We start from the raw sequence: 55,609 nt of genomic DNA on the forward strand, positions 1-55,609 counted from the left end.
GCCCCACCCCGCCGCCGTCAGCGTGACGAGCGTGTGGCGGCGCAGCGGCAGCTCAGCGTGCGGCACGCGCGAGTGCCTCGACGCGCTGGGCGACATCGGCCGCAACCGGCCGGCCGCGCGTGGCGCGCCGGTCGACGCGGTCGGCCGGTTTGCCGAGCCATTCACCGACCTGCGCATCGAGTGCGCGGGCGGGATCGAGCACGGCGTCGACGGCGCCCATCTTCACGAGGTTGTCGAGCCCCGGCGCGAACACCGGCGTCGAACGCGACATCTCCTTCAGCACGTCGATCGGCAGCTTGGTCACGCGCGACATCGACGGCAGGTCCATCACCTCCGGCTCGGCGCCCGGCACCGCAAGCAGCGTGCGCGTGGCGAGCGCGGTTGCGATGAACGCGCCAGCGGCCGTGTGGCCGTACAGCACGCCGACGGTCCGGTGCCCGGCGAGATCCGCATGCATCAGGCACTTCGCAAGATGCGACAGCCCTTCGTTCAGGCCGAGCAGTTCGTCGCGCTTGCTCATCCGCTGGCTGTCGCTGTCGACCAGCACGACGATCGGCGTGTCGCCGCCGCGCGCGATCGTATCGAGCACGCGCGCCGCGAGCGTCAGCGCCTCGTCGATGCCGAACGGCAAACGCTCGGCGACACCGATCACGTCGACGCGTGTGCCGGCCAGTTCCGCGTGGCCGGTCAGCAGGCCACCGTGACGGACGATCGAATGCCCTTGCGGGAACAGTGAATTCAGTACCTCATCGAGCGTCATGCGGGCTCTCCTGCAGTTGGTCCGCGAGCGCGGCGAAGGCATCGTCCGGCATCCCCGGAATCGCTTCGGGCGCCGATGCGCCCAGCGCACGCCACACGTCGAGCGCATCCTTGCACGCACCGAACCGCTCGACGCGCGCTTCGAGGCGCGCCTGTTCCGCGCGCAGCATCGCCGCATCGAACGTCGGCGCGCGGCCGATCAGCGCCAGCGCCGCCGCACGGAATGCATCGGGTGTGTCGGCCACGTAGCGATCCGCGCCGCCGATCAGCCGCCGGTGCTTGCCGCCCATCGTGCGCCAGATCAGCGCGCGATCCTTCGCATCGAATTCCTCGACGCCACGATTGGTCTCGATCACTTCGGGGCCCGACACGCTGATGCGGCCCTGCTCCGACACCGCGAGCGCCGAGCAGCACGCGGCGAGCAACCCGCCGCCGCCATAGCAGCCCGCGCGCCCGCCGATCAGCCCGATCACCGGTACGCCGGCCGCACGCGCTTCGACGAGCGCGCGCATGATCTCCGCGATCGCGAGTTCGCCGGCATTCGCCTCCTGCAGCCGCACGCCGCCCGTATCGAACAGGATCAGCACCGGCTTGCCGGTTTCGCGCGCCGCACGCAGCAGCCCCGTGAGCTTCGCGCCGTGCACTTCGCCGAATGCGCCGCCCATGAAGCGGCCTTCTTGCGCGGCGACGAACACCGGCTGGCCGTCGAGCCGGCCGTGGCCGACCACCATCCCGTCGTCGAACTGCTGCGGCAGGTCGAACAGCGGCAAGTGCGGGCTCGTCACGCGCTCGGCCGGGCCGAGGAATTCGCTGAAGCTGCCCGCGTCGAGCAGCCCGTCGATGCGCTGCCGCGCCGATGCTTCGTACCAGCTCGCGCCATTCGCGACGAACGCGGGCGTATCGCGCGTATCGTGGATCGCGTCGTTCATCATGCGTCCCCCTCGATTGCCCGCACCGCCTGCGCGAGCCGCAGCGACACCATGTCGGGCCGCGCGCCGCCGTCGTTGATCGACAGCTTCAGGCCGCCCGGCGTGCGCCGCTCGACGAAATCCGTGACGACGGCCTGCCACACCGCGCCGAAACCGACCGCCGCGGTGCGGATGTCGATCTCGCATTCGTTGCCCGGCAGCACGCGCTCGACGAGCACTTCGAGATTGCCGGATGCCACCACGCCGACGAGCGCCGCGGCCTGCTCGCCCTTCGCGCGCGCGCGCGCGGTGAAGCGGTAGTTCAACTGTTCCATGCCCTCTTCCTCACCAGTTGCGGAACCGGGCCGGCGGCGCATAGAGGCCGCCCGACCAGTGCACGAGATCCTTGATCGAACGCGCGGCGAGCCAGCGGCGATCGGCGTCGAGCGGATCGATGCCGAGATCCTCCGGACGACGGATCACGCCGCGTTCGCGCAGCCGCTCGACCATCGTCCGGTCGCGGCCGCGGCCGATCTCCGTATAGCCGGCGACGCCGCGGATCGCATGCTCGCGTTCGTCCTTGTCGCGGCACATCAGCAGGTTCGCGATCCCTTCCTCGGTGACGATGTGCGTGACGTCGTCGCCATAGACCATGATCGGCGCGAGGTCGAGCTGCAGCTTGTCGGCGAGCTTCAGCGCGTCGAGCTTCTCGACGAACATCGGCACGTTCTTGTCGCCGAACGTCTCGCCGATCTGCACGACGAGCTTGCGGCCGCGCCTGAGCGCCGCTGGCGTGTCGGGGTCGGCTTCCGCGCCGGCCTTCAGCCACGGCTCGCTCGGATGACGCCGGCCGCGCGCGTCGCTGCCCATGTTCGGTGCGCCGCCGAAACCGGCAATGCGCTCGGCCGTGACCGTCGACGAATGGCCGGACAGATCGATCTGCAGCGTCGAGCCGATGAACATGTCGCACGCATAGAGCCCGGCCGTCTGGCAGAACGCGCGGTTCGAGCGCAGCGACCCGTCAGGGCCCGTGAACCAGATGTCGGAGCGCGCGCGGATGTAGTCGTCCATCCCGACTTCCGAGCCGAAGCAATGGATCTGCTCGACCCAGCCCGACTCGATTGCGGGAATCAGCGTCGGATGCGGATTGAGCGCCCAGTGCGAGCAGATCTTGCCCTTCAGCCCGAGCTTCTCGCCGTAGGTCGGCAGCAGCAGCTCGATCGCGGCCGTGTTGAAGCCGATCCCGTGGTTCAGGCGCTTGATGCCGTACGGCTCGTAGATGCCCTTGATCGCAAGCATCGCGGTGAGGATCTGCGTTTCGGTGATCGCGGCCGGATCGCGCGTGAACAGCGGCTCGACGTAGAACGGCCGGCCGGCCTCGACGACGAAATGCACGCGGTCGCCCGGAATGTCGACGCGCGGCACCTTGTCGACGATGCGGTCGACCTGCGCGATCACGATGCCGTCCTTGAAGGCGGTGGCCTCGACGACGGTCGGCGTATCTTCGGTGTTCGGGCCGGTGTACAGGTTGCCGTCGCGATCGGCGCTGACCGCGGCGATCAGCGCGACGTGCGGCGTGAGGTCGATGAAGTAGCGTGCAAACAGCTCGAGATAGGTGTGTACCGCACCGAGCGCGATCTTGCCGCCGAACAGCAGCTTCGCGATGCGCTGCGACTGCGGGCCCGAATACGCGAAGTCGAGGCGCTTCGCGATGCCGCGCTCGAACACGTCGAGGTGCTCGGGCAACACGACGCCCGACTGCACCATGTGCAGGTCGTGCACCTTTGCACTGTCGACGTCGGCAAGCGCCGTCGCGAGCAGGTCGGCCTGCTTCTGGTTGTCGCCTTCGAGGCAGACGCGGTCGCCTGGCCGCAGCACCGCTTCGAGCAACGCCACGGTGTCGCGCGCATCGACCCGCTTGCCCTGCGCGAAACGCGCACCGGCCGCGAGGCGTGCATCGCGCGCCTGCCGCGCGTGATTCCATCCCGTCATGAACAGTTCTCCCGCTTCGATGGTTCAGCGGCATTCTAAGCCTGGCGCCGCCGCCGATTGATGATGTTGACGAATGCGACTCAGAGGACGCCGCGATGGATGCGACCCGCGCACGGGCCGCCCATCGTCCGGGCCTACCCGCCGACCAGCGCGCGCGTCGTGAAGAACAGCAGCGACGGGCCGAGCAGGCAGCCGACGCCCGTATGGAACGTCGCCACCAGCGCGCCGTACGGGACGAGCCGGCGGTCGGTCGCCGCGAGCCCCGCGCTCACGCCGCTGACGGTGCCGGCCAGGCCGCCGAAGATCATCGCGGAACGCGGCGTCTTCAGGCCCATGAAGTTGGCCGCGACCGGCGTGCCGACCATCACGATGATCGCCTTCACGAGCCCCGTCGCGATGCTGAGCGCGATCACGTCGGAGCTTGCGCCGATCGCCGCGCCCGTCACGGGCCCGACGATGTAGGTGACGGCGCCCGCGCCGATGGTCGTCATGCTGACCGCGTCGGTGTAGCCGAACGCGCGCGCGATGCACGCGCCGACGATGAACGGCAGCACGGTGCCGAGCAGCAGCGACACGACGCCGACGAGCCCGGCCTTGCGCGCCTCGGTCGGCTGCACTTCGAACGCGGTCGCGACGATCGCGAAATCGCGCAGCATCGCGCCGCCCATCAGGCCGACGCCCGCGAACAGCCGCACGTCGGCGAGCCCCTTCTCGCCGCCGGTGAAGGCGCCGCCGACGTAAGCCAGCGCAAGACCGATCACGATCGCGATCGCGGAGCCGTGCACGCGGCCGAACGTGAGCTTGCGCGACGCGATCGACGACAGCCACATGATCAGGCCGACCAGCGCGAACGACGCGACGAGCCCGTTGTGGGCGACGGTTTTTTCGAGCATCTGCAGCATGGCGGCCTCCGTCACTGTTCTTCGAATTGCGGCACGCCCGCGAAGGCCGTGTCGTCGCGCCCGGTGCGCACGAGTACCGCGATGCAGCATGCGCAGATCGCGACCGCGCCGACGGCGGCCAGCAACGCGACCGGGCCGCCCTTCAGCGCGGCGACGACGTTCTGGTTCGCGGCCATCGCGACGACCACGGGGATGTACATCGCCCCCCAGAAACCGACGCCGGCTTCGGTCTCCTTCGGCAGCCAGCCGCGGCGGTGCAGCCACAGGCGCAGGCAGATCAGCAGCAGCATCGCGATGCCGACGCCGCCGACGTTGGTCTTCACGCCGATCGCGCTGCCAAGCAGGTCGCCGAGGAACAGTCCGGCCAGGTGGCAGAACGCCAGCAGCGCGGTTCCGTAGATGATCATGAGTCGTCTCCAGTCTCTTCGTGACGGGCGCCGGACGCATGCAGGAACCGGCCCCGCACGCCGATCCCGTGCGCGGACTCGTCTCCTGCGGCGGTGCGCCGCGGCCCGGCGGCCCGTCTTGCGGGCGCGTTCTCGGGCGGTCGATGGGATGATGCGGTTTCGGGCCGGACGCCGGATGCCGTAGACTGAATGAGGCAGCCGCCGGCACGACGCGGGCTACGCGCCCGGTGTGCCCCGTTGGGGGCCGCACCGGCGCGTGATCCGATACTAGCGCCGCACAATCCGGCCATTTATGAAGTTGTCGAAACCGATTCAGTGGATTTAGCAATGCGTCCGTTACCGCCCGAGCTGCTGCGCAGCTTCGTCGCCGTCGCCCAGTCCGGCAGCTTCACCGCCGCGTCCGAGCGCGTGAACCTGTCGCAGTCGACCGTCAGCCAGCACATCCGCCGCCTCGAGGAGCTGCTCGATCGGCCGCTGTTCGAACGCGACACGCGCAACGTGCACCTGTCGCAGCACGGCGACGCGTTGTTCCGCTACGCGGTGCGCATCCTCGAACTGATGGACGAGGCCGTCACGTCGGTGTGCGGGCCACCGCTGTCGGGCAAGGTACGGCTCGCGATGTCGGAGGATTTCGCGTCGGCGCACCTGACGGCCGCGCTCGCAAGCTTCGTGCAGCGCAATCCGGACGTCGAGCTCGCGATCTCGACCGGGCTGTCGGGCAACCTGTTCGACGCGCTTGACGAAGGGCGGCACGATCTCGTGTTCGCGAAGCGCATCGCGGGCAGCCGGCGCGGCCGCGTGATCCGCAGCGAGCCGCTGTACTGGTGCACGGGCCCCGATTCGCGGATCACCGGCCACGAGACCGTCCTGCCGCTCGCGATGCATCCAGAGCCGAGCGTGTCGCGCCGCCGCGTGCTCGAATCGCTCGAGGCCGTCGGACGGCCGTACCGGATCGCGGTCGTGAGCAGCAGCGTCGCGGTGTTGCGTGCCGCGGCAAGTGCGGGGCTCGGCGTCAGCGCGTTCGCCGGCTACGTGATTCCCGCCGGGCTCGCGCGGCTCGACGCGGGGCTGCCCGAACTCGGCGAACTCGAATACGTGATCGACCGGCCGGCGGCCGCGTCGCGTTCGACGCTCGCACTCGAAGCCACACTGATCGCGGCGGCGTCGGAGTTGTAACCGCACCGGGCCCGACCCACGCAGAGGCGATCGCGCCCGGTGCCCGCGCCGGCAACTGACAGCTTTGCCCGGAACGCGTCATCGTCCGCGCAGCACCCGCTCGCGACAATGGGACCCATCGGAACGCACGGCCAGCCGCCGCGCGCATCCGGTGTCCCGTCCCCTTGATCGGAGCACGCCATGAATGTCTTGCGATTCGCCGTCGCGACCGCCACCGCCGCCCTGCTATCCCCCGCCTTCGCCCAGACGACCGACGCCGCGGCGCCCGCGCAGGGGCTGACCCGCGCGGACGTGATCGCGCAACTCAAGCAGGCCTATCTCGACGGCGAACTGCCGACGAACGACGGCAACTACCCGCCGAACGCCGCGACACGCGCGCGCAACCGCGAACTGGTGCAGGCCGCGAGCCCGGCCTGGCTCGCGCAGACGCCGCAGGCACCGCAAACCGCCGCGCAGCAGTAGCCGGCCTCGGCCCGTACGTGGCGCCGTAGCGCGATCACGGCAGGAAACTGCGGCGCCGCGCGTCGATCAGTTCGACGAGCAGGCGGTCGCGTTCGGCCGCTAGTTCCTGCATCGAGCGCTCGCCCTGGATCGCGCGCAATTCGTCGTTCAGCTTGCGATCGACGTCCGGATCGAATGAAGGCGTGCCGAGGTCGTCCCACCAGCTCGTGATCGGCCCCGACAGGTGTTCGAGAAAATGCGCGATCCCGCCCGCGCCGCCGCCGAGGTGATAGGTCAGGCACTGCCCCATCAGCCCCCAGCGCAGGCCGGGGCCCCAGGCGACGGCCTTGTCCGCGTCGGCAACGCTCACGACGCCTTCGCCGACGAGGTGATACACCTCGCGGAACAGCGCGGCCGCGAGCCGGTTCGCGACGTGGCCGGTCATCTCCTTGTTGAGAACGATCGTCTGCTTGCCGAGCGCATCGTAGAAATCCTTCACGCGCGCGATCACGTCCTGGCTGGTCGCATCGCCGCCGACCAGCTCGACGAGCGGAATCAGGTGCGGCGGATTGAACGGATGCGCGATCAGGCAACGCTCCGGATGCTTGTCGCATGCGGTCTGGATGTCCGACATTTTCAGGCCGGACGAACTCGACGCGATCGGCACGTGCGCGGGCAGCACATCGTCCATCTGCCGGTACAACTCGCGCTTCAGGTCGAGCCGTTCCGGGCCGTTCTCCTGCACGAAATCAACGCCGTCGAGCGCACGCACGAGATCGGCGTCGAACGACAGCCGCGCGGCAAGCTCGGCGGCCCGATCGCCGAGAAACGCGGCCAGCGCGTCGCGCAGCCGCGTGTCGGCTTGCGGCGCCGGATCGGTTGCGACGACGTCGAAACCCTGCGTCAGATAGAAGGCGGCCCAGCTCGCGCCGATCACGCCGGCGCCGACGATCGCGATGCGTCGAATGTCCATGTTTGTCCCGTGTCGTTGGTCTACAGATAGATCGCGGCGATTGTCGCATCGAATCGCACGGGCCTGCATTGATGCAGATTGCAGATTCCCTCTTGAAATGCGCTGCGGCAGTCACTAATTACACGTCGTCGGGCAGTGCACCATGCAACACACCGCCCCCGTTTCGACCCAGTGGAGTTCCCGCGTCGCGCCCGCCGCAGGCGTCGCGCCGTCACGTCTCCCGCGTTCCCTGTTCAGGAGGACCAACATGAGCGGTATCCATTTCGGCAGCGACCTGTTCGACGAATTCGCCCGCGTGCAGCGGCAAGTAGCGAACCTGCTCGGCGAACGTCCGTCCGGCATTCGCGCGGTGCGTCCCGGTGCGTTTCCCGCGCTCAACGTCGGCGCGACCAACGGCGCGATCGAAATCGTCGCGTTCGCGCCCGGCATGGCCTCGGCCGACTTCGACGTATCGATCGACAAGGACCTGCTGACGATCAGCGGCGAACGCAAGCCGGCGCCGCGCAGCGAAGGCGACGATTTGCGCACCTATGCGCAGGAGCGCTTTCACGGTGCGTTCCGCCGTGTCGTCGAGCTGCCACGGGATGCGGATCCCGACCAGGTCAGCGCCCGCTATGAAAACGGCTGTCTGCTGATTCGCGTCGGCCGGCGCGAGGCATCGAAGCCGCGTGCGATCACCGTTCAATAATATTAAGGATACCGACATGAATGCGAACCCGACCCTGGCCGAGCGTCAGACCAACACCGTTCACCCCGCTGCCGCCGAAGCGGCCCGCCGGCCCGCGATCACGCCGGCCGTCGACATCGTCGAGAATCATCTCGGCGTCACGCTGCGGGCCGACCTGCCCGGCGTGCCGCGCGAGAACCTCGACGTGAAGGTGCACGACAACACGCTGACGATCGAAGCCGACACGCACCTCGACACGCCGGCCGACCTGCGCGTGCGGCATGCCGAGATCCGCGCGACGCGCTACGCGCGCAGCTTCGTGCTGAGCCCCGACCTCGACACGTCGAGGATCGACGCGAACCTGCGCGACGGCGTGCTGACGCTGACGATTCCGCGCCGCGAGGAAACGCGTCCGCGCCGCATCGACGTGACGGCCGGCAACGCGTAAGCATCGGTGCGTGCCGTCATCCCGCACGCATGAAAAAGGCCCGCCGGGTACGCACCCGGCGGGCCTTTTTACAACGTGCCGCGCAATCAGTCGAAGTCGAACAGGTCGAACACCGATTTCTTGCGGCGCTGACCGTCGTGCTTGTAGCGATCGTCATGCGAGCGGCCATCGTGCCGGTCACGGTCGTCGTAAGCGCGAGCATCACGCCCCCACCCGCCGTCGTGGCTGCGCGGCGCTTGCGCATCGTGCCGCGCGGGGGTCTCGTCGCGACGCACCGGCGCGTCGCCGGTCTCGCGCGCGATCAGCTTGTCGAGTTCGCCGCGATCGAGCCACACGCCGCGGCAGGTCGGACAGTAGTCGATTTCAATCGACTGGCGCTCGGCCATCAGCAGGTCGGGCGTCTTGCAGACTGGGCATTTCATCGCGCTTCTCCTTTCCGTGCGAATTTCATCTGGATTCCGTATGAGGCACGCGAGGCCGGCCGCCGCGGCGGCCGACGTCACGCGCGGCGGCTCAGTGGCCTTCCGTCCGTGCCGCGCGCTTCGCCTTCGCGCGCCGCGCCAGCATGTTCATGCCCTCGACGAAAGCCGAGAACGCCATCGCCGCGTAGATGTAACCCTTCGGCACATGCGAACCGAAACCTTCGGCGATCAGCGTCATGCCGATCACGACCAGGAACGACAGCGCGAGCATCACGATGGTCGGGTTGCGGTCGATGAAGCGTGCGAGCGGCTGTGCTGCGAACAGCATCACGGCGACGGCGACGATCACCGCGACGAACATGATCGGCACGTGCTCGGTCATACCGATCGCGGTCACGATGCTGTCGATCGAGAACACGATGTCGAGCATCACGATCTGGCCGATCGCGGCCCACATCGTCAGGCCGACCGCGCCACTGGTACCGCCCGCGCCTTCACCGTCGTGCGACAAGTGGTGATGGATCTCGGTGGTCGCCTTCCAGACGAGGAACAGGCCGCCCGACAGCAGGATCAGGTCGCGCCACGAGAACGCATGGTCGAACAGCGTGAATACCGGTTCGGTGAGGCTCGCGATCCACGCGACGCTGCCGAGCAGCGCGAGGCGCATCACCAGCGCGAGCGCGATGCCGAGGCGCTGCGTACGGGCACGCTGCGCTTCGGGCAGCTTGTTGCTGAGGATCGAGATGAAGATCAGGTTGTCGATGCCGAGCACGACTTCCATCACGACGAGCGTCAGAAGCGCCGCCCAGACGGCGGGGTCAACGGCAAGCGTCAGCAGGTAGTCCATGAAATGGGCCGATATGAAAGTGGAAAGCCCGATGATAGGTCACCCCGGACTTCGGAAAAATCAGAGAGAATCTGACTTTTAGTTCGGTTTTTCCGAAATTACGATCCGATGCTCAATTTCCGACATCTGTACTATTTCTGGGTCGTCGTGAAGGAAGGCGGCTTCGCCCGCGCCGCCGCGCGCCTCGACATGGCCGTGCAGACGATCAGCGCGCAGGTGCGCGAGCTCGAGAAAGCGCTCGGGCACCAGTTGCTGCGCCCGGCCGGGCGCGGCGTCGCGATGACCGACGCCGGCCAGGCCGCGTTTGCGCGCGCGGAGGCGATCTTCGAGATGGGGCGACTGATTCCCGACGAAGTGCGCGCCGCAGCCAGCCAGCCGACCGTACGTCTCGCGGTCGGCCTCGCCGATGGCATCTCCAAGCTCGCCGCGCACGCGATCCTCGCACCCGTGCTGGATACACCCACGCTGCGGCTGCTGTGCCACGAAGGCGAGCACGACGCGCTGCTCGCGGAGCTGGCGCTGCATCATCTCGATCTGGTGCTGGCCGGCCAGGGTGCACCGTCGGGTTCGAACCTGCGCGTGACGAGCGAGCGGCTGGTCGCTTCACCGGTCGACTGGTATGGCCCCGCGGCGCTCGTCGCGCCGGCAGCGCGGCAGCATTTTCCGCAGTGCCTCGCCGACCTGCCCGTGCTGCTGCCGACCGCGCATTCGGCGCTGCGCGCGCGCCTCGATCGGTGGCTGGAAGGCGAACGGATCGTGCCGCGCGTGGCCGGGGAATTCGAGGACAGCGCGCTGATGGCCGTATTCGCAGCGCGCGGCCTCGGCGTGTTTCCGCTGAGCGAACTCGGCGCGAACGACGCGTCGCTGCTGCGCGGATTGCGGCGGCTCGGGCGCGCGGGCGACGTGACCGAGGAAATCCACGCGATCCGCTCGCGGCGCGGCGAACACCATCCGCTGACGTCGCAATTGCTGGCTGCGGCACGCGGCGCGCCGGCCGACTGAAGCGAGCGCGACATCAAACGAAACTATAATGGCGCCCCGGCCTTACGAGATTGCCGCGCGCTTCATCCAGGCACTGCCGTTGCGCGACCTCTCGCCAAGCCTTCTGAAAGACGCCATGCACAACCGATTTCGCCTGTTTTCCGTTTCGTGCGCGCTCGCGGCCGCGACCGTGCTGGCGGCGTGCTCGTCGCCGCCCAAGCCGATCTACCAGCAGGAACAGTTCGACGCGACCAGCAGCCCGTATGCGCATACGTTCCACTCGAAGTCCGACGCGGCCTGCGAGGCCGCGCGGCGCGCGCTGCTGAGCCAGGGCTATGTGGTGTCGTCGTCGCGCAACGATGCGGTCGACGGCAGCAAGAATTTCCAGCCGAACAACGACATGCACGTCGTGATCGAGTTTCACGTCGTGTGCGCGGACGCGAACGCGGACGGCTCGTCGAGCATCGCGTACGTGAACGCGGTGCAGGATCGCTACACGCTGAAGAAGTCGAATACGTCGGCCAGCGTCGGCCTCAGCGTGTTCGGCTCGCTGTCGCTGCCGATCGGGTCGAGCGACGACGCGCTCGTCAAGACCGCCAGCGAGACGATTCCCGCCGGCGTGTTCTATGAGCGCTTCTTCAATCTCGTCGAGCATTTCCTGAAGATCGACCCGGCCCGCCGCGACCGCGCGACCGTCAAGGCCGCCGAGAAGGAACCCGTCACGCCGCTGCCGGAACCCGCGCCGACGCCGCAGGGCGAACCGATGAAGATGACGACGCCGATCGTACCGACGCCGCCTGCGGCGCCGGTGCCGCTTTCGCTGCCGGTCGTCGCGCCCGAGTCGGGCGCGAACGCCGTGCCGGCCGCCGCGTCGGCCGTGGTCGCGCCGGCGGCGATGCGCGCCGCTGCACCGGTGGCAGCGTCGGGTTCGGGGTCGGTACCGGCTACGGGTGCGGCACCTGCTCCGGCCGCCTCGTCGACGCCCGCACCGGCTATCGCGCCTGCACCGGCGTCCGGATCGGCATCCGCCTCGGCGCCGGCTCCCGTGCCGGTTTCCGCGCCTGCGCCTGCTTCCAGTTCGGCATCGCAACCTGCCGCAGCGGCATCGGCGCACGCCGCTGCGACGCAGGCCCCGGCCACGCCTGCCCCCACGTCCGCCGCATCGGCGCCCGTATCGGCATCGGCACCGTCGAGCACATCGCTCGCCCCTGCCGCCGCCAATCCCGTCGCATCGTCCGCACCGTCCGGCGCGAGCGCACCAGCCGCAAACTGACCGGCCGCCCGTATCGTCGCGCGCGGCCACACCTGGCGCAGCGCGACGATACGCCCCCTTCCCCGTCTTTCCTCACAGGAATTTCCGCGCCGCGGGCAGCGTCAGCGCTTCGCAACGGGCATGCGCCGCCGATGTCCAGGTTCGCCGGGATCGGCAGCTATTCGGCGATTACCTGACAGGCCGGCTTGCGCCGACCGCTCCACCTGCCGCAACGTCGCGCGCTGCGTCTGCATCTGCGCAACGGTCGCCGTCACGCCGCCGCGAACGATCACCGTGATATCCGGCCGTCACCCGACAGGCCGGCTTACGCCGACCGCTCCACCTGCCGCAACGTCGCGCGCTGCGTCTGCATCTGTGCAACAGTCGCCGTCACGCCGCCGCGGACGATCACCGTGATTTCCGGCCGTCACCCGACAGGCAGGCTTGCACCTGCGGCTCCGCCTACCGCAACGTCGCGTGCAACGTCTGCAACTGCTCGACGGTCGCCGTCACACCGCCGCAGACGATCACGGCAATCTCCGTCGCCGACGCGAGCACGGGCACCGGCCGCTCGAGCGCGGCCAGCGCGGCACCGCACGCGGGCTCGACGACGATCCGGTGCTCGTCGAGGAAGCGCAGCGACGCGGCCACCGCGTCGGCATCGGACACGACGACCGGATGGATCTCGTGCCGCGCGGCCCATTCGACCGCCGCATCGCACGGCCGCTTCGCGCCGAGCGACGTCGCGATGCTCGCGATCGCCGGCAATTCGATCGGGTGCCCGTGCGCGAGCGAGCGCGCATAGCAGTCGGCGCCCTCCGTTTCGGCCGCGACCACCGGTACGTCATGCCAGCCGTTGCGCGCCAGCCCTTCGAGCACACCACACAGCAAACCTCCGCCACCGACCGCGAGCACGACCGCGTCGGGCTTCGGGCCAGCCGCCGCCATCTCGTCGATCATCGTCGCGTGGCCCTGCCACAGCACGCGGTCGTCGAACGGATGCACGAACGCGTCGTGCTCGCCGAGCGCCGACTGCGCGAACGCGTTCGCCTCGGCCCAGCTCGCACCGTGCACGACAAGCTCCGCGCCCTCCACACGGATCAGCTCGCGCGCACGGGCCGACGCGCTTTCCGGCACGACGACGAGCACCGGCACGCCGAGTTCGCGGCCGCAATACGCGACCGCGATGCCCGCGTTGCCGCCCGACGACGACACGAAGCGCCGCGCGCCGGCCGCATGCCGCGCTTCGCAGACAGCGCCGATGCCGCGCAGCTTGAACGAGCCCGACGGCTGCAGTGCATCGAGCTTCAGCCGGAGGGTCCTGCCGAGCCGGCGGGACGCGATCTGCGAGCGGATATAAGGGGTCGGGATATGAAGCGGCATGGGACGGGACCAATGAGAACGGAGGAAACGCGCGCGACTCGCAAGCGCGAGCGGCAATGACGGTCATCGTACGGCACGCTCCCCATGCTTTCCAATACCATCGAATGGCGTTTGCTATGCTTCACAGGTATATCGACGAACGAGAGCTGATACCGCATGCGCCAGATCGAATTGCGTCACCTGCGCTACTTCGTGGCCGTCGCACAAGCCGGCAGCGTGATGGCCGGCGCCCGCGCGGCCGGCATCGTCCAGCCCGCGCTGTCGCGACAGATCCGCGAACTCGAGGACGCGATCGGCACGCCGCTGCTGGTGCGCCGCGCAACGGGCGTCACGCTCACGGCGGCCGGCGCAAGCTTCCTGCAGGACGCGACCGGCCTGCTCGCGACGCTGCAGGACAGCCGTGAGCGCGCGTTGCGCTGCGCGGCGGGCCAACTGGGCGAACTGCGGCTCGGTGCGTTGCCGAACTGCCTGCCGTTGCCCGTCGTCGCGAACGTCCTCAAGGCGTTTCGCGACACGTGCCCGGACGTGAAGCTGTCGATCGCGCCGATGCTGTCGGCCGAACAGGCGAGCGCGCTGGTGCGCGGCCAGCTCGACGGCGGGATCATGGCGTGGCGTCGCGACGAGGCGCCGCACCTGTCGGGCGTGCGGCTGCTGAGCGACCGCTTCGTGCTCGCGATGCCCGCGCCGCCCGGCAGACGCTTCTCCGCGCCGCGCACGCTGGCCGACGTCGCGAACGAGCCATTCGTCTGGTTCGACGCGCAGCGCTCGGCCGCGCACCACCAGTTCCTGATGGCGCAGTGCCAGCAGGCCGGCTTCACGCCGCGTATCGCGCAGGTCGGCAGCGACATTCCGACGTTGATCGGCCTCGTCGCAGCCGGGATGGGCTGTGCGTTCGTGCCGGAAAGCGCGTCGCCGACCTGCCCGCACACGGTCCGGCTCGTCGCGCTCGACGAGCTCGCGAGCCGCTTCGACATCGAGTTCGTATTCGACGGCGCGGCCGTGCCCCCTTCGCCCGTCGTCGCGCGGTTTCTCGAGGCCGTGCGCGATGCGGTCGGCGAAGCGGGCTGACGGGACGCGGCTCGTCCGACACGTCCGGCACGCGATCGAGCGGCACGATTTGCTCCGTCGCTCGACGGCCGGACATCGCCCTCCGTCAAACCGTCGGTTTAGCTGCCGCGACGCGCTTAACACCGGCATCGCGCGCGAGAAAAATCTTTCATAAAACTGACGGACCGCACCGCAGCGCCGGCATTTTTAAATTGACACCCAAAACGGCCGTTTAACGCCGGTTCGAATTGTCATGCGTCGAAATATACTTCGCGCGCATCCAACCCTCGTGCCAAAGAGAGGATGCCTTTCTGCCCCGGTCACGGTCCCCCTGTGGCCGGGGCTTTTTTTGCCCGCGCGCCTTGTCTGCAGAGGGTGATCGGCGATGATGCGACGCGCGCGCGAGGGGATGGCCATGCCCCGAACGGCCCGCCGGATCCGCACGGCCGCGCGCCGCCGGACAGTCGGCGGACGACTGCCGGAGCACCACGCGGAGCGACCGCAGTCCGCGTCGAACCGCCGATGGATCGCGATCTCCCGGCCGAAAGCCGTGCCTTTCTCATGACAAAATACTGCGTCCCTCGTTCGCCAGCTCCGCCAGCACGCTTCGTGCGCACGCTGCATTGTTGAAATGAAATCAAGATAATTTCGTCCGTATGCGACTTTTTCCGCAAAAGTCATGCAGGCACACTTCACCCTGTCCTCACCGGCCTCGTGCCGTTGTTCCTCGACTACAGGAGCTCATCGCGTGAACCCCACCTCTTCCTCTCCTTCCCGCCCGGCCGGGAGCGCCGCGGTGCCGCTGCTGGCACTCGCCGCCGGTGCGTTCGGCATCGGCACGACCGAGTTCTCGCCGATGGGCCTGCTGCCCGTGATCGCCGACGGCGTGCACGTGTCGATTCCGCAAGCCGGCATGCTGATCAGTGCCTATGCGATCGGCGTGATGGTCGGCGCACCGCTGATGACGCTGCTGCTCGCGCGCTGGTCGCGCCGCTCGGCGCTGATCGCGCTGATGTCGATCTTCACGATCGGCAACCTGCTGTCGGCGCTCGCGCCAGGCTACACGACGCTGCTGCTCGCCCGCCTCGTGACGAGCCTCAACCACGGCGCATTCTTCGGGCTCGGCTCGGTGGTCGCGGCCAGCCTCGTGCCGCGCGACAAGCAGGCCAGCGCGGTCGCGACGATGTTCATGGGCCTGACGATCGCGAACGTCGGCGGCGTGCCGGCCGCGACCTGGCTCGGCCAGATCATCGGCTGGCGCATGTCGTTCGCGGCGACCGCGGGCCTCGGCCTGGTTGCGATCGCCGGGCTGCTCGTTGCGCTGCCGAAAGGCGAAGCCGGCAAGATGCCCGACCTGCGCGCCGAACTCTCGGTGCTGACGCGCCCGGTCGTGCTCGGCGCGCTCGGGACGACCGTGCTCGGCGCCGGCGCGATGTTCACGCTCTACACGTATGTCACGCCGACGCTCGAACACCTGACCGGCGCGACGCCCGGCTTCGTGACCGCGATGCTGGTGCTGATCGGCGTCGGCTTCTCGATCGGCAACATCGCGGGCGGGCGCCTCGCCGACCGCGCGCTCGACGGCACGCTGATCGGATTCCTGCTGCTGCTGATCGCCACGATGGCCGCGTTCCCGCTGCTCGCCAGCACGCATGTCGGCGCCGCCGTCACGCTGCTCGTGTGGGGTATCGCGACGTTTGCAGTCGTGCCGCCGCTGCAGATGCGCGTGATGCGGGCGGCCCACGAAGCGCCGGGCCTCGCGTCGGCCGTGAACATCGGCGCGTTCAACCTCGGCAACGCGCTCGGCGCGGCCGCCGGCGGCGCGGCGATCTCGGCCGGCTTCGGATACGCGGCCGTGCCGCTCGTCGGCGGGCTGATCGCCGCGGCCGGACTCGCGCTCGTCGTGCTGCAGATCGCGCAGCAGCGCCGCGCGCCGGCTGCCGCGAATTCGTAATCGCGGGCCGTCGCGCGCAGACGATGCGCGACGGCCCGCCGCCCCTCGCGGCAAACACCCCGACGGCCGCTTGATGCGGCCGTTTTCGTTTTCAACCGTCAATTCCGTTGCACCGATTCTTCAACCGGAAGAAACCGGAATATCGGCGCATCCCGCTTCGATAAAAATTCAATCCATTAACGGCTGAGTGAAAGCGATTCAATCCACCAGAATGACTCATCGCCGTCGCATTGCATTTCACCGGATACGTTAGTCATTCATTCCGTACGAGCCGATTCTGCTCGTGATACCAATCGGAAAAATCGTATTGCACCCCGCGAAAACCACGGATTGATTGCCGCATCGTATGAAAATCTTTCGTCCACCCCGTGCGCGAAAGAATCCAGAACCGCAATGTTTTCCTGGCTTATTCAATCGACTCCCAATTCGACTGGAACAAAATGAAACTGCCAGGCCATCAAGATTGAAAGACCCGGCAATTCGTATCAGCATTCGCCATGCCGCGGCATGCGAAGCGCGGCATAAATTCAATGAAAAACGGCTCAGGCACCGCCGTGCCGGTCAGCGCGCGGCGCCGAATCCGCCGAAAAACGCACGCGCGTTCGCGTCGAGGCTGTCGAGGTGATAGCCGCCTTCCTGCACGATCACCGTCGGCAACCCGAGTGCGCCGATCGCACTGCCGAGCCGCCCGAAACCGTCGGTCGTGACGGCCACCTGCGATTGCGGATCGTCCTTGTAGATATCGAAGCCGAGCGCGAGCACGAGCGCATCGGGCTGGAACCGGGCGAGCGCGCGCAGCGCGTCGTCGAGCCGCTCGAAGAACGCCGACTCCGGCGCGCCGTGCGGCATCGGCAGGTTCAGGTTGAAACCGTCGCCGGCCCCCGCGCCCGTCTCCTCCTCGTAGCCCGCGACGACCGGGTAGAAGTTGGTCGGGTCGCCGTGGATCGACACGTACAGCACGTCGTCGCGGCCGTAGAAGATCTCCTGCACGCCCTGCCCGTGATGCATGTCGGTGTCGAGGATCGCGACCCGACGATGGCGGTCAAGCAGCGACTGCGCGGCGATCGCCGCATTGTTCAGGTAGCAGAAACCACCGGCCGCGTCGCGGCGTGCGTGGTGACCGGGCGGCCGGCACAATGCGTACGCCTCGCGCGCGCCGTCGTTGACGTCGGCCGCGGCCGCCAGCGCGCCCTGCGCGGACCAGTACGCAGCGCGCCACGTGTTCGCACCGACCGGGCAACTGCCGTCGGCGAGGTAGCGCGCGGCTTTCGCGAGCACGCCGCGCAGCGGGTTCGGATCGCGTACGAACACGTTCGACATCACTTCGTCGCCCCAGTCGTCGGGCATCTGCTTCCAGTCGCGGTGCGCTTCTTCCAGAAAGCGCAGGTAGTTCATGTCGTGCACGGCCGCGATCGGCGCGGTGCCGCGGTCGGCCGGCTCGCGCACGTCGAAGTCGAGCGACCGGACGGCCGCGACTAGCCGCGCCGCGCGCTCGGGCACTTCCTGCGGTTCACGCATCTGGCCGCGCGACAGGTAGCTGCGCGGATGGTGCAGCAACTGCTCGGGATGGAAATAGGTTTTCATCGTTCGCCCTCGTCGGTTTTTCGATTTGTCGGTTGATCGGTTTGCCGCGTCACGCATCCTGCATCGCGGCCGCCACGGCAACGCGCGCCGCAACGCCGGCGCGCGCGAGCACCGCATGAAGCAGCACGTTCGTGCCGCGCGTCACGTCGGCGGGCAGTGCATCCTCGGCTTCGTTGTGCGACAGGCCGTCGACACACGGGATGAACACCATCGCAGTCGGAACGCAACGCGCGAGCAGGATCGCGTCGTGCCCGGCGCCGCTGACGATCCGCTCGTTCGTATAGCCGAACGCGGCGGCCGCCTGCGCGACCCGCTCGACGCAGTCGCGATCGAACGGTGTCGCCGGGCTGCGCCAGCAGGTGTCGATCGCGACCTGTACGCCACGCGCCGCGGCGACGCGTGCGCACGCATCGCGCAATTCGCGCTCCATCGCGTCGACTTGCGCATCGTCGTGATGGCGCAGGTCGACCGTGAACGTCACATTGCCGGCAATGGTGTTGCGCGACGCGTTGCGAATGCCGACCTGCCCGATCGTCGCGAGCCCGCGCGGCGCATGACCGGCGACGATCCGTTCGAGTTCGAGCGCCATCTGCGCGCTGGCGAAATACGCGTCCTTGCGATACGGCATCGGCGTCGTGCCCGCATGCGCCGCCACGCCCGTCACGGTCACGTCGAGCCAGCGGATCGCCTGCCCACCCGTGACGACGCCGATCGTCGTGCCGTTCGCCTCGAGTACGGGGCCTTGTTCGATATGTGCTTCGAAGTACGCATCGACCGCACCGCCCGTCGCGCGCGTGCCGCGATAGCCGCATGCGTCGAGGGCCGCGCCGAGCGTGACGCCGTCGGCGTCCTGCTTGGCCAGCGCATCGTCGAGCGGCAACGCGCCGGTGAAGACGGCCGAACCGAGCATCGCCGGTGCGAAGCGCGCGCCCTCCTCGTTGGTCCACGACACGATTTCCAGCGGCTTGTCGGTCGAGATGCCCGCGTCGTTCAGCGTGCGCACGAGTTCGAGCGCGGCGAGCACGCCGTAGACGCCGTCGAAGCGGCCGCCTTCGGGCTGCGTATCGAGATGGCTGCCGATCAGCACCGGCGCGGCCTGCGCATCGACGCCGCCGCGCCGCGCAAACAGGTTGCCGACTGCGTCGACGCTCACCGTCATCCCCGCGTCGCGGCACCACTGCGCGAACAGGTCGCGCCCGCGACGATCGTCGTCGGTGAGCGCGAGGCGCCGCACGCCGCCGCGCGGCGTCGCGCCGATGCGCGCCATGTCCGCCAGGCTCTGCCACAAACGGGCGCCGTCGATTTCCAGCAGGTCTTTCATGTGCACTCCGGATGAATTCGTTCGTTGAAGGTCACTGCGAGCCGAACGCTTCGGCAGTGGCCGGCCGCGCCGCGCGGCGCGCATCGAGCGCGACGATGCACAGCAGCGAGATGCCGGCGAGACACGTGTAGAACACCGCGAGCGGCCACCACTGGCCCGCGAAGCGATGCGCGAGCCACGTGCCGACGAGCGGCGTCAGCCCGCCCGCGAGTGCGCCGCAGATCTGGTAGGCGAGCGAAATCGCCGAATAGCGCACGTGCGCGGGGAACACCTCGCTCACGAAACCCGCGATCACCGAATAGAAGCCGGCCATGCAGACGACCGCGAGCGCGATGCCGGCGATCAGCGATGCGGACGTGCCGCCCTGCACGAGCATGAACATCGGATACGGCGACAGCATCGCGAGCAGCGCCGCGAGCTTCAGGAAGCGCGCGCCGCCGATGCGCTCGGCGATCCACGCGGCGATCGGCTGCGCGAAGAACTGGATGATCGCGACCGCGAACAGGCTGTCGAGGATCAGCGAACGCGAGACGCCGACGTACTGCGTCGTGTACGCGATCATGAACGTATTGGTGAAATAGACGCCCGCGATGCCGATCGTGTTCGCGCCGATGCAGAGCGCCACGAGCCCCGATGCGGAGCGGAACACTTCCGCGACCGGCAGCTTCACCGTGCGGTTGGTTTCCTTCACGCGCGCGAATTCCGGCGACTCGTTCACGCCGAGCCGGATCAGGATGCCGACTACGAGCAGCACCGAACTCGCGAGAAACGGCAGGCGCCAGCCCCATGCGAGGAAGTCGGCCTTGTCCATCGACGTGACCGCGCGAAACGCGATCAGCGACAGGATCAGCCCGGCCGGGCTGCCGAGCTGCGCGAACGACGCGAAGAACGTGCGGCGCCCCTGCGGCGCATGCTCGCCCGCCATCAGCACCGCGCCGCCCCACTCGCCGCCGACCGCGATCCCCTGCACCACGCGCAGCGCGACGAGCAGCACCGGCGCGAGCATGCCGACCTTCGAATAGTCGGGCAGCAGCCCGACGCACACGGTCGCGACGCCCATCATCATCAGCGTCGTCATCAACGCCTTCTTGCGGCCGATGCGATCGCCGAGATGGCCGAAGATGATGCCGCCGAGCGGCCGCGCGAAGAAGCCGACCGCGAACGTCGCGAACGACGCCATCGTGCTGACGAAGCGGTCATGCGACGGGAAATAGAGGTCGCCGAACACGAGCGCGGCGGCCGTCGCGTAGATGTAGAAGTCGTACCACTCGATCATCGTGCCGATGAACGCGGCCGTCGCGGCGCGTCCCGGCTGGCGGGCGGAAGGAAGGGACTGGGTCATGCGGGCTCCTGACGCGCGCCACCGCGGGGCGACGCGCAATATCGTGTGACGGCCGTCTGTCGCGGCCTTGCGCCGCACGTTGCGGCAGCCCCTCCTTTATCGGCGACCGCAAATCATTAGTCAAATTTCAAGTTATTATTCGCCGTATAAATTCAACTAATGCCCGACCTGACGCCTCGCCCGGAGACCCGATGCGCCCCGACCTCGCCCCGTTCCTGAACGACCGTCTCGACTGGAACCTGTTGCGCACCTATCTGGTGATCATCCAGGAGCGCAGCGTGAGCCGCGCAGCCGCGCGCCTGCACGTGACGCAGCCGGCCGTGAGCCAGGCATTGCGGCGGCTCGAGGACACGCTCGAACGCAAGCTGATCGAGCGGCGCGGCACGCACTTCGCGCCGACACCGGCCGGCGAAGCCGTCTATCGGATCGCGAGCGACATCTACGGCGGCATCTCGCGCCTCGAAACCGAAATCGACGACAGCACGGCCGACCTCACCGGGTCGATCCGGTTGCTGACGGTGAGCCGCATCGAGTCGCCCGTCTACGATGAATTCCTCGCGGAATTTCATCGCGCGTATCCGCGCATCGACCTGCAGATCGAGGTGATGCGCTCGTCGGACATTCTGTCTTCGCTGCTGCAGAAGACGGCCACGGCCGGGCTCGGCCTGTGCCGCACGCCGCACGACAAGCTGGAGATGCGCTGCTTCCTGCGCCAGCGCTATGCGATCTACTGCGGCCGCCATCATCGGCTGTTCGGGCAGACGCAACTGCGGATGGACGATCTGCTCGCCGAGAATTTCGTGTCGTTCACGAGCGACCAGATCGGTGACAGCCTGTCGCCGCTTACCGTGTTTCGCGACCAGCGGGGCTTCACGGGACGCATCGTCGCGTCGTCGCCGAGCCTCGATGAAGTGCGGCGGCTGATCTTCGCCGGCTATGGGATCGGCTGCCTGCCCGAGCACATCGTGCGCGACGACATCGCGCAACAGCGGCTGTGGCGGCTGCCGCCCGACGAAGGGCTCGTCGATGTCGACGTGTTCCTGCTGTGGCATCGCGATCGCAAGATGAACGCGGCCGAGCACGCGTTTCTCGACGCGATGGAGCGCTGCATGCAGCGCTTTTCGCTCGCGGAGCGGCTGGGAAAATGACGGCGCGAACGCGCCTGCGGAAAGCGCCGGGCGCACACGGCCCGGCGCGTCGGCCTCGTCAGAACCGATGCACGATGCCGAGTTGCACGCCGCGCGCATTCGCCCCCGGATACGCGAGCGGCAAGCCAGGGTTCGCCGCACCGGCGAGCGTATAGCCGGCCTGGTTGCGGTTGCGCAGGTACGACAGCGCGCCATAGAAGCTCGTGCGCTTCGACAGGTCGTACTCGTACATCAGCCCGAACTGGTCCGCATTGTTGCCCTGCGACGACTGATCGTGCAGATACGCGTAGCCGAGCGCCACGTAGTTCGCCGGATTGAACTGGTACTTGACCGACAGCCCGTACACGCGCGAATCGATGCCGAGGTCGGCCCACTTCACCGCGGAGAAACCGCCGTACACGGTTGCCTTGCCGATCTCGTACGACGCGCCGGCCATGATCGTGCGATCGGTGGTGGTCGCCGTCGCGTTCTTCAGCCACTGGCCTGCGACGAATGCCCCGAACGGCCCGTGTTCGTAGGTCAGGTCGACCTGCTGGCTGGCACCTGCCGAGCGCACGCCGCCCGCATCGCCGAACCCGAAGTACACGCCGCCCTGGAAGCCCGCGATCTCCGGGCTCTGATACGACAGCGTATTGCTGGTGCGGAACGCGAACACGGTCAGGTTGTCCATGCCGGACGCCTGCGTGACGCCACCGAACGCATCCTGTCCGCCCTGGTCGTTGAACAGCGGCGAATTCTGGCGGCCCGCGCGCACCTTGCCCCACTGCCCCGCGATGCCGACCCACGCCTGCCGGTTGAACAGGCTGCCCGAACTCGCGAGCGAACCGTCGTTCGGGTTGAAGCCGTTCTCCAACGCGAACTCGATCTTCTGCCCGCCGCCGATATCCTCGCCGCCCTTCAGTCCGAACCGGCTGCCCCACTGGCCGCCCGAACCGATCGCCGCCGTGTAGCCGTTGCCCGTATTCACGTACTGCGCGAATTCGTCGATCACGCCATACAGCGTGACCCCGTCCTGCGCGAGCGCGGCCCCCGATCCGGCAACGCACGCCGCCGCCACCGTCATCCGAATGCCGGCGTGCACCATCCGCGCCCGGGAATTGCTCCCGCAGCCTGCCATTTGTTTAGTCATACTATTAAATTGTCAGAGAATGAAACGACACCGCGCACGGCAGTCGCGCCGCACCGGCATCGCGGGAAAGGAAACGTGGGGAGGAGCCCGGCGCAGACAGCGCCCGGCTCGCGCGGCATTCAGGCCGGCAGCTGGCCGGCCCGATGCGCGTGACGTGTCGTCAGTGGTGAACTTCGCCGCGTTCGAGCGGCAGGATCAGGCGTTCGGGAATGCTGCGGCGCGATGCACGCGCGCCGATGTAATACAGCACGGCCGGCACGACCAGACCGAGGATCCACGAGATGTCGGTGCCGCCGAGCGCGTCGACGAGCGGGCCCGTGTAGATGTGCGTCGACATGAACGGCAACTGCACGAGGATGCCGACCACGTAGATCGTGATCGCCATCACGTTCCAGCGGCCGTAGCGGCCGTCCGGATCGGACAGTGCCGGCACGTCGTAGCGCGAGCGCGTGAAGCAGTAGTAGTCGACCAGGTTGATCGCGCTCCACGGCGTGAAGAACGCGAGCAGGAACAGGATGAACGCGGTGAATTCCTTCAGGAACGAATGGCGGCCCGCGAGCGCGATGAGCGTCGATACGCAGATCATTCCGAAGATGTAGACGAGGCGGCTCTTCGACGACACGGCGCCCTTGCCGCGAAAGCCGCTGATGATCGTCGCCATCGACATGAAGCTGCCGTAGGCGTTGAGCGCCGTCACCGTCACCTTGCCGAACGCGATGCTGAAGTACAGCAACGCGGCCACGGCGCCCGCCGAGCCGAGGCCGACGATATACGACACTTCATGGTGCGCGAACTGGCTGCCCGCCAGCGCGGCCGCGAACACGCCGAACACCATCGCCGCCTGCGCGCCGATCACCGAGCCGAGGCCGACCGCGACGAACGTCGCGACCGACGACGTCGAGCGCGGCAGGTAGCGCGAATAGTCCGCGACGTACGGGCCGAACGCGATCTGCCACGACGCGGACAGCGACATCGCCAGCAGAAAGTTCGCGAGCGAGAAATGCTTGTTCGCGAGCAGCGCGCCGATGTCGTGGTTCGCGAACAGCTGCGTGAACATGTAGACGAACGCGATGATGCCGACCACGCTTGCGATCCGGCCGACGGCATGGATCGCGCGATAGCCGAACACGGTCAGCACGACGATCACGGCCGCGAACAGCAGGATGCCGGCCGCGTCGTCGACGTGCAGCAACTGCGCGACAGCCTGCCCGGCCAGCACCGAGCCGCTTGCGGAAAAGCCGATGTACATCAGGCACACGAGCACGATCGGGATCATCGCGCCATAGACGCCGAACTGCACGCGGCTCGAGATCATCTGCGGCAGCCCGAGCTGCGGCCCCTGCGCGCCATGCAGCGCCATCACCGCGCCACCGATGAACTGGCCGAGCAGCAGCGCGACCAGCGACCAGAACACGTCGCCGCCGAGCACGACCGCGAGGGCGCCCGTGACGATGGCCGTGATCTGCATGTTGGCCGACAGCCACAGGGTGAACTGGCTCAGCAAGCCGCCGTGGCGCTCGGCGTCGGGGATGAAGTCGATCGAACGTACCTCGATCAGGCCGCCGGCTTTTCCACTGGGATTCGTTGACACGGGGAAATCTCCAAAATACTCAGGATCACAAATTGTTTGAACGAGACGGGAATCTGCGAGCCGCCCTTTCGGCTCTGCGGGTGCGGGGCGCCGTGGATCGCCGGCATGCGCCACGCACGCACGGTCTGCGCACTGGCGCGCAAGCGGCACGACGTGTGCCGACATTGCCTGCGGATGATCTTGTATATACAACTTGCCAGATATCGGTGATTACCCGGTATCGGCCGATATTCGTAATTGTCCGAACAATCGGGATGCGTTCGACACGACCGACTGAAAGCAAGGTGTCTTGAAAATGAAAGGTCAGCCGCTCGCGGGCAGGACCTGCTCGGGCTCGGCCGTCATGTCGGCGGCGGGAAGCAGGTTCAGCATGCGCCGCGCGGCCTCGATGTCGTGCACGTGCAGCCATTCGTCGTAGTCGTCGCGGCGCAGGATCACGACGCCCCGCTTCTCTTCGCCGGGCCGATGCATCCGCGCGAACAGCGGGTGCGTGTCCGCATTGACCGTGAGCATCGCCATGCCCACACGTTCGCGGCCGTCGGCGCCTTCGTAGCGCCGCCAGATACCGGCGACGCAGCACGGCTGCCAGCCGTCGACGCCGATCCGGTGCCACACGTTGCGACCGGTTTCGTAGCACGGCTCGAAGATCCAGCGCACCGGAATCAGACAGCGCTGGCCGGTGCGCCACGCGTTGCCGTAGAGCCGCGACGAGCCGACCGTCTCCGCCCGCGCGTTCACCGTATCGAGTTTCTTTTTCTTGCGGCCGTGCTCGTCGACCCGCTCGGGCTGCATGAATTTCGGCCAGAAGCCGAACACGGCCGCGACGACCTCGAGGCCGTCGCCATCGGCGCGCGCGACCGGCGCCGCGTAGTCGGGATACACGTCGGGTGCCCACGGGTCGCGGCGGAACAGATCGCCGATGCCGATCTTCAGTTCGCTGATGCCCGGGTCTTCATCGGGGGCGCGGTAGTGGGTGCACACGGCTCGACGGACGATGGAAGCAATGGTTCCATCGTAGGTCAGCGCCGGGTCCCCGGTCGGGTCATTGTTTTGTATGACGAAACAGTTTTACGACTTGATGACGCGCCGGGAGCGATCCGGCGCCAACCGTTACGCGTGCGGCCCGATCCGCAGCGTCAGGATTTCGTCGCCCGCGTCGTCGAGCGTCCCCGTCGGCGTCCAGCCCAGATGCCGGTAGAACCCGTGCGAGCGCGATGCCGGATCGGTCGAGCACCCCAGGAACAATGACGTGAAACCGGTCGCCGCGAATGCGTCGATCACCTGCCGCAGCAGCCGCTTGCCGATCCCCGCCCCCTCGTACTCGGGCAAGATCGCGAGCACGACGATCTCGCCCGAGCCGGTGTCGCCGAAGCAATAGCCGACCATGCGCCCGTTCGCGCAGCAGACATGGCCCGAGAACAGGCCATCCCGAATCCCGTCGCACCAGCTTTCGACGGTGATGCCGAGGTCGCGCAACTGCGCTTCGGTGAACGCGTTCTCGCGCGTCTTGCCGCGCAGTGCGATGCACGCGGCCGCATCGTCGGGAACGGCCTCGCGCCAGGTGAGTTCAGTCATCGTTCGATTTTTCCAGGATCCGCCGCCGGCGCGACGCATACAGGCAGATCAGCTCCAGCGCGATCGTCGCGCCGGCCAGCGACGTGATTTCCGCATGATCATACGGCGGCGACACTTCGACCACATCCATGCCGACCAGGTTGATGCCTTCCAGGTGACGCAGGATCTCGAACGCCTGATGGCTCGACAGCCCGCCCGAGACCGGCGTACCCGTGCCCGGCGCGAATGCCGGATCGAGGCAGTCGATGTCGAACGTCAGATACACGGGATGGTCGCCGACCCGCTCGCGAATGCGCGCGGCCACCGCCGCGGGCGTCGATGCATGCACCTGGCGCGCATCCTGGATATCGAAGCCCATCGGCTCGTCGTTGGTCGTCCGGATCCCGATCTGCGCCGACCGTTCGGGCACGACCCACCCTTCCCGCGCCGCGTGATAGAACATCGTGCCGTGATCGATGCGCTTGACGTCGCGGTCGGGCCACGTGTCGGTATGCGCATCGAAATGCACGAGCGACAGCGGCCCGTGCACTTTCGCATGCGCCTTCAGCAGCGGATACGTGATGAAGTGATCGCCGCCGAGCGTCAGCATCGCGCAGCCGCGCGCGAGGATCGCATCGGCATGCCGCTCGATCGCGCCCGGCACCGATTCGGGCTGCCCGAGATCGAACGCGCAATCGCCGTAGTCGACCGCGGCCAGCACGTCGAACGGATCGAACGACCACGGCCACGGGAGCTCCCACGCGATGCCCGTGGATGCGATCCGCAGCCCGCGCGGGCCGAAGCGCGTGCCGGGCCGGTGCGACGCGGCGGAATCGAACGGCACGCCGGTGATCGCGAGGTCGACCCCTGCGAGGTCGCGGCTGAAACGCCGCCGCATGAAGCTCGTCGCGCCCGCGAAGGTCGGTTCGGCCTGCGTGCCGTAGAGGCTGTCGCGCGTGAAGGCGAAATCGTTCTGGCTCATCGTCGGATTCCTGTCTGAAGGGGAACGGCCGCACGGCTGGCGACCTCGTGCCCGATTCTGCCGCGACGGCATCCGACGAAAAATATGAACTAACATAAGCCGACTTCACGAAATGCGATGTATCGCCATGCTGACCCGATTGAGAGACATGGATTTGCAGCTGCTGCGGCTCTTTCTGACGATCGTCGAAAGCGGCGGCTTCAGCGCCGCGCAGGGCACGCTCGGGATGGCGCCTTCGACGATCAGCACGCAAATGGCCAAGCTCGAGACGCGTCTGGGGTTCCGGGTGTGCGATCGCGGCAAGAGCGGCTTCCGGCTGACGCCGAAGGGCGAACGCGTGCTGCAGTCGACGCGGCGGCTCCTGCACGCGATGGACGTGTTCACGCGCGATACGCAGCACGTGTCGGGCACGTTGCTCGGCGAACTGCGCATCGGGCTGTCCGAGCGGCTCGCACCGGACATCGTCGAATCGATCGCGGCGGCCGTCGGCGGCTTCCGCGAACGGGCGCCGGACGTGCTGATCGAAATGGTCGCGAACCCGCCCGACGAACTGGAGCGCAGGCTGCTGAAAGGCGAACTGCAACTCGCGATCGGCTACTTTTCCGGCCACCAGGCCGGCCTGCACTACACGCCGCTGTTCGTCGAGCACCAGTCGCTGCACTGCGGTGCCCGGCATCCGCTGTTTGCGAAGAAAACCGTGTCGATCAACGACATCGCCGGCGCGAGCAACGTCGCACGGCTCTACAAGACGAACGCGTCGGGTGCGGCGCCGCGCAACGCGCAGCCGACCGCGTTCTCCGAAAACGTCGATGCCGACGTGATCTTCATCCTGTCCGGCGCGCACGTCGGCTTCCTGCCCGACCACGTCGCGGCGCCGTGGGTTGCCACGGGGAAGATGCGCCGGCTGCTCGCGAGCAAGCTGAGCCATACGGTCGAATTCCAGCTCGCGACACCGAGGAACTGCGACGGCAGCGAAGCGCTGGAGGCGTTCGCGGCAGCGCTCGCCGAACAGTTCGGTGGGCTCGACGGTTTCGCGGGTCAGTGACCGGCGCGGGCCATCCGTTTTACGTCAGGCGAGCTGGTCCGACGCGATGACCTGCACGCCCGGCCGCGCGTCGATTGCCGCGTCGAGCATCGCGCGGGCGATCCGCGACGCGGGATTCACGCGCCACTTCGCCGGCAACACGGGTCGGGCCAGGTTCAACGCGACCACCAGCAGCCGCTCGCCGAACCTGAATTCGTCGCGGCTGCCGCCGATCAGGCCGGGCCGCACATACGTGAGCGACGCGAACCCGACGCCGGCAAGCGCCTGCTCGACCTCGCCTTTTACGCGGTTGTAGAAGATGCGCGACGCCGGATCCGCGCCGAGTGCGGAGTTCAGCACGTAAGCCGGCGTGCCGTGGCGATGCGCGAGCCGCGCGACCGCGAGCGGATAGTCGTGGTCGACGCGCTGGAATGCCGCCTTCGAGCCGGCCGCCCGCATCGTGGTGCCGAGCGTGCAGATCACGGCATCGGCGTGCCACCAGTCGGCCGCATTGGGCAGATGATCGAAATCGACCTCGAGCGCGCGCATCTTCGGGTGCGGCGACAACGGGCGGCGCGCGAGGACGATCACCTGATCGACCCGCGCATCGGCGAGCGCGACTTCGAGGACGTGGCGCCCGACGAGCCCGGTCGCGCCGACGAGCAGCAATTTCATATCCGGTTCTTCCGTGTGGAGCCTGGGCCGGCGGGCGCGAACGGCCCGCTTTCCAGCTTCCTGCATGATCGTCGGCCACCTCGGCGCCGGCAACCTTTCAACATCTCTAAAAGTTACAGGACACGCTTGTTTCGGTGCGCAGCCCGCTATGACCGTGCCGTCTCCTGGCGCGACAGGCTCGGCGCGACACCCGTCCAGCGCTTGTACGCCTGCGAGAATGACGACATGTCGCTGAATCCCAGTTCCTGCGCGATTTCCTTGATCGACAGCCGCCCTTCGGCAATCAACGCCTGCGCGCGGGTCTTGCGCACCGTGCTCGAAATATCCCGAAAGCACGCGCCCTCTTCCTGCAGCCGGCGCTTCAACGTGCGCTCGCTCGTGTTGAGCAGCGTCGCGATGTCCTTCAACTGCGGCGGCCGGTCGAACGGGCGCGTGGCCAGGTATTCGTTGAGGAACGATACGAGGTCGACGCGCGTCCGCCGGCGCGTGACCAGCTCGGCACACATGCGCTCGCACATCGCCGCGGTCGCGGCATTCGCCTGCGGCAACGGCCGCTCGAGATGCGCATGCTCGAACGTGAGCGTGCTGGCGGGCTGGCCGTGCCGGATCCTCGCGCCCAGCACCGGCTGCGTCGGGTCAGGGCCGGGGCCGGGGCCATACGCGAGGTCGAACGTCGCGAGCTCGAACGCGCTGCCGATCACGTCGCACAGCACGCGGCACGTCGCGCCCATCGCACGCTCGACGAAAAAGCGCTGCACGTCCGCGGCGAGCTCCGGCGATGCGTCGAACCGAATTGCGTCGTGCGGCCCGACCCGGCGGAACGTCATCCCGACGAACGTATAGGTCAACGCCAGGTAGCGGCCCGCGAGCGCGACCGCGTCCATGCCGGTCGCGCTGCTCAGGAGCCCGTACCCGAGCAGCCCGTACGCCGAAAGCTGGTACGACAGGCCGACCTTGAGGCCGACGCCGGCCTCGCCGGCGGTCAAATCGAGCAGGTTCGACGCAACGGCCAGCTCCTGCGCGGCCAGCACCGTGAAATCCGGGTCGGCGAGCTGCTTCAGGGTGAGCTGCGCCCCCTTGAGCAACGCCTGCGGCGCGATCTTGCGGTCGCGCCCGAATTCGATCATCAGCAGGACGGAAGCCGGACTGCGGGCAAAGTTCCAGACATTCATCAGACGCCTCTCGACGTGGGTTGGCCTAGATTCTAAAGCGGTTGGCCTGCCCCAGCATGGATCGCACGAGCCCGCGCGCCGATGATGAACGACATCGCAACCCCCACGGCGTCAATCACCATGAAGCGCTCTTCACTCTTTCGCCCGGCCTGCACGTTATTGCTGGCCGCCGGCCTGACGGGCGCACCGCTCGCACCGGCGCGGGCCGACGATGCCGTTTCGCCCATTCCACCGGAGTCCGCCACCATGCCCAAGACCTACGCAGACCAGCCCGTCTGGCGCGACATGCAGAAATTCCTTCCGACCGATTTCCAGTGGAAAGACGGCCAGCAACCGACGGAAGAATGGTGGTCGTGGCACGGCCATCGCATGCATCTCGACACGTACCGCAACCCGCAAGCTCGGGTGAAGGTGATCCTGTTTCACGGCGTGGGCACCAACGGCCGGCAGATGTCGATGATCCTCGGCGAGCAACTGGCGCGCCGCGGCTACGAAACGATCGCGGTCGACATGCCCGAATACGGAATGACCGAGGTCGCCAGGGGCGCGCTGGTTCGCTATGACGACTGGGTGCGCGCCGGCAGCGATCTGATCGACGCGGAGCGCGCGAAGGACGACCGGCCGATCGTGCTCTACGGGCTGAGCGCGGGCGGCATGCTCACGTATCACGTGGCCGCGCTGAACGGCAAGGTCGCGGGCATCGTCGGCATGACCTTCCTCGACCAGCGCCTGCAGCAAGTGCGCGACGAAACCGCGCGCAACGTGTTCATGAGCCGCGTCGGCGGCACGATGATGCATCTCACCGCGATGACGCCGCTGAAATCGATGCGCGTGCCGATGACGCTCGCCAGCAAGATGTCCGCGCTCGTCAACGACCCGGATGCGCTGAAGGTGTGGCTGTCCGATCGCACCTCCGCCGGCAACGCGATGACGATCGCGTTTCTCGATTCCTACATGTCGTACCGGCCGGCGGTCGAGCCGGAGGATTTTGCCGTGTGCCCGATCCTGCTCACGCAACCGGCCGCGGACCGCTGGACGCCGCTGCACCTGAGCGAACCGTTCCTGCAACGCGTGCGGAAGGTGCCGGTGAAGGTCGTCATGCTGGACAACGCGGGCCACTATCCGCTCGAGCAACCGGGGCTGTCGCAGATGGTCGAGGCGATCGATGCGTTCTATCGCGAGGTGACGGCGCAACGCGTCGACCTCCGCGCGCCGTCCTGACGAATCGTGCACGCGCCGGTGCGAAAGCCGGCACGGCAAAAGGAAAGCCGCCGATGCGCACGTTGCGCATCGGCGGCTTCGTGTCACGCGCGATGCGCGTCAGACGTGCAACGCGTGCCCCAGCGCGCGCAGCGCGGCTTCCTGCAGCGCTTCGCCGAGCGTCGGGTGCGCATGGATCGTGCCGCCGATGTCCTCCAGCCGCGCGCCCATCTCCAGCGACTGCGAGAACGCCGCAGCCAGCTCCGACACGCCGCGCCCGACCGCCTGCCAGCCGACGATCAGATGGTTGTCGCGCCGTGCGACGACGCGAACGAAGCCGTCGGTCGCCTGCAGCGTCATCGCACGCCCGTTCGCCGCGAACGGGAACGACGCGCTCACGCAATCGACATCGGCCGCACGCGCGTCGTCCGGCGACCAGCCGGCCGTGACGATCTCCGGATCGGTGAAGCACACGGCCGGGATCGACGCGGGCATGAACTTGCGCCGCTTGCCGGCGATCAGCTCGGCCACCATTTCGCCTTGTGCCATCGCACGATGCGCGAGCATCGGCTCCCCGGCGACATCGCCGATCGCCCAGACGTTGCGCATCGACGTCCGGCATTCGTCGTCGATCCACAGCGCGCGACCATTGCGATCGAGCGGCAGCGACTCGAGCCCGAAGCCGTCGACGCGCGGCCGGCGGCCCACCGCGACCAGCACGCGATCGGCCGGCAGCGTCTGCTCCGCGCCGTCGGCGGCCTGCACGCGCACCGCGCCGTGTTCCGCGAGCCCGAGCACCTTGTGACCGAGCAACAGCCGCACGCCCAGCCGCGCGAGCGAATCGGCAACCGGCCGCGCGAGTTCGGCATCGTATGCGGGCAACACGCGCTCCGCCGCCTCGACGACGCTCACGTCGACGCCGAGCTTGCGATAGACGATCCCGAGTTCAAGCCCGATATACCCGGCTCCGACGACGACCAGCCGCTTCGGCAACGTCTCGGGCGACAGCGCTTCGGTGGACGACACGACATGCCCGCCGAACGGCATCGACGGCAGCGCGACCGGTTCGGAACCGGTCGCGAGCAACAGGTGCTCGCAGCTGATTCGCGTCGTGTGGCCGCCGCCGACGACGTCGACGGTCTTGCCGTCGACCACCTGCGCATCGCCGTGCAGCACGCGCACGCCGTTCTTCTTGAGCAGTGCGCCGACGCCGCGCGTCAGCCGGTCGACGATGCCGTCTTTCCATGCAACGCTTTTCGCGATGTCGATCTCGGGCGTGCGCACGCGGATCCCGAGCGCGCCCTCGCCCGCGTGGCCGCGGGCCTGTTCGAATGCGTCGGCCACGTGGATCAGCGCCTTCGACGGAATGCAGCCGATGTTCAGGCAGGTGCCGCCGAGCCGGTCGCGCTCGACGAGCACGGTCGGAATGCCGAGCTGGCCGGCGCGAATCGCGGCGACGTAACCGCCCGGGCCGCCGCCGATCACGAGCAGCGTGGTGTGTTCGTTCTTCATTGCGTTATCACTCCACGAACAGCAGTGCGGGGCGCTCGAGCACCGCGCGCACGGCCTGGATGAATTCGGCCGCGTCCGCGCCGTCGACGACGCGATGGTCGAACGACGACGACAGGTTCATCATCTTGCGCGCGACCACTGCGCCGTCGCGGATCATCGGCCGCTCGACGATCCGGTTCACGCCGACGATGCCGACCTCGGGATGATTGATGACCGGCGTCGACACGATGCCGCCGAGCGCGCCGAGGCTCGAAATCGTGATCGTCGAACCGCTCAACTCGTCGCGCTGCGCGCGGTTCGTGCGCACGGCGTCCGCGAGCCGCGCGATTTCGGCGGAGATCGACCACACGTCGCGCGCTTCGGCATGACGCAGCACGGGCACGGTCAGGCCGCCGTCCGTCTGGGTTGCGACGCCCATGTGCACCGCACCGTAGCGCGTGACGACACCCGCTTCGTCGTCGAAGCGCGCGTTGATCTGCGGGAAGTCGCGCAACGCGATCACCATCGCCCGGATCAGCAGCGGCAGCGGCGTGAGCTTGCCGCGCGCGTCGCCGTGGCGGCGATTCAGTTCCGTACGCAGCGATTCGAGCTCGGTGACGTCGATCTCCTCGACGTAGCTGAAGTGCGGAATGCGGCGCTTCGCTTCCTGCATCTTGCGCGCGATCGCGCGCCGCAGGCCGATCACCGGTACGTCGGTCTCGTCGTTGCGTTCGCCATAGCCATGCGCGTGCGATCCGCGCACCGCACCGCTACCGGTGCCCGCATACGCATCGAGGTCCGCGTGCAGGATCCGCCCGGCTTCACCGGTGCCGCGCACATAGCGCAGCTCGACGCCCATGTCCCATGCGCGCTGACGCACGGCCGGCGACGCGAGCGGCCGTTCGCCCGGCGCGAGCGCCGCGCGCGGCGGCACAACGTGCTCCGTGCGCTCGGCGTGTTTCGCGCGACGTGGCTCCGCGGGTGCGTGCTTCGCCGCCGGCTTGGCGAGCGATTCCGCCGGCGCGTCGGCCACGGCCTTCGACGGCGCGGCCGCGACCGGTGCGGTTTCTACCTTTGATTCTCGCACCGGTGCGCCGGCCTTCAGGTTGCCGTCGCCTTCGACCTCGAGGCGAATCAGCTCGCTGCCGACCGCCATCATCTCGCCGATCCGGCCGCCGAGTTCGAGCACCTTGCCCGTCACCGGCGACGGAATCTCGACCGCCGCCTTGTCGGTCATCACATCGGCGAGCGGCTGGTCTTCCTTGATCGTCTGCCCGACTTCCACGTGCCAGGCCACCAGCTCGACCTCGGCAATCCCTTCGCCGATATCCGGCATCTTGATGACATGAATCCCCATCTCAGGCCTCCATCACGCGTCGCAATGCTTCACCGACCCGGGCCGGGCCCGGAAAGTACGCCCACTCCTGCGCATGCGGATACGGCGTATCCCAGCCCGTCGTGCGCTCGACCGGCGCCTCGAGGTGGTAGAAGCAATGTTCCTGGACCAGCGACACCAGTTCCGCTCCGTAACCGCAGGTACGCGTCGCCTCGTGCACCACGACGCAGCGTCCGGTCTTGCGCACCGACGCGACGATCGTGTCGAGGTCGAGCGGCCACAGCGTGCGCAGGTCGATCACCTCCGCGTCGATGCCCGTCTCCTCGGCTGCGGCAAGCGACACGTGCACCGTGGTGCCGTAGGTCAGCACGGTCACGTCGTTGCCGGGCCGCACCACGGCGGCCGTATCGAGCGGCACCGTGTAGTAGCCCTCGGGCACCGCGCTGGCCGGATGCTTGAGCCACGACGTGACGGGCCGATCGTGATGGCCGTCGAACGGCCCGTTGTACAGCCGCTTCGGCTCGAGGAAGATCACCGGATCGTCGTTCTCGATCGATGCGATCAAGAGCCCTTTCGCGTCGTACGGATTCGACGGCATCACCGTGCGCAGCCCGCACACCTGCGTGAACATCGCCTCCGGGCTCTGGCTGTGCGTCTGGCCGCCGTAGATCCCGCCGCCGCAGGGCATGCGGATCGTCATCGGTGCGATGAACTGGCCGGCCGACCGATAGCGCAGCCGCGCGCCTTCCGACACGATCTGGTCGGATGCCGGGTAGAAATAATCGGCAAACTGAATCTCGCACACCGGGCGCAGCCCGTACGCGCCCATCCCCACTGCCGCGCCGACGATCCCGCTTTCGGAGATCGGCGCATCGAACACGCGCGACTTGCCGTATTTGTTCTGCAGTCCTTCGGTACAGCGGAACACGCCGCCGAAATAGCCGACGTCCTGCCCGAACACGACCACGTCGCTGTCGCGCCCGAGCATCACGTCCATCGCCGAGCGCAGCGCCTGGATCATCGTCATCGGCTGCGTTGCCGTGCCTGTCTCTTGTTGCGCCATGATCACGCTCCCAGTTCCTGGCGCTGACGGCGCAGGTGCGCGGGCAGCTCCTTGTACACGTCGTCGAACATCGAAGCCGGCGACGGAATCCGGTCGTCGGCCAGCGTGCCGTATTTCTCCGCTTCCTTCTGCGCGGCGATCACCTCGGCCTCGAGCTCGGCCGTCAACGCTTCATGCGCGCTGTCCGACCAGATGCCCTTGACGATCAGGTGGCGCTTGAAGCGCTCGATCGGATCGCCGAGCGGGAAATGGGACCAGTCGTCGCTCGGCCGGTACTTGGTCGGATCGTCCGACGTCGAATGCGCGCCCGCACGGTAGGTCACCCACTCGATCAGCGTCGGGCCGAGATTGCGGCGCGCGCGTTCGGCCGCCCAGCTCGACGCCGCGTAGATCGCGAGGAAGTCGTTGCCGTCGACGCGCAGCGACGCGATCCCGCAGCCGACGCCGCGCCCCGCGAACGTCGTGCCTTCGCCGCCCGCGATCGCCTGGAATGTCGAGATCGCCCACTGGTTGTTGACGACGTTCAGCACGACCGGCGCCCGGTACACGTGCGCGAACGTGAGCGCGGTGTGGAAATCGGATTCGGCCGTCGCGCCGTCGCCGATCCACGCGGACGAGATCTTCGTGTCGCCCTTGATCGCCGACGCCATCGCCCAGCCGACCGCCTGGATGAACTGGGTCGCGAGGTTGCCGGAAATCGAGAAGAAGCCCGCGTCGCGATCCGAATACATCACGGGGAGCTGGCGGCCTTTCAGCGGGTCGCCTTCGTTCGACATCAGCTGGCAGATCATGCGCTCGAGCGGCACGTCGCGCGCGATCAGGATGCTCTGCTGGCGGTAGGTCGGGAAGCACATGTCGCCGTCGCGCAGCGCCATCGCGTGCGCGGTGCCGATCGCCTCTTCGCCGAGGCTCAACATGTAGAAGGAGATTTTCTTCTGACGCTGCGCGATCATCATGCGCGCGTCGAAAATTCGGGTCTTGAGCATCGCGCGCAGGCCGGCGATCAGCCGCGCATCGTCGAGATCCGGTGCCCACGGGCCGACGGCCTTGCCGCTGTCGTCGAGCACGCGCACGAGGCTGCGGGCGAGATCGGCGGTGTCCGCCGCGGCAACGTCGATCGGCGGGCGGCGAACCGCACCGGCCGGCGATAGATGCAGATAGGAAAAGTCCGTCTTGCAGCCCGGGCGCCCGGTGGGCTCCGGCACATGCAGACGCAATGGCTCTGACAGGCTCATCGTGTCGTCTCCACGCTCGATTGTGTCTCACGCTGATTAGGAACGCGCGGCCGGTTGCCGGCCTGCACGCTGACTGGCGTGCGGATAGGCACGTCAATCTTTTTAATTTAGGCAATATGGGGCCAGCCGTCGATGACCAACCCGCTCGACTGCGGTGAGCAAATTTGCCATGTCGGGTGCGGGAGGGCCGGCGGGCGGGCACCGGCCGGCGCTCCGGCGTCGCCGTGCCGGTACGAACCGGGGCCTGACGGGAAATCGCGGATGCCGCTGCGACCAATGCCGGGCGGGGTCCGGATGTGCCGAACGGTGCCGGCATGCCGCGCCCAATCGGGCGGCAGTCGATATCAGGAGAATGTCGATCGCGGACGAACGCCACCGATCGGTGTGACCAATTCGATCACCGCGCGGATGCGGAGCGCGGCGAGTCGGCCACGCGCGCTTGCCGGGAGATACGTCCCCGCATCCCCCGGGCACCTTCGAGCGTCAGTGGCTTTGCGCAGGTGTGAACACGCCGCGAAAGCGCATCTTCCCGGACGCGAGGCGGTCATAGGCTTCGGTCGCCTGGTCCAGCGAGAATGTCTCGACGATCGGCTTGACCTTGCCTTTGGCGGCAAGGTCCAGCACTTCGCTCAGGTAGCGCAAGCCGCCATGCGTGGAGCCGATGACCTGCTGGCGCATCATGTGGAACGGCTTGCGCTGCGACGCGATCGAGAACGGCTTGCTGAAGTCGAGCCCGCAGAGGATCACCCGGCCGTCGACTCGCACGCCCGTCATCGCTTCCTCTGCAGTACTGAACTCGTTGGTCGTGACCAGCAGGACATCCGCGCCGCCCAGGTCGCGAAGCTCCGCGCCGTTTGCGACGACCCGGTCCGCACCCAGCCCGATGGCGAGGTCGCGCTTGTCAGCCGAATGCGTGATCGCGATGGTCTCGAAGCCGCACGCGCGGGACAGCTGCAGCGCCACGTGCCCCAGTCCGCCGATGCCGAGCACGGCCACCTTCTCGTGCGGTTGCGGCGCCGCATCGCGCAAGCCGCTCCATGTCGTGTAGCCCGCGCACATCATCGGCGCGGCATCGACATAGGCCAGCCCGTCGGGCAACAGCACCGTGCCCTCGGCCGCGACGGCGATGTACTCCGCATGTCCGCCCTGCGATGCGAACCCGGTGGTCCGCGGCGCATCACAATTCACGGCCGTCTGACCGGAAAGCGGGCGATGTTCGCGACAGTACGGGCAGCGCCCGCATGCGGATTGCACCCACGTCGTGCCGATCCGGTCGCCCACCCGGCGCGCATGCACGCCCGCGCCCACTTCGACGATTTCGCCGACCACCTCGTGGCCCGGTGTCTGCGGGTAGATGTCCCCGCCGTAGCCCTGCGTTGCCCACACGTCCGTGTAGCACATCCCGGACGCATGCACCTTCACCAGCACCTGCCCGGGACCGGCTTCCGGCACCGGCACTTCCTGCACTTCCCAGGGCCGGTTGGCCCCCGTCATCACGATCGCCTTCATCTTCATTGCCCGCTCCTTGTTCAACCGAACGCAGGGCCTAGTCTAGAAAAGGCGCATTATCATGACAATCTCGCCAATCTTTATGTCACGATGAAATCAGCTCATCAATTGAAAAGCGGCGATCTCTTCTCGCTCAATGTGTTCCTCGCCGCGGCGACTCACCTCAGCTTCCGCACGGCATCGGTCGAGCTCGACGTCACGCCGTCGGCGATCAGTCATTCGATCAAGAGCCTCGAGCAGCGCCTGGGGGTACGCCTGTTCAATCGCACCACGCGCAGCGTGTCGCTGACAGACGCCGGCGAGCGGCTCGTCGACAAGCTCCGCCCGGCGATCTCGTCGGTTGCGGAGGCGATGCTCGCAGTCGACGAGATGCGCGACACACCCAGCGGCACCGTGCGCATCAACGCCAGCGAAGGGGCGATCCGCCTCGTGCTGAAACCGGTGCTCGCACGCTTCCTGCGCGACTACCCGCAGGTCCACCTCGACATCGTGACGGACGGCAAGCTCGGCGACATCGTCGCCGGCGGATTCGACGCGGGGATCCGGCTGGCCGAAGCCGTGCCGCAAGACATGATCGCGGTGCGCGTGTCCGATCCGGTGCGATTCGCCGCCGTCGCGTCGCCGGCCTATTTCGCCGCGCGCGGCCGCCCCGACGTGCCGCAGGATCTGGACCGGCATGACTGCATCCGCTTCCGCTTCGATAGCGGTGCGATCTACCGCTGGGAGTTCGAGCGCCGCGGTGTCGTCGAAACGGTGAACGTCCGCGGCCCGCTCACGCTGACCGACCAGCCATTGATGGTCGACGCCGCGATCGACGGGATCGGGATCGCATTCGTGCCCGACCATCTCGTCTGCAATGCGCTGGCCGACGGGCGTCTCGAACGCGTGTTGGCCGACTGGTGTCCGGTCATGCCGGGGCTGTGCCTGTATTACTCCGGTCATCGCCATGTTTCGGGCGGGTTGCGTGCGCTGATCGACATGGTGCGGGTTCGGCCGGCAGATGCCGCCCCGGAAAGCGGCACGGCCGGGCACGCCGAGCGATGATGCGACACGGCGCCCGCTTTCCGCACGTTCAGATGCGGCTGCGGTACGACCGAAGCCGCACAAGCTGCAACACCGATCCAAGCACGAAGATGCCCAGCCACGCGGCGAGCGATCCGCGCACGACGGGGGATGCCGGGCCATTCGCAAGCGGGTGACCGATCGGCAGCCGCGTCAGCGTCTCGTTGATCCCGGGAACCAGCAACAGAAAGAAGCTGAACGAGAATGCGAACTGGGCCAGGTACGGCCGTGCACGCCCCAGCGCTTCGATGCGCGAAACGAGGAACCCGCCCGATATCGCGATCAGCGCCAGGATGCCGAGTGCATGCCCGGCATTGAAGCCGCCGGTACTGGACAAGCCGAACGACGTGAACACGGATATCACCATGCCTGTGACGTAAATCCTGGCGGACCGGGTCGCGTTGTCGATCTTCCGATACCGGGCGAAGCTGTAGAGGCCGGCGGCAATCGTCACCAGGCTGACGAGGGTGTGACCGGCACCCAAAGCGGAAATGGGATGAGGCATAAGACGACGACTCCTTCTGACAATGTTGGCCCCGGTCGCCGCGACTCCGGCGACACCGACGGCGCAAGGAAGCATTCATGCGGCGTTGCATTTCGCTTTCCCCGCGTGCAGCCAGATTGTCCCGATCGTTCGAACCGTCCGGGATCGGTCAAATGACCGACCCCGGACAGCGTCACGCAACGGGGCGCACGCGCCCGCGTCGCGTATGATCGTTCGCTCGTCCCTGCGATTTTCCGAGCCGAGCCTGATGTTCGACGCCGAAGCCAGCCACGCCGCACTGCGCATATTCGATTCCGTGAGGGCCATCGCCTTCATCGGCGATCTGAGCATGGGACAGCCGACCGACCATTCGCTTCGCACCGCGTGGCTGGGTATACGACTCGCAGACGCGGCCGGACTGGGCGCATCGGCGTGCGATACGGTTCGCGAGGTGTCGCTGCTTCGCTGGTCGGGTTGTACGGCGAACGCAGCAGGTTTCGCGCACGTGTTCGGTGACGACATCGCGATCCGCACGGCGATGCTCGAGAACAGGCCCGGCATGGCCGAGGCAATCGGAAACGCCGCTGCATCGATGACCCAACTCGCGCAGATTCACTGCGAAGTAGCTGGCGAGGTCGCGCGAATACTCGGGCTTTCAATGGCGACCGAAACGGCGCTGCGTCACATTTTCGAGGCCTGGGACGGCAGCGGGCTCCCTGCGCAGCTCGCACGCGAACACGTACCTGCAGCCGTGCCGGTCGTCGCGCTTGCCGGCGATCTGGAAGTACTGAGTCGCACGTATGGCGTCGAGCGGGCACTGGGACTCATCGGGCAGCGTGCCGACTCGCGGTATCCGTCGCACCTCGTCACGACGACGATACGTCACGCGCAAGCCTGGCTGACGGAACTGGAACGCACGTCGCCGGCCGAGTTCGACATCGCACTGGCGACCTCCGATATGCAACGGATGACATCCGCTGAACTGATCGCCGACATCGTCGACCTGAAATTGCCGTGGATGACGGGCTTTTCGCGTGCGGTCGCCATGACGGCGGCCGGGTGTCATGCGCGGCTCAAACCGGATGACGCCGGGCGTTCGCTGGTCTACCAGGCCGGACTGATTCACGGTATCGGCAAGGCAGCCGTACCCAACGACGTATGGAACCTGCCCACGGCGTTGCCGGCAAGCGCGTGGGAAAAGGTGCGGCTGGTACCGTACTGGACGGAACGCGCCGGCAAACAGTCCGGCGCGCTGCGCCACGCCGCCCTCCTTGCATCGCATGCTTACGAACGGCTGGACGGTTCGGGGTATTTTCGCGGCTCACACACGCCTGCGCTGTCACTGGAGGCTCGCGTGCTGGCAGCATCCGTCGCGTGGGTCGCATTGCGATCGCCACGCCCCTGGCGCGCCGCGCTGACCGACGACGCGGCCGCCCGTCTGCTGAGGGACGAGGCCTCGCACGGCCGGCTATGCGGCGAAGCGGTCGGTGTGCTTACGTCGGCAGGCATCCCCGTCGCCAGACGCGCATCCAGAAGTGCACCGTCCGGTGCCGGCCTGTCCGCGCGAGAGATCGACGTGCTGCGCGTCATCTCGCGCGGCGCGAGCAACAAGGAGGCCGCGCGGGAATTGACCATCAGTCCGAGCACGGTGCGCACGCACATCGAAAGTGTGTTTCGCAAGCTTGGCTGTTCGACGCGCGCGGCAGCGACGCTCAAGGCATCGGCAATGGGCCTGATCTGAAGGAACGTGGTTGCGCCGGCCCGCGGTTTACCTCGACGAAACTATTCGCCCGGCACGATGTCCGGTACGCCGCCCGACTGAATCGTCGTTTGCAGTACCGTGCAGATCTCGTCGTGCAGCAGAGTCCTGTACTGCACCGGGTCATTGGCAAGCGGAATCTCCCTGTTGTCCATCCTGTTCTCCCGTGCAGATCGACTGCGGGTTGCCCTTCGACTCGCAGGCGGACCACCACCATCCCGTCATCAGAAAGTAGATGGCGCCCATCGCCTCGCTGGAAAGCAACGCCCCTACCAGGGCGGATCGTGCGGCGCTGGAAAGCGTTCCCCATCGCGCACCGCCCGCCTTCCCGCGGCGAATGGCATGACCGAACCGAATGGCTCCCGACGGAATGGAAGATTCCCAATGCTCGGGGCAGCCAGCCCGCAATCGCAACGATGATGCATTGACGAGCCGACATTGCAATCATCCCCCAGGAGTTCCCGTGCGTCGTGCGTCGGTGTGAGCCTGAATTCAGTTGCCAGGACTTCAGCGCCGCTCGTTGAGTGATGATCGTGGCCTGCAACGGGCCTCGACGACATCGGTCGAATGACCGACCCGCCTGAAGACCATCGTTACAAGTATCGAGCACGCAGCGCATGTGGAAGATGCATGCTTCGATTGGCAATCGCATCCGACTCAACGCCACAAAAAACAAAAAACCCGCGAGCGCTAGGCTTCTCGCGGGCTTTCGACCTTTCGTCGCATCGCCGTGAAAGCGATCGTGGTGCCGGGGACCGGACTCGAACCGGCAAGCCAGTTAAGGCGGCGGATTTTCGTCACACTGCTTCTTTCAAAGCCGGCGTCGCGTGCGCGATGCCGTTCGTGCGCTGGACTATGCCTTCACCGTCACGCGCGGGCATAATCGCTGCCCGTGCGCCTTAGGCGCCCCCCGTCTAGTCTCTACACCTTCCTCGCGGATACCGCGAGGCTTGGCTCGGCGTTGCCTCGATGCGCGCATCAGGGGTTTCACCGAATTTGAAGGGTTCTGCACCGACCGTTTCCGACCGGGCACTCAATCGTTTAAGTCCGCTATGTTTACCAATTTCATCACCCCGGCAAGAGGGCGGACGCGATTCTACCATTGCTCGCGCCCCCCTTCTTCATTTGTTCCGTCGTTGATTGCCCGACCGGCGACGCGCTGCCACGGCAACGTCCCGAGACCGATCCGGTCCGGTGAATCATCGCCCCACGCAACGGTACCGATGCCTGCCGGCACGATCGGCCGCGCGTTCGATCGCATACGCCTTACATCCGGAAAATGAAAGGCTTCGATTTCGCCTGACATACGCATGCGCGACCGACGCAGCAGATGCTCCGATTTCCGACGGAATTTCGAGACGCAGGCGATTCGCCACATTGCGTTAAGCCCGCCTTAAGCAACGCCGTGATAGCCGATTCCGGCGTTGCGAACGGCACGCCGCACGTTCGTGATTTTTTCACCGAAACGAAATATGTGCGCCTTAGCCTGACACGCGCCCATGTAACCAGCGGTAATAGATCAACCCGATTCGGTCGGCACGAATCATTCGTTCAGGAAAACGAAATGTTTAGAAAGCCTCTGTTCATTGCGATGTCGGCATCGGTCTTTCTTGCGGCATGCGGTGGAGACGATGCGACCTCGACCCCCGGTATCGCACCGGCCAATACGGCGGCCGTGCCGAACACGGCCACCGCGTCCGGCTACGCGCTGTCCGTGTTCGCGAAAGCGCCGGTCTCCACCGACAAGCCCGACTCGATCGTCCAGTTCAACGACACCGTCTTCATCGGCTACCAGAAGGCCGGGGACGTCAAGGACGGCTCGGTCCCGGGGCTGACCAACGATGTCGTGCAGTACGACCTGGGCGGCAACGCGCTCAAGACTTACTCGGTGCCGGGGCACGTCGACGGCCTGATGGCGCGCGCCGATACCAACACGCTCTGGGCGATGGCCAACGAAGACGGCAATCCCGAGCTGACGATCATCGACCTCAAGGCCGGCACGCAGAAGACCTACGCGCCGACCGTCAATCCGACCGCGCACGGCGGCGGCTACGACGACATGCAACTGCTCAACGGCAACGTCTACGTGAGCGCGTCGAACCCCGCGACGCCGGGCACCGCGCCGACGGTCGTCCAGCTCACGCTGAACGCCAACGGCACGACGTTCGACGTCGCCCCCGTACTGGCCGGCAACGCGCAGGCGACCGACCTGACGCCGTCGGTCGGCGGTTCACCGAATCCGACCTACAACCAGCCGGTCACGCTGGCCCTGACGGACCCGGATTCCGAAGCGATCGATACGGCCGGCGACCTCGTCCTCGACAGCCAGGCCGACGGCAAGCTGGTGTTCATCCACAATCCGGGCGCAAGCCAGAGTGTCAGCGTGCTGACGCTCACGCTCTTCAACGACAAGGACGGCCCCGTGTATCCGGTCGACGATACCCGCTGGGTGCCGGCACCCGGGCCGCAAAACAAGACCTTCATGTTGTTCACCGACGCAAACAACACCACGTACCGCGTCGATGCCGCATTCAGCCAGGGCGACGCATACAGCGCCGGCCAGGGCCAGGTGATGAAGCTCGATCCGAAGACCGGTCACCTGACGCCGATCGCAACGAGCGTCGGCAACGCGTCGGCGCTTCAGGATCCGCACGGCATGCTGTTCGTCGCGCTGTAACGTCCGTCGGTCCTTGCGTACCGTCCGCCGCCCGGGTCGACGGACGGTACGCGGGCCACGCGATTCGGGCGTCGCCGTTCTTCGCGCGCGCCCACCCCGCTATCGCGCCGACAGACACGCCTGCATCGATCCTTCGCCACAAACCGCCTCACACGCCCCCACGACCCGCCGTTCCGCCGCTACAATCCACGCTTGGTTTCGCGAGCGCTTTCGTCATACGAGCCCGCGCGCGCTGTCCGATGTGCCCCCTTCACGCGTCATCGGCAGGTCACAAACGTTTTCGATAATTTTCCGGCCGAAAACGTTTACATCGCGCTACCACATGACCTCGACCATCAAGGACGTCGCTGCCCTCGCGGGCTTCTCGATCGCCACCGTCTCGCGCGCGATCAACGCGCCGCATACCGTCAGCCCCGCCACGCTGCAAACGATCCGCACCGCGATCGACACACTGCAGTTCCGCCCGAGCCCGCTCGGCCGGCAACTGCGCGGCGAACGCACGCGGCTCGTCGGCGTCGTCGTGCCGACGTTGTCGAACCCCGTGTTCGCCGACTGCCTGCAAGGCATCGACGAACTCGCGACCGCGGCCGGCTTCAAGCTGATCCTGATGACGACCGAATACGATGCGGCACGCGAGCGTCATGCGATCGAGACGCTGCGCGAGCAGCGCGTCGAAGGGCTGATCCTCACCGTCGCCGACGCGGACACGCACCCGCTGCTCGACATGCTCGACCGCGACGGCCCGCACTACGTGCTGATGCACAACGACACGCAGCGCCGCCCGTCGGTATCGGTCGACAACCGCAGCGCCGCCTACGACGGCGTGCGGCTGCTGACCGCGCGCGGTCATCGTCGCGTGCTGATGCTGGCCGGCTCGCTCGCCGCGTCGGATCGGGCGCGCCAGCGTCATCTCGGTTATGCGCAGGCGCTCGAGGAAAGCGGCGTCGCCACGCTGCCGCCGGTCGAAGTCGATTTCAACGCACCCGAATTGCCCGACGCGGTGCTTGCGCATCTCACCGCGCACGCGACGCGTCCGACCGCCCTCTTCTGCAGCAACGACCTGCTCGCGATGGTCGTGATGCGCGGCCTGCGCCGCGCGGGTTTCTCGATCCCGGACGACCTGTCGGTGCTCGGCTTCGACGGCATCGCGATCGGCGAACTGCTCGCGCCGCCGCTCGCGAGCGTCGCGACGCCGAACCGCGACATCGGCCGCCACGCGTGGCAGCGTCTCGTCGAATGCATCGGCGGCGCAGCCATCGAACGCACGTCGCTGATCCTGCCGCACGTGGTGCGCGACGGCGCGACGGTCGCCCCGCCGGCCACCGACCTGCAATTGCGCCAGGCCTGAACCCGGGCGCCGCACCGCCCCGTACACAACACCACCACCCCAGCGCCTCACCCTCGCCCGGAGACCAACCGTGTCCTTTCGCCTGACCTCGCTGCTGCGTGCGCTTGCCGCGCCGCTCGCCTGCGCCGCGCTCATCGCCGGCGCGCCCGCCGCCCATGCCGACGAAACGGCGATCTGCTACAACTGCCCGCCCGAATGGGCCGACTGGGCCGCGCAGATCGCGGCGATCAAGCAGAAGACCGGCATCCGCGTGCCGTTCGACAACAAGAACTCGGGCCAGTCGATCGCGCAGCTGATCGCCGAGCAGAAGAGCCCGGTCGCCGACGTCGTCTATCTCGGCGTATCGTCGGCGTTCCAGGCGAAGGACAAGGGCGTGATCGCGCCGTACAAGCCCGCGCACTGGAACGACATTCCCGCGAACCTGAAGGACCCGCAAGGCTACTGGTTCGCGATCCACTCGGGCACGCTGGGCTTCTTCGTGAACAAGGACGCGCTCGACGGCAAGCCGGTGCCGCGCTCGTGGGCCGATCTGCTGAAGCCTGAATACAAGGGCATGGTCGGTTATCTCGATCCGTCGAGCGCGTTCGTCGGCTATGCGGGTGCGGTCGCCGTGAACCAGGCTCTCGGCGGCAGCCTCGACAACTTCAAGCCGGCGCTCGACTGGTTCAGGAAGCTGAAAGCGAACGCGCCGATCGTGCCGAAGCAGACCGCGTATGCGCGCGTACTGTCGGGCGAGATTCCGATCCTGCTCGACTATGACTTCGACGCGTATCGCGCGAAGTACAAGGACAACGCCAACGTCGAATTCGTGATTCCGAAGGAAGGCACGATCGCGGTGCCGTACGTGATGAGTCTCGTGAAGGGTGCGCCGCACGACGCGAACGGCAAGAAGGTGCTCGACTTCGTGCTGTCCGACGAAGGCCAGAAGCTGTGGGCCAACGCATACCTGCGTCCGGTACGCGCACAGACGCTCGGCGCCGACATCGCGTCGAAATTCCTGCCGGCGAGCGAATATGCCCGCGCAAAATCGGTCGACTTCGGCAAGATGGCGGCCGGCCAGCAGGCATTCGGCCAGCAGTACCTGCAGGTGATGCAGTAAGCCGCAGGACGCAACCGATGCTCGACCTGACTTTCCCGCTGCGCTGGCGCGTCGCACTCGTCGCGCCGGCGCTCGCGGTGTTCGCCGCGTTCTGGCTGCTGCCGATGGCGGCGCTCGTGCAGGTGTCCGCCGACGGCGCGTTCTTCTCGCACTACGCGGCGCTGCTCGGCAATGCGCGCTACATGAAGAGCCTCGGCGAGACCATCGCGCTGTCCGCGGGCGTCACGCTCGCGACGCTCGTGCTGTCGACGATCTCGGGCCTCCTGCTCGCGCGCCGCGACTTCGCGGGCAAGCGCGTGCTGCTCGCGCTGCTGACGTTTCCGCTTGCGTTCCCGGGTGTCGTCGTCGGCTTCATGGTCATCATGCTCGCCGGCCGGCAGGGGCTGATCGGCATGCTGTCCGCGAAGCTGACCGGTGACAAGTGGGTATTCGCGTACTCGGTCGCGGGCCTGTTCATCGGCTACCTGTACTTTTCGATTCCGCGCGTGATCGTCACCGTGATCGCGGCCGCGTCGAAGCTCGACGCGTCGCTCGAGGAAGCCGCGCGCTCGCTCGGCGCATCGCCGTGGCGCATCTTCGTCGACATCGTGCTGCCCGCGCTCGCGCCGGGCCTGATCGCGGCCGGCGCAATCTGCTTCGCGACCGCGATGGGTGCGTTCGGTACTGCGTTCACGCTCGCCACCGACCTGAACGTGCTGCCGATGACGATCTATACCGAGTTCACGCTGAATGCGAACATCGCGACGGCGGCCGGCCTGTCGATCGTGCTCGGCATCGTCACCTGGGCCGTGCTCGCGCTCGCGCGCCGCTTCACCGGCCACACCGCCGCCGCCGCGGCCTGAGGATTCCCGCATGCAATCGCTTTCCGGCTCTTCCGCGCCGTCGCCTTCACCGGCACCCGCTCCCGCCCAGGCGACCGGCGTCGCGCGCCGCGCGCCGCGCTTCACGGGCGCGCGCGCGATCGCCGCGCTGCAATGGGGCATCACGCTGCTGCTGTGCGCGTTCCTGATCGTGCCTGTCGTGATGTCGGTGCTCGCGGGCCTCACCGTCAACTACTTCCGAGGCCTGTCGAGCGGCCTCACGTTGCGCTGGCTCGAACAGGTGTGGCAGCAATATCACGGCTCGATTGCGCTGTCGCTTTACGTCGCGTTCGCGACGCTCGCGATCGTGCTCGTCGTCGGCGTGCCGGCCGGCTATGCGCTCGCGCGCAGCAAGAGCCGCGTCGCGCGCGCGATCGAGGAAGCGCTCGTGCTGCCGGTCGCGCTGCCCGGCCTCGCGTCCGCGCTCGCGCTGCTGGTCGTGTACGGCGGCTTCACCGCGTTCCGGATGAGCCTGTGGTTCATCGTCGTCGGCCACGTCGTGTTCACGCTGCCGTTCATGGTGCGCGCGGTCGCGGCAGTCGCAGCCGGTGCCGACCTGCGCACGCTCGAAGAAGGTGCGGCGAGCCTCGGTGCGTCGTTCGTCACGCGCTTCGTCACGATCGTGCTGCCGAACCTGCGCCCCGGCATCGTCGCGGGTGCGCTCGCGGTGCTCACGCTGTCGATCGGCGAATTCAACCTCACGTGGATGCTGCATACGCCCGACACCAAGACACTGCCCGTCGGGCTCGCCGATACGTATGCGTCGCTGCGCCTCGAAGTCGGCAGCGCGTACACGATCCTGTTCCTGCTGATGACGCTGCCGCTGCTCGTCGCGATGCAGTGGCTCGGCGTCGATCCGTCCGGCACGCGCGCGCTCAAGAAGCGCCCGCGCTGATTTTTCCGCAGACATGAAACTCGATTCCACTCCCATCACCCTGACCCGCTGCGCGAAGACGTTCCGCGGCACACGCGTGCTCGAACCGCTCGACCTGTCGATCGGCGCGGGCGAAACGCTCGTGCTGCTCGGGCCGTCCGGCTGCGGCAAGACGACGACGCTGCGCCTGATCGCGGGCCTCGACACGCCGGACGCCGGCGGCACGATCGCGTTCGGCAATGACGACGTGACGCCGCTGCCGATCGAGCGCCGGCAGGTCGGCATGGTGTTCCAGAACTACGCGCTGTTTCCGAACCTGACGGTGCGCGGCAACGTCGGCTACGGGCTGAAGATCCGCAAGACCGAGCCGCGCGCGCTGCGCGAGCGCGTCGACGAGCTGCTCGCGATGATGCGGCTCGACGCGCATGCGGACAAGCCGATCGACCAGCTGTCGGGCGGCCAGCGCCAGCGCGTCGCGCTGGCCCGCGCGCTGGCGGTGCGGCCGCGCGTGCTGCTGCTCGACGAACCGCTGACCGCGCTCGACGCAAAGCTGCGCGACACGCTGCGGCGCGAAATGAATGCGCTGCTGCGCGAACTCGGCGTGACGACGGTCTACGTGACGCACGACCAGGCCGAGGCGATGGAGCTCGGCGACCGGATCGTCGTGATGGGCGCGGGCCGCATCGAGCAGATCGGCACGCCGCGCGACATTTACTACCACCCGGCGAGCCGCACGGTCGCGCAGTTCATCGGCACGCTGAACCGGCTTGCCGGGCAATGGCGCGACGGCACGCTGGTGACCCCGGGCGGCGCGATCGCGACGCCGCACGCCGCCGACGAGTGGTTCTTCCGCCCCGAGGATGCGCAGCTCGCCGATCCCGCGCATGCGCCGCTGCGCGGCGCGGTCAGTGCGTGCGCGTTCCTCGGCGAGCGCACGCGGCTCACGATCGAGCACGCGGCACCCGACGCGCTCGTGATCGACGTGCCGGGCCGCATCGCACTCGCACGCGGTACGGCTGTCGGCCTCACGATCGCACCGGAAGGGCTGATCGCACTCGGTGCGTAACCCGTCATTCGGGCATCATTCATGCAGCACCCCACCGCGGCGCACGACGACGCCGCGACAACAATCAGACGATTCCGAGGAACGACGATGCTGCTTGCTCAAATCAGCGATCTCCACATCAAGCGTCCGGGCCAACTCGCATACCGGCGCGTCGACACGGCGGCCGCGCTCGCGCGCTGCATCGCCAGGCTGAACGCGCTCGTGCCGCGCCCCGACGCCGTGCTCGTCACCGGCGACCTGACCGACTTCGGTCACGATGAAGAGTACGGCAACCTGCGCGGGCTGCTCGCGACGCTCGAGATTCCGTACTACCTGATGATCGGCAATCACGACGACCGCGCCGGGTTGCGCCGCGCGTTTGCCGATCGCGCCGAACTGCAGGACGGTGAATTCGTGCAGTACGCGCTCGACGTCGGCGCGGTGCGCGTGCTCGCGCTCGATTCGCAGGTCCCCGGCGCCAGCTACGGCGACCTGTGCGACGCACGGCTCGCCTGGCTCGCCGCGCAGCTCGACGCCGCGCGCGACCGGCCGGTGATCGTCGCGCTGCATCACCCGCCGTTCGTGTCGGGGATCGGCCACATGGACAAGCTGCGCCTCGCGCCCGCCGCTTCTGCGAAACTCGACGCGCTGCTGCGCGGTCATCCGAACGTCGAGCGCGTGCTGTGCGGCCACGTGCATCGCACGATGTTCACGCGCTTCGGCGGCACGCTCGCGTCCGCGGTGCCGTCGCCGGCGCATCAGGTCGCATTCGACCTGCGAACCGATGCGCCATCCGCATTCCGGCTCGAACCGCCGGCGTTCGCGATCCATTGCCATGCGCCCGATACGGGGATGACGTCGCATCACGTGTACGTCGATGAAGGCGCCGGGCCTTATCCGTTTTACGAACCGACGGGGGAGCTGGTCGACTGACGCGATGAAGCGCGCACGATGACGGGCGGCGGCCGGCCGGGTGCGCTGGTTGGGCCGGCTTGGCCGATTTGCCCCCGTCCGGCAGGATTCACGTCGCTCCGGTATGATCGGCAGCCTTGACCGGCGCCCTGCCCGCCTGCGCACCCGACGCGTGCGCCGCGCGCTGCGCCGCCCCACTCTGTCCGCGCAGCCATGTCCACCGCCTCCACCGACCGTCCGACCGACGCCGCCTCGCCCCACTATTCGCGCAGCCTGCTGTTGCTGCTCGCGACGATCGCGGGCGTGTCCGTCGCGAACATCTATTACAACCAGCCGCTGCTCGACAGCTTCCGCTCGGCGTTTCCCGACGGCGCGTCCTGGATCGGCGTGATACCCACCGCGACGCAGCTCGGCTATGCGGCCGGCATGTTCCTGCTCGCGCCGCTCGGCGACCGCTTCGACCGCCGCGGGCTGATCCTGATGCAGATCGCCGGCCTGTCGATCGCGCTGATCGTCGCGGCCACCGCGCCGTCGCTGGCCGTGCTCGCCATCGCGAGCCTCGCGATCGGCGTGCTCGCGACGATCGCGCAACAGGCCGTGCCGTTCGCCGCCGAGATCGCGCCGCCCGCCCAGCGCGGGCATGCGGTCGGCACCGTGATGAGCGGCCTGCTGCTCGGCATCCTGCTCGCGCGGACGGCCGCCGGCTTCGTCGCCGAGTATTTCGGCTGGCGCGCGGTGTTCGCCGCATCGGTCGCGGCGCTCGTCGCGCTCGCCGCCGTGATCGTGCTGCGGCTGCCGCGCAGCTCGCCGACGTCGACGCTGCCGTACGGCAAGCTGCTCGGCTCGATGTGGCATCTGGCGGTCGAACTGCGCGGATTGCGCGAGGCGTCGCTGACGGGCGCCGCGCTGTTCGCGGCGTTCAGCGCGTTCTGGCCGGTACTGACGCTGCTGCTCGCCGGCGCGCCGTTCCATCTCGGCCCGCAGGCAGCCGGCCTGTTCGGGATCGTCGGTGCGGCGGGTGCGCTCGCGGCACCGTACGCGGGCCGCTTCGCGGACAAGCGCGGCCCGCGCACGATCATCTCGCTCGCGATCACGCTGCTCGCGCTGTCTTACGTGATCTTCGCGTTGTCGGGCACGAGCCTCGTCGGGCTCGTGATCGGCGTGATCGTGCTCGACGTCGGCGTGCAGGCCGCGCAGATCTCGAACCAGTCGCGCATCTACGCGCTGAAGCCCGAGGCACGCAGCCGCGTGAACACGGTGTACATGGTGTGCTATTTCATCGGCGGCGCGCTCGGCTCGTCGGCCGGCGTCGCCGCGTGGCGCGGGTTCGGCTGGCTCGGTACGTGCGCGGTCGGGCTGCTGTTCACCGCGCTCGCCGGCTGGTTCCACTACCGCGGCGGCCAGCGCGACTGAGCGCCGCCGGCCATGGCAAGGTCACGCGTCGGCGCGGGGCGCGGCCGGTTCGTCGACCTGCGGCTGCGCGAACGCCGGTGGCGGGTCGATCACGGCAGCGGGATCCACCACGGCGCCCGGTGCCGGCACGGCCAGCGGAACGGCGGAAGGCGCGAGAATGGGCGCCGCCTCCGGCATTGCGATCTGCTCGGGTGCGGCGGACGACGCACCCGCCGTCGCCGCCGGCTCGGTAGCCGCTGCCGACGAACTCACAGCCGCGGCGGCCGCCGCGGGCCGGCGCGCCGGATCGAACACGAACGACAATCCGACACTGCCGAGGATCGCGACGGTCGCGACCACCGTCGCCATCGTCACGGGTTCGCCGAGCAGCAGCGCACCGAGCGCAACCGCGACGATCGGGTTCACGTACATGCAGCTGCTCGCGATGATCGGGCTCGTGTGGCGGATCAGGTAGCCGTACGCGACGTACGCGGCCATCGTGCAGAACACCATCAGGTACAGGAATGCGAACACCGGCCCCACCATCAGGTGCTCGATGCGCTCGCCGACCAGCCACGCGACGAGCGTCGAGATCATGCCGCCAAGGCCGATCTGCAGCGACGTCGACAAAAACAGGTCGGACGGCAGCTTGAGCCGCGTCGCGAGATGCGCGCCGCCGGCCCAGAACAGTGCGCCGGCCAGCACGCAGATCGTGCCGAGCGCTGAATTCTGCGCGGCGGCACCGCCCGAATTCAGCACGACGATGCCGACCATCCCGAGCGCGACGGCCGACCATTCGCCTTTCGTGACCGGCCGCCCGGCAACCGCCGCGATCACGGTCGCGAACAGCGGCACCGTGGCCACCATCACCGCGGCCGAGCCGCTGCTGACCAGACTGATCCCGAGCGCGATCGTGCCGGACGACAGCGCAACGAGCATCGTGCCGACGATCCCCGCGTTGCGGATTTCGAGCAGCGTCGGCCATTCGGGCTTGCGCCGCAGCGCGAAGATGAACAGGCCGATCCCGCCGAGCAGGTTGCGCAGCCCAGACAGCAGCAGCGGCGGGAACGACTGCAGCGCGAAATGCAGGCCGCTGTAGGTCGAACCCCAGACGAAATAGATGAAGACGAGCGCCAGCGCCACGCGGCCGCCGCGGCTTTGCGGCAGGCGGATCCGGAACGAGAAGCGGGCGAAGAAATCGAGGAGACGGTCGAGCGGCGTCATCGTGCGGCCTGCCCGCACGTCACGCCGCGTGCTCCGCTGAAAGACGCCGGCGATGCCGGCAAACGGCCCTGGCGGGACCGGGAAGGCAGAGCGAACGTGCGGAACGACATGACAGTGCGAACGGCGACGAAAAAGAACCGGCAAGCGGCGGCAGAGGGACAAAAAAAACGCGCGCAACCGCTTCGGCTGTGCACGTTCGGCATTATGGCATCAAGGATTCGAAAGCATCGTCGGACCTGTCTGAAAGGATCACGAATGATGTTTCCGCGCGACATTTTCCGGCCGGCGGACCGGTGAAATCGGGGCCGGATACGCGTCGCGCATGCGTTGCCGATTCCGCTTCGCCCCGCCATCCAGGGCAGTTCGTCGCGATCGAACCAGGCATCGGCCGAACGGCCAGTCCTGCACGCCGGCCAGCGCTTCCCCCTTATCGTGACGGTCGCCCCACGCGCCTCCCGCCCTGCGCGGCCTTCCTTCGAAACCCGCACCACCCATACAAAATTTTGTATAGTCCAACCATTCTTCCGCCGAAGCCTGTCGTTTTCGTCGGCAGCGCGCTAGCCGATCTTCGCGGCTTTCCGCTGCCCGCGCGACGCGAAGCCGGCCACCAGATCGACCAGGTGCAACGCGGGCTGGCGCCCGACGACTGGAAGCCGATGCGCACCGTCGGCGTCGGCGTGCGGGAAATTCGCCTGCGCGATGCGAGCGGTGCGTTCCGGATCATTTACGTCGCGACATTCGCCGACACCGTCTACGTGCCGCACTGCTTCCGGAAGCAATCGGCGCGCACGACCCGGGCCGATATCGAACTGGCCGCCCGGCGCTACCGCGCGCTGACGATGGAGAGGAAACGATGACCAACGAGCGTTATTCAAGCGTCTGGGACGCAATCGAGGGCCAGCCGGCCGAAGCCGAGAACATGAAGCTGCGATCCGAACTGATGATCGCGCTCAAGCAGCGCATCGCGCAGCTCGAGCTCAGTCAGGCCCAGGCCGCGAAACAGCTGGGTGTCACGCAGCCGCGCGTCTCCGACCTGATGCGCGGCAAGATCAACCTGTTCGGGCTCGACGCGCTCGTGAACATGGCGGCGGCTGTCGGCCTGCGCGTCGACCTCCAGGTACGCGAATCCGCGTGACGCGTCACATGCGATGCCCGATGCATCTCGGCACGCGCATGCGCCGCCACCGCGTGCCACGCACCGCTCACGATCCGCCGAACCAGTTGTACCCCTGGTCGACCCAGTAGCCGCCCGGAAACGTATCGGTCACAAAGATCTCCATGATGTGCTTCGGGTTCTTGTAGCCAAGCTTGGTCGGCATCCGCAGCTTCATCGGGAAGCCGAATTCCGGCGGCAACCGATGGCCGTCGTAGTCGAACGCGAGCAGCGTCTGCGGATGCAGCGCGGTTGGCATGTCGATGCTCTCGTAGTAATCGTCCGCGCACTTGAAGCCGACGTACTTCGCCCGCGTATCGGCACCGGCGCGCGCGAGAAACGCGCCGAACGGCGTGCCGCCCCAGCGGCCGATCGCGCTCCACCCTTCCACGCAGATATGCCGCGTGATCTGTTCCGCGTGCGGCAGCGCATACAGTTCGTCGAGCGTCCACACGCGCTTGCCCGTCACGCGGCCGGACAGCACGAGCCGATACGTCGACGCGTCGACGTGCGGCACGTCGTCGATTCCGTAGTACGCGTTGAACGGGAACGGTCGCGTGATATCGGCTTCGGTGTAGGTCGGCGCGAGCCGCTCGCCGCTGAACAGCCACGCCTGCACGCGGTCGTTCATGCGCGACACCTTCTCGAGGAACGTGTTGACCGACGCGTCGTCCTTCAGCGTGCAGCCGGTCAGCATCGTCAGGCCGCCGATCGTCAGCACGCGCCGGTTGAACAGCCGCCGCGACGGCATCTCGAGCTCGCGGCGCACGTCGAGTTCGAGCGACTTCCGGTCGAGCGTCCAGCGCGAACCGTCGCGCTTGTATTCGGATTCCGACATGATGATTTCCTTCACCCGAAGTTGACGGGTCAGCGCCCGCGCAGCATCGCGAGCAGCGAGCGCGGCACCAGCAGTGCCATCGCGACGTGAACGACAAAGAATGCGACGAGCAGCGACATCGCCCAGAAGTGCACGACACGCGCGTTGTCGTAGCCGCCGAACAATTCGCGCAGCAGCGGAAATTGCACGGATTTCCAGATCGTGAGTCCGGACAGCACCAGCACGACGAGATCGACGATCGCGGTCAGGTAGGCGGCACGCTGCACCGCGTTGTAGACGCTCAGGTCGTCGTGCGACAGCCGCCCGCCCAGCGCGGCACGGATGTCGCGCCAGATCGACGCCGGCGTGACGGGCAGCATCTTGCGCGCGAGGCGCCCCGTCGCGATCGACATCGTCAGGTAGAACAGCCCATTGAAGACGAGCAGCCACATCGCCGCGAAATGCCATTGCAGCGCACCGCCGAGCCAGCCGCCCAGCGTGATGCCATGCGGAAACGTGAACGGCGGATAGATCGGCGACGCGTCGTAGATGCGCCAGCCGGACAGCACCATCAGGATCGCCGCGAGCGCGTTGAGCCAGTGGCTCGCGCGCACCCACAGCGGATGGATCGGGCGCGCGGGCGGCGTGGCGGCCGCGCGGCCGGTCGCAGGAACGGTTTGCATGATGAAGTCTCCCGGAATGGGTCGACGAAACACGATGCGGGCGGGCGGCCGCCGTGCGACGCACGCGCCGGCCGCGCCGCGTCCGCCTCCGTCAGTTCGACGGCGCCATCTTGTCGCCGGACGGCTTGCCCATCTCGTCGTGCGACATCGCGCCCTTCTTCATCGCGTCTTTCTTCATCGCATGCTTCTTCATGCCGTCCTTCTTCATCGCGTCGTGGCCCATTGCATCCTTGGCCATCGCGTCGTGGCCCATCGCGTCCTTCGACATCGACGAGCCCGGCTGCGACATCGCGTCGTTCTGCGCA

At 67.6% G+C, this 55,609-nt stretch carries 54 protein-coding genes (1 of these 54 cut by a window edge); 23 read left to right on the forward strand and 31 right to left on the reverse strand.

Annotated features, from left to right (window positions below; translation table 11 throughout):
• Positions 1-52: 52 nt before the first annotated feature.
• From mdcE to madL, 6 genes are all read right to left on the reverse strand, one after another.
• Positions 53-760 carry a biotin-independent malonate decarboxylase subunit gamma gene (mdcE, locus tag BDO18943_RS24150; RefSeq protein ID WP_175024340.1) on the reverse strand — a complete coding sequence of 236 codons (708 nt, stop codon included), beginning with the start codon at positions 758-760 and terminating at the stop codon, positions 53-55.
• Complete coding sequence (locus BDO18943_RS24155; RefSeq protein ID WP_175024341.1) at positions 747-1,691, reverse strand: biotin-independent malonate decarboxylase subunit beta; 945 nt, start codon at positions 1,689-1,691, stop codon at positions 747-749. Before BDO18943_RS24155 ends, mdcE begins: the two co-directional genes overlap by 14 nt.
• On the reverse strand, positions 1,688-2,002 hold the full coding sequence (gene mdcC, locus BDO18943_RS24160; protein WP_175024342.1) for a malonate decarboxylase acyl carrier protein: 315 nt from the start codon (positions 2,000-2,002) through the stop codon (positions 1,688-1,690). Before mdcC ends, BDO18943_RS24155 begins: the two co-directional genes overlap by 4 nt.
• Positions 2,003-2,012: 10 nt before the next feature.
• Positions 2,013-3,659 (reverse strand): malonate decarboxylase subunit alpha, encoded by a 1,647-nt coding sequence (gene mdcA / locus BDO18943_RS24165; protein ID WP_175024343.1) that lies wholly within the window; start codon positions 3,657-3,659, stop codon positions 2,013-2,015.
• Between the two features lie 134 nt (positions 3,660-3,793).
• On the reverse strand, positions 3,794-4,561 hold the full coding sequence (gene madM, locus BDO18943_RS24170) for a malonate transporter subunit MadM (protein ID WP_175024344.1): 768 nt from the start codon (positions 4,559-4,561) through the stop codon (positions 3,794-3,796).
• Between the two features lie 11 nt (positions 4,562-4,572).
• Positions 4,573-4,968 carry a malonate transporter subunit MadL gene (gene madL / locus BDO18943_RS24175; RefSeq protein WP_034186756.1) on the reverse strand — a complete coding sequence of 132 codons (396 nt, stop codon included), beginning with the start codon at positions 4,966-4,968 and terminating at the stop codon, positions 4,573-4,575.
• Between the two features lie 327 nt (positions 4,969-5,295).
• Here madL and BDO18943_RS24180 point away from each other — a divergent pair, with 327 nt between their 5' ends.
• Complete coding sequence (locus BDO18943_RS24180) at positions 5,296-6,144, forward strand: LysR substrate-binding domain-containing protein (RefSeq protein WP_175024345.1); 849 nt, start codon at positions 5,296-5,298, stop codon at positions 6,142-6,144.
• A gap of 180 nt (positions 6,145-6,324) precedes the next feature.
• Positions 6,325-6,606, forward strand: a complete 282-nt coding sequence (locus BDO18943_RS24185; protein ID WP_175024346.1) for a DUF4148 domain-containing protein — start codon at positions 6,325-6,327, stop codon at positions 6,604-6,606.
• A gap of 34 nt (positions 6,607-6,640) precedes the next feature.
• On the opposite strand, the gene BDO18943_RS24190 is transcribed toward BDO18943_RS24185, so the two are convergent.
• Complete coding sequence (locus BDO18943_RS24190) at positions 6,641-7,558, reverse strand: 3-hydroxyacyl-CoA dehydrogenase NAD-binding domain-containing protein (RefSeq protein ID WP_175024347.1); 918 nt, start codon at positions 7,556-7,558, stop codon at positions 6,641-6,643.
• A 247-nt stretch (positions 7,559-7,805) separates the two neighbouring features.
• On the opposite strand from BDO18943_RS24190, the gene BDO18943_RS24195 reads away from it, so the two are divergent.
• Complete coding sequence (locus BDO18943_RS24195; RefSeq protein ID WP_175024348.1) at positions 7,806-8,246, forward strand: Hsp20/alpha crystallin family protein; 441 nt, start codon at positions 7,806-7,808, stop codon at positions 8,244-8,246.
• A gap of 16 nt (positions 8,247-8,262) precedes the next feature.
• Positions 8,263-8,673: an Hsp20/alpha crystallin family protein gene (locus tag BDO18943_RS24200; protein ID WP_043182225.1), complete on the forward strand. Its 411-nt coding sequence runs from the start codon at positions 8,263-8,265 to the stop codon at positions 8,671-8,673.
• An 86-nt stretch (positions 8,674-8,759) separates the two neighbouring features.
• On the opposite strand, the gene BDO18943_RS24205 is transcribed toward BDO18943_RS24200, so the two are convergent.
• Positions 8,760-9,095, reverse strand: coding sequence for a TFIIB-type zinc ribbon-containing protein (locus tag BDO18943_RS24205; RefSeq protein WP_175024349.1), 336 nt, complete (start codon positions 9,093-9,095; stop codon positions 8,760-8,762).
• A gap of 91 nt (positions 9,096-9,186) precedes the next feature.
• The gene (locus BDO18943_RS24210; protein WP_175024350.1) at positions 9,187-9,942 is read right to left on the reverse strand and encodes a TerC family protein; all 756 of its coding nucleotides are present in this window, start codon (positions 9,940-9,942) and stop codon (positions 9,187-9,189) included.
• 108 nt (positions 9,943-10,050) lie between these two features.
• On the opposite strand from BDO18943_RS24210, the gene BDO18943_RS24215 reads away from it, so the two are divergent.
• Positions 10,051-10,944, forward strand: a complete 894-nt coding sequence (locus BDO18943_RS24215; RefSeq protein WP_175024351.1) for a LysR family transcriptional regulator — start codon at positions 10,051-10,053, stop codon at positions 10,942-10,944.
• Positions 10,945-11,059: 115 nt separating this feature from the next.
• Complete coding sequence (locus BDO18943_RS24220) at positions 11,060-12,196, forward strand: DUF2242 domain-containing protein (protein ID WP_175024352.1); 1,137 nt, start codon at positions 11,060-11,062, stop codon at positions 12,194-12,196.
• 441 nt (positions 12,197-12,637) lie between these two features.
• Here BDO18943_RS24220 and BDO18943_RS24225 read toward each other — a convergent pair whose 3' ends face one another.
• Positions 12,638-13,558 carry a pyridoxal-phosphate dependent enzyme gene (locus BDO18943_RS24225; protein ID WP_175024353.1) on the reverse strand — a complete coding sequence of 307 codons (921 nt, stop codon included), beginning with the start codon at positions 13,556-13,558 and terminating at the stop codon, positions 12,638-12,640.
• Between the two features lie 156 nt (positions 13,559-13,714).
• On the opposite strand from BDO18943_RS24225, the gene BDO18943_RS24230 reads away from it, so the two are divergent.
• On the forward strand, positions 13,715-14,626 hold the full coding sequence (locus BDO18943_RS24230; protein ID WP_175024354.1) for a LysR family transcriptional regulator: 912 nt from the start codon (positions 13,715-13,717) through the stop codon (positions 14,624-14,626).
• A gap of 727 nt (positions 14,627-15,353) precedes the next feature.
• Positions 15,354-16,559, forward strand: a complete 1,206-nt coding sequence (locus tag BDO18943_RS24235; protein ID WP_175024355.1) for an MFS transporter — start codon at positions 15,354-15,356, stop codon at positions 16,557-16,559.
• Positions 16,560-17,120: 561 nt separating this feature from the next.
• On the opposite strand, the gene BDO18943_RS24240 is transcribed toward BDO18943_RS24235, so the two are convergent.
• Genes BDO18943_RS24240 through BDO18943_RS24250 form a run of 3 tightly spaced genes read right to left on the reverse strand, consistent with a single transcriptional unit; the run spans position 17,121 to position 20,806 of the window.
• Positions 17,121-18,143: a histone deacetylase family protein gene (locus BDO18943_RS24240; RefSeq protein WP_175024356.1), complete on the reverse strand. Its 1,023-nt coding sequence runs from the start codon at positions 18,141-18,143 to the stop codon at positions 17,121-17,123.
• 49 nt (positions 18,144-18,192) lie between these two features.
• Positions 18,193-19,464, reverse strand: a complete 1,272-nt coding sequence (locus BDO18943_RS24245; protein ID WP_175024357.1) for a Zn-dependent hydrolase — start codon at positions 19,462-19,464, stop codon at positions 18,193-18,195.
• 31 nt (positions 19,465-19,495) lie between these two features.
• Positions 19,496-20,806 (reverse strand): MFS transporter, encoded by a 1,311-nt coding sequence (locus tag BDO18943_RS24250; protein WP_089450222.1) that lies wholly within the window; start codon positions 20,804-20,806, stop codon positions 19,496-19,498.
• 191 nt (positions 20,807-20,997) lie between these two features.
• Here BDO18943_RS24250 and BDO18943_RS24255 point away from each other — a divergent pair, with 191 nt between their 5' ends.
• Positions 20,998-21,954, forward strand: coding sequence for a LysR family transcriptional regulator (locus BDO18943_RS24255; RefSeq protein ID WP_175024358.1), 957 nt, complete (start codon positions 20,998-21,000; stop codon positions 21,952-21,954).
• Between the two features lie 58 nt (positions 21,955-22,012).
• Here BDO18943_RS24255 and BDO18943_RS24260 read toward each other — a convergent pair whose 3' ends face one another.
• The 5 genes from BDO18943_RS24260 to speB form a co-directional block, all read right to left on the reverse strand.
• Positions 22,013-23,083 (reverse strand): porin, encoded by a 1,071-nt coding sequence (locus BDO18943_RS24260; protein WP_175024359.1) that lies wholly within the window; start codon positions 23,081-23,083, stop codon positions 22,013-22,015.
• A gap of 160 nt (positions 23,084-23,243) precedes the next feature.
• On the reverse strand, positions 23,244-24,674 hold the full coding sequence (locus BDO18943_RS24265; RefSeq protein ID WP_175024360.1) for a purine-cytosine permease family protein: 1,431 nt from the start codon (positions 24,672-24,674) through the stop codon (positions 23,244-23,246).
• Between the two features lie 303 nt (positions 24,675-24,977).
• Positions 24,978-25,655: an SOS response-associated peptidase family protein gene (locus tag BDO18943_RS24270; protein ID WP_175024361.1), complete on the reverse strand. Its 678-nt coding sequence runs from the start codon at positions 25,653-25,655 to the stop codon at positions 24,978-24,980.
• Between the two features lie 129 nt (positions 25,656-25,784).
• Positions 25,785-26,249, reverse strand: coding sequence for a GNAT family N-acetyltransferase (locus tag BDO18943_RS24275; RefSeq protein WP_175024362.1), 465 nt, complete (start codon positions 26,247-26,249; stop codon positions 25,785-25,787).
• Positions 26,242-27,210, reverse strand: coding sequence for an agmatinase (gene speB, locus BDO18943_RS24280; protein ID WP_175024363.1), 969 nt, complete (start codon positions 27,208-27,210; stop codon positions 26,242-26,244). Before speB ends, BDO18943_RS24275 begins: the two co-directional genes overlap by 8 nt.
• 127 nt (positions 27,211-27,337) lie before the next feature.
• On the opposite strand from speB, the gene BDO18943_RS24285 reads away from it, so the two are divergent.
• Positions 27,338-28,255, forward strand: coding sequence for a LysR family transcriptional regulator (locus BDO18943_RS24285; protein WP_175024364.1), 918 nt, complete (start codon positions 27,338-27,340; stop codon positions 28,253-28,255).
• A gap of 24 nt (positions 28,256-28,279) precedes the next feature.
• Here BDO18943_RS24285 and BDO18943_RS24290 read toward each other — a convergent pair whose 3' ends face one another.
• Together BDO18943_RS24290 and BDO18943_RS24295 are read right to left on the reverse strand one after the other, a co-directional pair.
• A complete protein-coding gene (locus BDO18943_RS24290) occupies positions 28,280-28,909 on the reverse strand; it encodes an NAD(P)H-binding protein (RefSeq protein WP_175024365.1) in 630 nt (209 codons plus the stop codon).
• Positions 28,910-29,055: 146 nt separating this feature from the next.
• Entirely contained in the window at positions 29,056-30,081 is a 1,026-nt protein-coding gene (locus BDO18943_RS24295; RefSeq protein ID WP_175024366.1) for an AraC family transcriptional regulator, read from the reverse strand.
• 246 nt (positions 30,082-30,327) lie between these two features.
• Between BDO18943_RS24295 and BDO18943_RS24300 the strand changes: the two genes are divergently transcribed.
• The gene (locus BDO18943_RS24300) at positions 30,328-31,302 is read left to right on the forward strand and encodes an alpha/beta hydrolase (protein WP_175024367.1); all 975 of its coding nucleotides are present in this window, start codon (positions 30,328-30,330) and stop codon (positions 31,300-31,302) included.
• Positions 31,303-31,401: 99 nt separating this feature from the next.
• Here BDO18943_RS24300 and lpdA read toward each other — a convergent pair whose 3' ends face one another.
• The 5 genes from lpdA to BDO18943_RS24325 form a co-directional block, all read right to left on the reverse strand.
• Positions 31,402-32,793: a dihydrolipoyl dehydrogenase gene (lpdA, locus tag BDO18943_RS24305; protein ID WP_175024368.1), complete on the reverse strand. Its 1,392-nt coding sequence runs from the start codon at positions 32,791-32,793 to the stop codon at positions 31,402-31,404.
• 7 nt (positions 32,794-32,800) lie between these two features.
• Positions 32,801-34,129 carry a dihydrolipoamide acetyltransferase family protein gene (locus BDO18943_RS24310; protein ID WP_175024369.1) on the reverse strand — a complete coding sequence of 443 codons (1,329 nt, stop codon included), beginning with the start codon at positions 34,127-34,129 and terminating at the stop codon, positions 32,801-32,803.
• Between the two features lies 1 nt (position 34,130).
• Complete coding sequence (locus BDO18943_RS24315) at positions 34,131-35,171, reverse strand: alpha-ketoacid dehydrogenase subunit beta (RefSeq protein WP_043182180.1); 1,041 nt, start codon at positions 35,169-35,171, stop codon at positions 34,131-34,133.
• A 2-nt stretch (positions 35,172-35,173) separates the two neighbouring features.
• A complete protein-coding gene (locus BDO18943_RS24320) occupies positions 35,174-36,406 on the reverse strand; it encodes a 3-methyl-2-oxobutanoate dehydrogenase (2-methylpropanoyl-transferring) subunit alpha (protein ID WP_043182179.1) in 1,233 nt (410 codons plus the stop codon).
• A 483-nt stretch (positions 36,407-36,889) separates the two neighbouring features.
• Positions 36,890-37,921, reverse strand: coding sequence for an alcohol dehydrogenase catalytic domain-containing protein (locus BDO18943_RS24325; protein WP_175024370.1), 1,032 nt, complete (start codon positions 37,919-37,921; stop codon positions 36,890-36,892).
• Positions 37,922-38,005: 84 nt separating this feature from the next.
• On the opposite strand from BDO18943_RS24325, the gene BDO18943_RS24330 reads away from it, so the two are divergent.
• Positions 38,006-38,959, forward strand: a complete 954-nt coding sequence (locus BDO18943_RS24330) for a LysR family transcriptional regulator (RefSeq protein ID WP_175024371.1) — start codon at positions 38,006-38,008, stop codon at positions 38,957-38,959.
• A 28-nt stretch (positions 38,960-38,987) separates the two neighbouring features.
• On the opposite strand, the gene BDO18943_RS24335 is transcribed toward BDO18943_RS24330, so the two are convergent.
• Positions 38,988-39,482, reverse strand: a complete 495-nt coding sequence (locus tag BDO18943_RS24335; RefSeq protein WP_175024372.1) for a hypothetical protein — start codon at positions 39,480-39,482, stop codon at positions 38,988-38,990.
• Between the two features lie 247 nt (positions 39,483-39,729).
• On the opposite strand from BDO18943_RS24335, the gene BDO18943_RS24340 reads away from it, so the two are divergent.
• Positions 39,730-41,202: an HD domain-containing phosphohydrolase gene (locus BDO18943_RS24340; protein ID WP_175024373.1), complete on the forward strand. Its 1,473-nt coding sequence runs from the start codon at positions 39,730-39,732 to the stop codon at positions 41,200-41,202.
• A gap of 41 nt (positions 41,203-41,243) precedes the next feature.
• Here the strand turns inward: BDO18943_RS24340 and BDO18943_RS42985 are convergent, their stop codons facing one another.
• Complete coding sequence (locus tag BDO18943_RS42985) at positions 41,244-41,375, reverse strand: hypothetical protein (RefSeq protein WP_260865376.1); 132 nt, start codon at positions 41,373-41,375, stop codon at positions 41,244-41,246.
• 1,409 nt (positions 41,376-42,784) lie between these two features.
• Between BDO18943_RS42985 and BDO18943_RS24345 the strand changes: the two genes are divergently transcribed.
• The 8 genes from BDO18943_RS24345 (at position 42,785) to BDO18943_RS24380 (ending at position 51,448) form a co-directional block, all read left to right on the forward strand.
• On the forward strand, positions 42,785-43,897 hold the full coding sequence (locus BDO18943_RS24345) for a hypothetical protein (RefSeq protein WP_175024374.1): 1,113 nt from the start codon (positions 42,785-42,787) through the stop codon (positions 43,895-43,897).
• 322 nt (positions 43,898-44,219) lie between these two features.
• Entirely contained in the window at positions 44,220-45,245 is a 1,026-nt protein-coding gene (locus BDO18943_RS24350; protein ID WP_175024375.1) for a LacI family DNA-binding transcriptional regulator, read from the forward strand.
• A gap of 70 nt (positions 45,246-45,315) precedes the next feature.
• A complete protein-coding gene (locus BDO18943_RS24355; protein ID WP_043182161.1) occupies positions 45,316-46,344 on the forward strand; it encodes an ABC transporter substrate-binding protein in 1,029 nt (342 codons plus the stop codon).
• Between the two features lie 17 nt (positions 46,345-46,361).
• Entirely contained in the window at positions 46,362-47,186 is an 825-nt protein-coding gene (locus BDO18943_RS24360; RefSeq protein WP_175024376.1) for an ABC transporter permease, read from the forward strand.
• A gap of 10 nt (positions 47,187-47,196) precedes the next feature.
• Positions 47,197-48,099, forward strand: a complete 903-nt coding sequence (locus tag BDO18943_RS24365; protein ID WP_175024377.1) for an ABC transporter permease — start codon at positions 47,197-47,199, stop codon at positions 48,097-48,099.
• A gap of 13 nt (positions 48,100-48,112) precedes the next feature.
• Positions 48,113-49,144, forward strand: coding sequence for an ABC transporter ATP-binding protein (locus tag BDO18943_RS24370; RefSeq protein ID WP_175024378.1), 1,032 nt, complete (start codon positions 48,113-48,115; stop codon positions 49,142-49,144).
• 87 nt (positions 49,145-49,231) lie between these two features.
• On the forward strand, positions 49,232-50,056 hold the full coding sequence (locus tag BDO18943_RS24375) for a phosphodiesterase (protein ID WP_175024379.1): 825 nt from the start codon (positions 49,232-49,234) through the stop codon (positions 50,054-50,056).
• A gap of 192 nt (positions 50,057-50,248) precedes the next feature.
• Complete coding sequence (locus BDO18943_RS24380) at positions 50,249-51,448, forward strand: MFS transporter (protein ID WP_175024380.1); 1,200 nt, start codon at positions 50,249-50,251, stop codon at positions 51,446-51,448.
• A gap of 21 nt (positions 51,449-51,469) precedes the next feature.
• Here BDO18943_RS24380 and BDO18943_RS24385 read toward each other — a convergent pair whose 3' ends face one another.
• A complete protein-coding gene (locus BDO18943_RS24385) occupies positions 51,470-52,651 on the reverse strand; it encodes an EamA family transporter (RefSeq protein ID WP_175024381.1) in 1,182 nt (393 codons plus the stop codon).
• A 503-nt stretch (positions 52,652-53,154) separates the two neighbouring features.
• Here BDO18943_RS24385 and BDO18943_RS24390 point away from each other — a divergent pair.
• Entirely contained in the window at positions 53,155-53,508 is a 354-nt protein-coding gene (locus tag BDO18943_RS24390) for a type II toxin-antitoxin system RelE/ParE family toxin (RefSeq protein ID WP_175024397.1), read from the forward strand.
• Positions 53,505-53,786 carry a helix-turn-helix domain-containing protein gene (locus BDO18943_RS24395; protein ID WP_043182145.1) on the forward strand — a complete coding sequence of 94 codons (282 nt, stop codon included), beginning with the start codon at positions 53,505-53,507 and terminating at the stop codon, positions 53,784-53,786. The genes BDO18943_RS24390 and BDO18943_RS24395 overlap by 4 nt, the downstream gene beginning before the upstream one ends.
• A 67-nt stretch (positions 53,787-53,853) precedes the next feature.
• On the opposite strand, the gene BDO18943_RS24400 is transcribed toward BDO18943_RS24395, so the two are convergent.
• From BDO18943_RS24400 to BDO18943_RS24410, 3 genes are all read right to left on the reverse strand, one after another.
• The gene (locus BDO18943_RS24400; RefSeq protein ID WP_043182143.1) at positions 53,854-54,642 is read right to left on the reverse strand and encodes a molybdopterin-dependent oxidoreductase; all 789 of its coding nucleotides are present in this window, start codon (positions 54,640-54,642) and stop codon (positions 53,854-53,856) included.
• Positions 54,643-54,671: 29 nt separating this feature from the next.
• On the reverse strand, positions 54,672-55,304 hold the full coding sequence (locus tag BDO18943_RS24405) for a cytochrome b/b6 domain-containing protein (RefSeq protein ID WP_175024382.1): 633 nt from the start codon (positions 55,302-55,304) through the stop codon (positions 54,672-54,674).
• 91 nt (positions 55,305-55,395) lie between these two features.
• Positions 55,396-55,609, reverse strand: partial view of a pentapeptide MXKDX repeat protein gene (locus BDO18943_RS24410; RefSeq protein WP_175024383.1) — the 3' portion only. It continues 62 nt past the right edge of the window; the window shows 214 of its 276 coding nt (coding positions 63-276); its start codon lies off the right edge, out of view; the stop codon is at positions 55,396-55,398.

Origin of the sequence: Burkholderia aenigmatica (assembly GCF_902499175.1) — a bacterium.
Classification (GTDB): Bacteria; Pseudomonadota; Gammaproteobacteria; order Burkholderiales; family Burkholderiaceae; genus Burkholderia; species Burkholderia aenigmatica.

What these genes read in the sequence shown, in the direction of transcription:
- BDO18943_RS24405 (WP_175024382.1), bottom strand. Translation starts at nt 55,304, where the DNA reads ATGCAAACCGTTCCTGCGACCGGCCGCGCGGCCGCCACGCCGCCCGCG.
- BDO18943_RS24200 (WP_043182225.1), top strand. Translation starts at nt 8,263, where the DNA reads ATGAATGCGAACCCGACCCTGGCCGAGCGTCAGACCAACACCGTTCAC.
- BDO18943_RS24300 (WP_175024367.1), top strand. Translation starts at nt 30,328, where the DNA reads ATGCCCAAGACCTACGCAGACCAGCCCGTCTGGCGCGACATGCAGAAA.
- BDO18943_RS24330 (WP_175024371.1), top strand. Translation starts at nt 38,006, where the DNA reads ATGAAATCAGCTCATCAATTGAAAAGCGGCGATCTCTTCTCGCTCAAT.
- BDO18943_RS24335 (WP_175024372.1), bottom strand. Translation starts at nt 39,482, where the DNA reads ATGCCTCATCCCATTTCCGCTTTGGGTGCCGGTCACACCCTCGTCAGC.
- mdcC (WP_175024342.1), bottom strand. Translation starts at nt 2,002, where the DNA reads ATGGAACAGTTGAACTACCGCTTCACCGCGCGCGCGCGCGCGAAGGGC.
- BDO18943_RS24365 (WP_175024377.1), top strand. Translation starts at nt 47,197, where the DNA reads ATGCAATCGCTTTCCGGCTCTTCCGCGCCGTCGCCTTCACCGGCACCC.
- BDO18943_RS24215 (WP_175024351.1), top strand. Translation starts at nt 10,051, where the DNA reads ATGCTCAATTTCCGACATCTGTACTATTTCTGGGTCGTCGTGAAGGAA.
- madM (WP_175024344.1), bottom strand. Translation starts at nt 4,561, where the DNA reads ATGCTGCAGATGCTCGAAAAAACCGTCGCCCACAACGGGCTCGTCGCG.
- BDO18943_RS24260 (WP_175024359.1), bottom strand. Translation starts at nt 23,083, where the DNA reads ATGACTAAACAAATGGCAGGCTGCGGGAGCAATTCCCGGGCGCGGATG.
- speB (WP_175024363.1), bottom strand. Translation starts at nt 27,210, where the DNA reads ATGAGCCAGAACGATTTCGCCTTCACGCGCGACAGCCTCTACGGCACG.
- madL (WP_034186756.1), bottom strand. Translation starts at nt 4,968, where the DNA reads ATGATCATCTACGGAACCGCGCTGCTGGCGTTCTGCCACCTGGCCGGA.
- BDO18943_RS24320 (WP_043182179.1), bottom strand. Translation starts at nt 36,406, where the DNA reads ATGAGCCTGTCAGAGCCATTGCGTCTGCATGTGCCGGAGCCCACCGGG.
- BDO18943_RS24380 (WP_175024380.1), top strand. Translation starts at nt 50,249, where the DNA reads ATGTCCACCGCCTCCACCGACCGTCCGACCGACGCCGCCTCGCCCCAC.
- BDO18943_RS24400 (WP_043182143.1), bottom strand. Translation starts at nt 54,642, where the DNA reads ATGTCGGAATCCGAATACAAGCGCGACGGTTCGCGCTGGACGCTCGAC.
- BDO18943_RS24190 (WP_175024347.1), bottom strand. Translation starts at nt 7,558, where the DNA reads ATGGACATTCGACGCATCGCGATCGTCGGCGCCGGCGTGATCGGCGCG.
- BDO18943_RS24340 (WP_175024373.1), top strand. Translation starts at nt 39,730, where the DNA reads ATGTTCGACGCCGAAGCCAGCCACGCCGCACTGCGCATATTCGATTCC.
- BDO18943_RS24375 (WP_175024379.1), top strand. Translation starts at nt 49,232, where the DNA reads ATGCTGCTTGCTCAAATCAGCGATCTCCACATCAAGCGTCCGGGCCAA.
- BDO18943_RS24285 (WP_175024364.1), top strand. Translation starts at nt 27,338, where the DNA reads ATGCTGACCCGATTGAGAGACATGGATTTGCAGCTGCTGCGGCTCTTT.
- BDO18943_RS24225 (WP_175024353.1), bottom strand. Translation starts at nt 13,558, where the DNA reads ATGCCGCTTCATATCCCGACCCCTTATATCCGCTCGCAGATCGCGTCC.
- mdcA (WP_175024343.1), bottom strand. Translation starts at nt 3,659, where the DNA reads ATGACGGGATGGAATCACGCGCGGCAGGCGCGCGATGCACGCCTCGCG.
- BDO18943_RS24325 (WP_175024370.1), bottom strand. Translation starts at nt 37,921, where the DNA reads ATGAAGATGAAGGCGATCGTGATGACGGGGGCCAACCGGCCCTGGGAA.
- BDO18943_RS24385 (WP_175024381.1), bottom strand. Translation starts at nt 52,651, where the DNA reads ATGACGCCGCTCGACCGTCTCCTCGATTTCTTCGCCCGCTTCTCGTTC.
- BDO18943_RS42985 (WP_260865376.1), bottom strand. Translation starts at nt 41,375, where the DNA reads ATGGACAACAGGGAGATTCCGCTTGCCAATGACCCGGTGCAGTACAGG.
- BDO18943_RS24250 (WP_089450222.1), bottom strand. Translation starts at nt 20,806, where the DNA reads ATGACCCAGTCCCTTCCTTCCGCCCGCCAGCCGGGACGCGCCGCGACG.
- BDO18943_RS24315 (WP_043182180.1), bottom strand. Translation starts at nt 35,171, where the DNA reads ATGGCGCAACAAGAGACAGGCACGGCAACGCAGCCGATGACGATGATC.
- BDO18943_RS24345 (WP_175024374.1), top strand. Translation starts at nt 42,785, where the DNA reads ATGTTTAGAAAGCCTCTGTTCATTGCGATGTCGGCATCGGTCTTTCTT.
- BDO18943_RS24255 (WP_175024358.1), top strand. Translation starts at nt 20,998, where the DNA reads ATGCGCCCCGACCTCGCCCCGTTCCTGAACGACCGTCTCGACTGGAAC.
- BDO18943_RS24275 (WP_175024362.1), bottom strand. Translation starts at nt 26,249, where the DNA reads ATGACTGAACTCACCTGGCGCGAGGCCGTTCCCGACGATGCGGCCGCG.
- BDO18943_RS24290 (WP_175024365.1), bottom strand. Translation starts at nt 28,909, where the DNA reads ATGAAATTGCTGCTCGTCGGCGCGACCGGGCTCGTCGGGCGCCACGTC.
- lpdA (WP_175024368.1), bottom strand. Translation starts at nt 32,793, where the DNA reads ATGAAGAACGAACACACCACGCTGCTCGTGATCGGCGGCGGCCCGGGC.
- BDO18943_RS24205 (WP_175024349.1), bottom strand. Translation starts at nt 9,095, where the DNA reads ATGAAATGCCCAGTCTGCAAGACGCCCGACCTGCTGATGGCCGAGCGC.
- mdcE (WP_175024340.1), bottom strand. Translation starts at nt 760, where the DNA reads ATGACGCTCGATGAGGTACTGAATTCACTGTTCCCGCAAGGGCATTCG.
- BDO18943_RS24350 (WP_175024375.1), top strand. Translation starts at nt 44,220, where the DNA reads ATGACCTCGACCATCAAGGACGTCGCTGCCCTCGCGGGCTTCTCGATC.
- BDO18943_RS24220 (WP_175024352.1), top strand. Translation starts at nt 11,060, where the DNA reads ATGCACAACCGATTTCGCCTGTTTTCCGTTTCGTGCGCGCTCGCGGCC.
- BDO18943_RS24245 (WP_175024357.1), bottom strand. Translation starts at nt 19,464, where the DNA reads ATGAAAGACCTGCTGGAAATCGACGGCGCCCGTTTGTGGCAGAGCCTG.
- BDO18943_RS24310 (WP_175024369.1), bottom strand. Translation starts at nt 34,129, where the DNA reads ATGGGGATTCATGTCATCAAGATGCCGGATATCGGCGAAGGGATTGCC.
- BDO18943_RS24240 (WP_175024356.1), bottom strand. Translation starts at nt 18,143, where the DNA reads ATGAAAACCTATTTCCATCCCGAGCAGTTGCTGCACCATCCGCGCAGC.
- BDO18943_RS24295 (WP_175024366.1), bottom strand. Translation starts at nt 30,081, where the DNA reads ATGAATGTCTGGAACTTTGCCCGCAGTCCGGCTTCCGTCCTGCTGATG.
- BDO18943_RS24155 (WP_175024341.1), bottom strand. Translation starts at nt 1,691, where the DNA reads ATGATGAACGACGCGATCCACGATACGCGCGATACGCCCGCGTTCGTC.
- BDO18943_RS24370 (WP_175024378.1), top strand. Translation starts at nt 48,113, where the DNA reads ATGAAACTCGATTCCACTCCCATCACCCTGACCCGCTGCGCGAAGACG.
- BDO18943_RS24210 (WP_175024350.1), bottom strand. Translation starts at nt 9,942, where the DNA reads ATGGACTACCTGCTGACGCTTGCCGTTGACCCCGCCGTCTGGGCGGCG.
- BDO18943_RS24230 (WP_175024354.1), top strand. Translation starts at nt 13,715, where the DNA reads ATGCGCCAGATCGAATTGCGTCACCTGCGCTACTTCGTGGCCGTCGCA.
- BDO18943_RS24195 (WP_175024348.1), top strand. Translation starts at nt 7,806, where the DNA reads ATGAGCGGTATCCATTTCGGCAGCGACCTGTTCGACGAATTCGCCCGC.
- BDO18943_RS24395 (WP_043182145.1), top strand. Translation starts at nt 53,505, where the DNA reads ATGACCAACGAGCGTTATTCAAGCGTCTGGGACGCAATCGAGGGCCAG.
- BDO18943_RS24185 (WP_175024346.1), top strand. Translation starts at nt 6,325, where the DNA reads ATGAATGTCTTGCGATTCGCCGTCGCGACCGCCACCGCCGCCCTGCTA.
- BDO18943_RS24180 (WP_175024345.1), top strand. Translation starts at nt 5,296, where the DNA reads ATGCGTCCGTTACCGCCCGAGCTGCTGCGCAGCTTCGTCGCCGTCGCC.
- BDO18943_RS24360 (WP_175024376.1), top strand. Translation starts at nt 46,362, where the DNA reads ATGCTCGACCTGACTTTCCCGCTGCGCTGGCGCGTCGCACTCGTCGCG.